The organism is Kitasatospora sp. NPDC028961, assembly GCF_055564815.1.
On the sequence record NZ_JBVHVO010000031.1, the window covers coordinates 1 to 53,060 of the forward strand.

Genomic DNA, 53,060 nt, shown 5'->3' on the forward strand with positions numbered 1-53,060 from the left:
AACTCCTTCTGGCAGAACGTCGCCCAAGGCGCCCTCCTCGTCGCCGCCGTCGTCATCCAGCAACGCCAGAGCGGCGAACGCGCCATCGGCCTCCCTGCCTAGCCACCGGGCCCGGGCCTCCGGACCGATCGGCCCGGAGGCCGTGCCGGGTCAGCGACTTCCGCACCCGCCCGGCCGGCGGCGCCCGTTCGACGAACGGACCGCTCCGGTCGCGCCCGTGGGGAACGGCGAGGGCCGCCGAGGGTCGGCCCGCTCGCCACAGACTGCCGGTGGTACCCGACTGGACCGGGTGCCACCGGCGGTTCCGTACCGGCCGGGTGGCCTCCGGCGCACCACCGGGCCCGCCCCGGAACCGCATTCGACGGAGCCGTCCTCGACGGGACCGTCTCGATCGAGCCGTATCCGATCCGCCCGAGGGAGCTGACCACAGCATGGTGATGCCCGATCAGGGGCTGCTCGCCCAGCAGCGCCGCTCCCTCATCCTGGAGGCGGTCCGGCGCGACGGCGCCGTGCGGGTGTCCGACCTGTCCGTCGCGTTCGGCGTCTCCGACATGACGATCCGGCGCGACCTCGACGCCCTGGCGCGGTCCGGGGCGGTGGAGAAGGTGCACGGCGGCGCGGTCACCGCCGGCACCGCCCAGGAGCTCGGCTTCGAGGTGAAGTCCACCCTCGAATCGGCGGCCAAGGCCACCATCGCCGAGGCGACCGCCGCCCTGGTCGAACCCGGCACGGTGGTGGCCCTCAGCGGCGGTTCCACCACGCACGCCGTGGCGACCCAGCTGCTGAACGTCCCGGACCTGACCATCCTCACCAACTCGCTGCCGATCGAGCGCCTGGTGCGCGGAGCGACGGACACCGCCCAGCGACCGCCCGTCGTGCTCCTGACCGGCGGCAGTGCGACCCCCTCCGAGGCCCTCGTCGGGCCCATCACCGACCAGGCCATCGCCTCGCTCCACGTCGACCTGCTGATCCTCGGCACCCACGGGGTCACCGAGAACGAGGGGCTCACCAGCCCCAATCTCGCGGAGGCCCAGGCCAACCGGATGTTCATCTCGCGCGCCCGCCGCGTCGCGGTGGCGGCGGACCACACCAAGTGGGGTGTCACGGGGCTCAGCACCTTCGCCGACCTGGACCAGATCGGCTGGTTCGTCACCGACGACGGGATGCCGCCGCAGGCCCGTGCCGTCCTCGCGGAGCGGGTCGGCAAGCTGATCATCACCACCCCCGGCGCCGTCCCGGAGACCGACGGCAGGAAGCCGGGCCCGCTCCTGCGGGGGCCGCGGCCGCCGGAGTGACCGCCGCGGACCGGCAGCGACACGGCCGGTCGGTCCTCGGGAACGGGTCGGTCCTCGGGAACCGGTCGCCCCTCGGGAACGGGTCAGTCCTTGGGGACGGGTCAGTCCTTGGGACCGGGTCAGTCCTTGGGGACGGGTCAGTCCTTGGGACCGGGTCAGTCCTTGGGGATGGGCGCGACGACGAGTTCGCCGACCGTGTCCGCCAGCACCGCGCGGGCCTGGCCGGAGATCCCGTCGTCGGTCACGAAGCAGTCCACGTCGGCCAGGGTGGCGAAGGAACTCAGCGCCACCACACCCCACTTGGTGTGGTCCGCGACCACGGCCACCCGGCGCGCGGCGGCCACCAGGGCCCGGTTGGTCTCGGCCTCGGCGAGGTTGGGGGTGGTGAGCCCGGCCTGCTCGGAGACCCCGTGCGTGCCGAGGATCAGCAGGTCCATGTGGAGGCTGCGGATCGCCTGGTCGGCCAGCGGGCCGACCAGCGCCGCCGAGCGGGTCGGGCTGCCGCCGGTGACCAGCAGGGTCGGCGCCGCGTCGCCCAGCTCCCGGCGGGCGGTGCGCAGCAGCTCGGCGACGGGCAGGGAGTTGGTGACGACGGTCAGGCGGGGGACGGCGAGCAGGCGCGAGGCGACGGCGAAGGACGTGGTGCCGGCGGAGAGCGCGACGACGGTGCCGGGCTCGACCAGACCGGCGGCCGCGTCCGCGAGGGCCGCCTTGGCCGCGGACTCCCGGGTGGACTTGGCCTCGAAGCCGGGTTCGTCGGTGGTGGCGGTCGGTCCGGTCACGGCGACGGCGCCGCCGTGGACCTTCTCCACGCCGCCGCTGCGGGCGAGCGCGTCGAGGTCCCGGCGGATGGTCATGTCCGAGACGCCGAGCTCCTCGACCAGGTCGGCGACCCGGACGGCGCCGTCCCTGCGGACGTACTCCAGGATGAGCGCCCGACGCTGCTGCGCGAGCAAGCCCTGATCCGCCACGACGCTCCCCGTTCCGGTCCCTGTCCCGCGCGCGGCGCGCCTGTGCGCCGTCGGCCGGGTCTGCCGGCCACCAACGTAGCGCAGGGGAGAACAGGATCGAACGGCGGAGCGCCCCCTTCCGGTCGTGTCCGGGGGTTCGCCCGCCCGCTGCTGGTGGAACGTGTTGACCTGGCCGCCTCCGGCCCGCGGCCGCGGCGAACCGCGTCGCGGACACGTCCTGGGAGCGGCCGCCGGGCGCGCCCGGCGCGGTCCGCGCGCCCCCCTCGGGCACCGTCGCGACCCGCGAAACCGCCTGGACCCAGCCGCTTCCCCGGCGCCCACCGGGCCCTGCGGCACCGGCCCGTCGGGCCCCGCGTGTCCGTCCTGGCGCGGCCGTCGCCCGCCGTGCCAGGCTCCCGGTAGGTTCCCGGGTCATCACCGTTGCTTTTTGCTCATTTATGTTTGATTATGTGGTGCCACAGTCCGTTGGCGGAGCGAGGCAGTCGCCGCCCGGGACCCCCGCCGAGAGGAAGCCGTGATCAGGACGACCAGCAAGCTCGCCGACGGGCGCGAGCTGATCTATTTCGACAGTGACGTGCCCGCCCACCGCGGCACCGCGGACCTCCGCCCCCTGGAGGCCCCGGCCAACCGCTCGGAGATCCGCCGCGACGCGGTGACCGGCGCCTGGGTGACCGTCGCCGCCCACCGCCAGGCCCGGACGTACCAGCCGCCGGCCGACGAATGTCCGCTCTGCCCGTCCCGCGACGGCCGGTTCAGCGAGATCCCCGACGCCGACTACCAGGTCGCCGTCTTCGAGAACCGTTTCCCCTCGCTCGCCGCGGACAGCCCCGCCCCCGAGGGCGCCGCCGGCGACCCGCTGCGCACCGCCCTGGCCGGGACCGGTCGCTGCGAGGTCGTCTGCTTCACCTCCGACCACCAGTCGTCCTTCGCCGCCCTGGACGAGGCGCACGCCCGGCTGGTCCTGGACGCCTGGACGGACCGCACCGCCGAGCTCTCCGCGCTGCCGGGCGTCGAGCAGGTCTACTGCTTCGAGAACCGCGGCGCCGAGATCGGCGTCACGCTCGCCCACCCGCACGGCCAGATCTACGCCTTCCCCTTCGCCACCCCGCGCACCGCCCGGATGGTGGAGCAGGCCGCGAAGCACCGGGCCACCACCGGCCGCAACCTCTTCGAGGACCTGCTCGACGCCGAACGCGGCGACCCCCGGCGCACCGTCCTCACCGGCCGGCACTGGACTGCCTTCGTGCCGTTCGCCGCCCGCTGGCCCTACGAGGTGCACCTCTACCCCAACCGCCGGGTCGGCGACCTCACCCGGCTCACCGAGGCCGAGCGCGCCGAGTTCCCCGGCGTCTACCTGGAGCTGCTGCGCCGCTTCGACCGGCTGTTCACCGCGCCCGGCGCCGACGAGGCCGCCGCACCGACCCCGTACATCTCCGCCTGGCACCAGGCCCCCGCCACCAACGGCGCGGAGCTCGCCCTGCACCTGGAGCTGTTCACCATCCGGCGGACCGCCGACAAGCTCAAGTACCTGGCCGGCGTGGAGTCCGGCATGGACGCCTTCGTCAACGACGTGTCGCCCGAGACGGCCGCCGAGCGGCTGCGCGAGGTGGCGTCATGAGCGCCGCCCGCAAGTACCTGGTCACGGGTGGCGCCGGCTATGTCGGCAGCGTGGTCGCCGCCCACCTGCTGGAGGCGGGACACCAGGTGACCGTCCTGGACGACCTCTCCACCGGCTTCCGCGAGGGTGTGCCGGCCGGCGCCGAGTTCGTGCGGGGGCGGATCCAGGAGGCGGGCGAGGTCCTCGACGCCTCCTTCGACGGGGTGCTGCACTTCGCGGCCTCCTCGCAGGTCGGCGAGTCGGTCGCGGACCCGGAGAAGTACTGGCGCAACAACGTGGCCGGCTCGCTGGAGCTGATCAGCGCGATGCGCGCGGCGGGCGTGCGCAAGCTGGTGTTCTCCTCCACCGCCGCCACCTACGGCGAGCCGGAGTCGGTGCCGATCGCCGAGACCGCCCGCACCGCGCCCACCAACACCTACGGCGCCACCAAGCTGGCCGTCGACCACCTGATCACCAGCGAGGCCGTCGCGCACGGCCTGGCCGCCGTCTCGCTGCGCTACTTCAACGTGGCCGGCGCGTACGGCGCCTACGGCGAGCGGCACGACCCCGAGTCGCACCTGATCCCGCTGGTCTTCCAGGCCGCACTCGGGCAGCGCCCGCACATCGCGGTCTACGGCGACGACTACCCGACCGAGGACGGCACCTGCGTCCGCGACTACATCCACGTCGCGGACCTCGCCGACGCCCACCTGCTGGCGCTGGACGCCGCCGAAGCGGGCGAGCACCTGATCTGCAACCTCGGCAACGGCAGCGGCTTCTCGGTCCGCGAGGTCATCGAGTCGGTCAAGCGCGTCACCGGCCGCGAGATCCCGGTGGTCACCGCCGAGCGCCGCGCCGGCGACCCCGCCGTCCTGGTGGCCTCCGCCGAGCGCGCCCACCAGAAGCTCGGCTGGACCCCCAAGCGCCCCAACCTCGACGACATCGTCGCCGACGCCTGGAACTTCACCCTGGAGCACCCCGCATGACCACCTTCCGGACGCTGTTCTCCGCCGACCCCGAGGGCACCTGGGCCGCCCCCGGCCGGGTCAACCTGATCGGCGAGCACACCGACTACAACGACGGCTTCGTCCTTCCCGTCGCCCTCCCCCACACCACCCGCGTCCAGGCCCGCCGCCGTGCCGACAGCCTGCTGCGCCTGCACAGCGCCCGGGGCGGCGACGAGATCACCACCCTCGACCTCGACAAGCTGGAGCCCGGGAGCCCCACCGGCTGGACCGCGTACCCCGCGGCCGTCGTCCGGGCCCTGCGCGACGCGGGCCACGCCGTCGCCGGCGCCGACCTGCTGATCGACAGCGACGTCCCCGAGGGCGCCGGCCTCTCCTCGTCCGCCGCCCTGCAGTGCGCCGTCGTCACCGCCTACAACGACCTGTACCACCTCGGCCTGGACAGGATGCAGCTCGCCCTGCTCGCCCAGCGCGCCGAGAACGCCTACGTCGGCGTCCCCTGCGGGATCATGGACCAGACCGCCTCCCTGTGCTGCCGCGCGGGCCACGCGCTCCTCCTGGACACCCGCGACCTCACCAGCCGCCAGGTGCCGCTCGACCTCGAAGGCGCCGGCCTGCGGCTGCTCGTGATCGACACCCGGGTCAAGCACGACCTCGCCGACGGCGCCTACGCGAAGCTGCGGGCCGGCTGCGAGCGGGCCGCCGAGCTGCTCGGCCTCGCCGCCCTACGCGACCTCACGGCCGACGCCCTGCCCGCGGCCCTCGACCGGCTGCCGGCCGAACTGCGGCCGCTGGTCCGCCACGTGGTCACCGAGGACGACCGGGTACGGCAGGCCACCGCCCTGCTCGACGCCGGCGACCTGGCCGGCCTCGGCGCGGTCCTCACCGCCGGGCACGCCTCGCTCCGCGACGACTACGCGGTCTCCTGCCCCGAGACCGACCTCGCCGCGGACACCGCCGTCGCCGCCGACGCCCTCGGCGCCCGGATGACCGGCGGCGGCTTCGGGGGCTCGGTCATCGCGCTCGTCCACCAGGACGACGCCGACCGCGTCACCGCCGCCGTCACCGCGGCCTTCGCGGCCGCCGGCCACGCCCCGCCGCGCACCTTCGCGGCCACCCCCGCCGACGGCGCCCGCCGCATCGCCTGACGGGCGTCGACGGGCGGCCGTCGACGTGGCCGGGCCGCCCGTGTCGTTCCCGGGCGGACCCGGGCACGACCATGTCCGCGGCTGCGGCTGCGGCTACGGCTACGGCTACGGCTAGGACGCGGCGTCGAGCTCGATCGCCACCGCCCGCAGGGCCTGTGCGACCCGGGCCACGGGCTCGGTCAACGGGCCCGGCAGACGCGCGAGTTGCAGCCGGCGCAGCTCCTGCGGACCACCGCGCACCGGCAGCACCCGCACCCCGGCCGGGACGGCCGGCGCCAGCACCGCCGGCACCGTGGTGACCCCGAGGCCGGCGGCGACGAACTGGAGCTTGGCGAGCCAGTCGCGCGCGGTGTGGGCGATCTCGGGCCGCTCGTCCAAGCCCGGCCACACCCCCATCAGCTGGTCCTCCCCGCCGGCCGGCCCGGTGACCCAGCGCAGGCCGCGCAGGTCGGCGACATCGACGAAATCCCGGTGGGCGAGCGGATGTCCGGCCGGAACGGCCAGCCGCAGGCTGCGCTCGGTCAGCGTGCGGACCACCAGCGCGGGCGTCTCCGCGTCCAGCGGGCGGAACGGCGGGCCGGAGGCGAGCAGCGCGAGATCCACCCGGCCCGCCCGCAGCGCGCGCACCGAGGCGGGCGAGGTGCCCTCGCGGCTGATCACGGTGATCGACGGATCGGACTCGCGCAACGCGGCCAGGGCCCTGGGCAGCAGGACGGCGCCGGCGCTCGGGAACCAGCCCACCCGAACGGTCCCGGCCCGGGCGGGCAGGCCGGACAGCTCGCGCGCGGCGGCGTCGATCTCGTCCAGTACGACCGCGGCCCGGCGCAGCACCAGCCGGCCGGCCGGCGTCAGCCGCACCCCCGTCCGCCGCCGCTCCAGCAGCGGGGTGCCCGCCAGCCGCTCGATCGAGGCGATCTGCCGGGACACCGCCGACTGCGTGTACCCGAGTTGGCCCGCCGCGGCGGTGAACGTGCCCTGCTCGGCGACGGCCCGCAGGACGCGCAGGGCGGTCAGCGACACTTCGGTGAAGTCCATGACGTCTACGCATACCACCTGTGCCGAACTTTCGTTGGACTCATGATGGTGGAGTTCCTAGCGTGGAGGGCATGACGAACACCACACGCATCGCCCTCGTCACCGGGGCGAACCAGGGGCTGGGCCGCGCGATCGCCGAAGGCCTCGCCGCCCGGCTGGAACCCGCCGACCTCGTCCTGCTGACCGGCCGTCACGCGGGCCGCGTCGCCGACGCGGCCCGCGAGGTCGCCGCCCTGCCCTCCACCCGGGCCCGGGTGGAGGGCACCGTCCTCGACGTGTCCGACCCCGGCGCCGTCGCCGCCCTCGCTGCCGCGCTGCGCAGGAACCACGGCGGGGTCGACATCGTCGTCTCCAACGCCATCGCCCCGCTCGTGCCGGACCGCTCGCAGGCCGAGCAGGCCGACGCGTTCATCGACGTCGCCAACGGCGGCACCCACGCCGTCCTGCGCTCCTTCGGGCCGGTGCTGCGCCCCGGCGGGCGCCTGATCGTCGTCGCCAGCGGGCTGGGCACCCTCGGGTACCTGCCGGCCCGGCTCCACCCCCTGTTCGACGGCGCGACGCCGGAGCAGGTCGAGTACGCCGTCGAGTCCTGGCGCAGCGCCGTCCACTCCGGCACGGCGGAGGAGGCCGGCTGGCCGCGCTGGATCAACGTGCCGTCCAAGGTGGCGCAGGTCGCCGCGGTACGCGCCGTCGCGGTCGCGCGGCGCGAGCGCGACCTCGCCGAGGGCACGCTGGTCGCCTCGGTCTGCCCGGGGATGGTCGACACCCGCGCCTCCCGGCCCTGGTTCAGTGACTACAGCGAGGCCCGCACCCCGGCCGAGGCCGCGCTCCCCGTCCTCGACCTGATCACCGCCGACGGCGTGGACCCGGCGCTGTACGGCGAGCTGGTGCAGTTCGGCAAGGTGCTGCCCTGGCCGGGCGGGGCCCCGCTCACCGAGCTGGACGCCCGGCTCACGCCCTGAGCCCGCCCCGGCCCGGCCCGCGTCTCGTCGGGCCGGGCCGGGCCGGCCCGTTCAGGGGCGGGGGACGTTCAGGGGCGGGGGCGGGTGGCGGTGTCGAGGTAGAAGGCGTCGATGGTCTGGACGGCCTGCTCGAACTCGTCCAGGTTGACGGGCTTGGCCACGTACGCGTTGGCGTGGCTGCTGTAGGCGCCGGTGACGTCGTCCGGGGCGGTGGAGGTGGTGAGCACGACCACCGGGATGGTCCGCAGGTCGTCGTCGTTCTTCAGGACCTTCAGCAGGTCGCGCCCGTTCATCCGGGGCATGTTGAGGTCGAGGACGATGAGGTCGGGGCGCACGCTGTCCGGGGCGCGCAGGTATTCGAGGGCGGCGACGCCGTCGGTGACCTGGACCAGGTTGCGCTCCCCGCGCTCGGAGAGGGCTTCCTCGATGAGCATCGCGTCGGCGGCGTCGTCCTCCACGAGCAGGACATCGAAGGGGCGGGCGGTGGTCATCATCGGGTGCTCCGCGGGTTCTCGGTCGGGTGGTGGAAAAGCCCCGGCCAGCGCCGGCGGGCACCTTGACGGGTCATGCCGCAGGCGGCGCCGATCTGCGGGTAACCGGCACCCGCGCGCGCGGCGTCGCCGGCCACCTCCCGCTGGAGCCGTTCGGTGGCCTGCCGGAGGTGGTCGAGTACGTGGAGCAGGCTCAGCGCCTGGGCGGTGTCGCTCACCGCGGGAGCGGCGGGGACCGCCGTCAGCCGCCCGGCCAGCCGCCGGGCGAGGTCTCCCATCGCGGCGTCCGCGATCGCGGCCGCCTCCTGCGAGGTGGTACGCAGTACGAAGTTCTTGCCGGGCATGTCAGGCACTCTAAGCCCAGAACCAACCCACGACAACAACCGTTGTCGTCCGCCCTCTAGAGTGGCCTCGCCGCATCCGATCGAAGGCATCGGGCAGAGCGAGGAGTTGACACGATGACCGGCGACGACAGTGACCGGAGGTCCGGCGGGGGCCTTGCCACCTGGACGACCCGGCGGTGGCTCCGGGTGGGAGTCACCGCGTCCCTGGTGATCCTCACCCTGCTCGGAGTAGCGGGGGCGTGGGTACTGTCCCGCACCCAGTCGATCAGCACCGACCTGGTGGACGTGCGCTCCCCCGCGCTCGCCAGCGCGTTCCGCCTGGAGTCGGCCCTGCTCAACCAGGAGACCGGGATCCGCGGCTACGGCCTCACCGGCACCCCGGAGTTCATGGCGCCCTACCAGCAGGGGCTCGCCGAGCAGCGGACGGAGACCGCACAGCTGACGGAGCTGCTCCACGACGACCCCGCCGGCCTCGCCGACCTGAAGGCCGTGCAGGACGCCGTGACGAGCTGGCAGGAGCGGATCGCCCGGCCGATCGCCGACGCGCCACCCGGCACGCCCTCGCCGCTCGCGGCCGGCAGCGCCTCGGAGGGCAAGAACGCCTTCGACGACGTACGGGCCGCCCTGAGCGGCCAGGAGGACCGGCTGCGCGAGGACCGCGACGCCACGCGGAGCGACCTCGCCGCCATGATGCGGCTGCGGAACTGGGTGTTCGGCGCCGTCGCCGTGCTGATCGCCGTCCTCGCCGCCCTGGTGTTCGAGGGGCTGCGCCGGGGCATCACCGAGCCGCTGGACCAACTCGTCGCGGACGCCCGCACCATCGGCGGCGGCGACTTCGACCACCCCATCACCCCGACCGGCCCCGCCGACCTCCGGCGCCTGAGCGGCGAGATCGACTCCATGCGCCGGCGCCTGGTGCGGGAACTGGCCTTCACCGAGGAGGCCCGGCTGCGCCTGGACGAGCAGGCGGCGGACCTCCAGCGGTCCAACACCGAGCTGGAGCAGTTCGCCTACGTCGCCTCCCACGACCTCCAGGAGCCGCTGCGCAAGGTCTCCAGCTTCACCCAGCTCCTCCAGCGCCGCTACGGGGGCCAACTCGACGCCAAGGCCGACCAGTACATCGCCTTCGCGGTCGACGGTGCGAACCGCATGCAGGTCCTCATCAACGACCTCCTCGACTTCTCCCGGGTGGGCCGGCTCCACCACGCCCACCAGGAGGTCGACCTCGACCAGGTGCTGGAACAGACCCTGGCCGCGCTGAGCGTGGGCATCGAGGAGGCCGACGCGAAGATCACCCACGATCCGCTGCCGACCCTGGTCGCCGACCCCACCCAGATGGGGATGCTCTGGCAGAACCTGATCGGCAACGCGGTCAAGTTCCGCCGGCCCGGCGTGGCGCCGGAGATCCACGTCTCGGCCGTCCGGGAGGACGCGCTCTGGCACTTCGCGGTGACCGACAACGGCATCGGCATCGCACCGGAGTTCGCCGAGAAGGTGTTCGTGATCTTCCAGCGGCTGCACACCAAGGACGCCTACTCCGGCAGCGGCATCGGGCTGGCGATGTGCAAGAAGATCGTCGAGTTCCACGGCGGCACCATCGCCATCGACCCCGACCACCGCGACGGCGCCCGCATCACCTTCACCCTGGCACCCGAACCGCCGCAGCGCCCCGGCCCGCCGACCGGCGAGACCGCGGCCCGATCCGACACGGAGCAGGCACGATGAGCACGGCCGTGGCAGCCATCCCCGGCGCCGCCCCCGACGAACCGCTGTACCGCGTCCTCCTCATCGAGGACGACCAGGGCGACGCCCTGCTCGTGGAGGAGCTCCTCCACGACACCGGGCTGCGGTTCGAACTCACCACCCGGCCCACCCTCGCCGAGGCCCGCGCCGCCCTCGCCGCCCACCCGGCCGACTGCATCCTCCTCGACCTGCACCTGCCCGACGCGACGGGCACCGCCGCGGTCACCGCCGTCCGCGCCGTCGCCCCCCACACGGCGGTGATCGTCCTCACCGGCATGGCGGAGGCCCAGGCGGGCACCGAGGCGATGGCCGCCGGCGCCCAGGACTACCTCGTCAAGGGCAAGGTCGAGGCGGACCTGCTGCACCGCACCGTGCGCTACGCCGTGTACCGCAGCCAGACCGAGCGCGCCAGCATCGAGGCCCAGGCCGCCCGCCTGCGGGCCGAGGAGAACGCCCGCCTGGAGCGGGGGCTGCTGCCCCCGCCGATCCTCGGCACCTCCACGGTCACGGTGACCGCCCGCTACCTGCCCGGAGCCAGCACGGCCCTGCTCGGCGGGGACTTCCTCGACGTCGTGGAGGGCGACGACGGACTGCTGCACGCCGTCGTCGGCGACGTCAGCGGACACGGCCCCGACGCCGCCGCACTCGGCGTGCTGCTGCGGATCGCCTGGCGCTCCCTGGTACTCGGCGGACACCGCGGCGAGAGCCTGCTCCACCTGATGGAGCGCATCCTGATCGCCGAACGCGGCAACCAGGTGCTCTTCGCCACCTGCACGCTCCTCACGCTCGACCAGAACGCCACCACGGCCACCCTCTACCTGGCCGGCCACCACGAGCCCCTGCTCACCACGGCGCACGGCACCCGTGAGCTGACCGCCGCCCACGGCATCGCCCTGGGCATCGCCCCCGGACTGGGCAGCTGGACCCCGACCGTCATCCCCCTCCCGGCCGACGGCGCGCTCACCCTCTACACCGACGGCCTCACCGAGGGGCACAACGGGACGACGAAGGGACGGCTCGGCGTCGACGGCCTGCTCCGACTGATCGACACCCTGCCCCCGGCCGATCCGGCCGCCCACGTCGACCTCCTCATCAAGGAGACCCACGCCCTCAACGCCGGCCGCCACACCGACGACCTCGCCGTCCTCCGCCTCGACTGGGGCAGCCGCCCACCGTCGGGCTGACCGGCCGGGGGCCGCCGGGGCGCGCCCCGGCGGCCGGCGCCGGGGTCAGGCGCGGTGGTACTGGACCGGGGCGGGGAGGGGGGCGCCCAGGGTGGTGGCGGCGTGGCGGGGCCAGTAGGGGTCGCGCAGGAGTTCGCGGCCGAGCAGGACGGCGTCGGCCCGGCCGGTGGCCAGGATCTCCTCGGCCTGGGCGGGGTCGGTGATCAGGCCGACGGCCGCCACCGGCATGCCGGTCCCGTTGCGCACCGCCTCGGCGAAGGGCACCTGGTAGCCGGGGCCGGCGGTGATCCTGGCGTCGGGGGCGATGCCTCCGGTGGAGATGTCCATCAGGTCCACGCCACGGGCCTGGAGCTCCTTGGCGAACCGGACGGTGTCCTCCGACGTCCAGCCCTCGCGGTCGTCCTGCGGGTCCTCGGTGAGCCAGTCGGTCGCGGAGATCCGGAAGAAGAGCGGCAGGTCCTGCGGCCACACCGCCCGGACGGCGTCGACGACCTCCAGCGCGAAGCGGGTCCGTCCCTCGAAGGAGCCCCCGTAGGCGTCGGTGCGGTGGTTGCTGTGGGGCGAGAGGAACTGGTGGATCAGGTAGCCGTGGGCACCGTGGATCTCGGCGACCTGGAAGCCGGCGTCGAGCGCCCGGCGGGCGGCGTCGGCGAACTGCCGTACGACATCACCGATCTGCTCCTCCGTCAGATCCTCCGGCGTGGTGTGCGCCGGCGAGAAGGGCACGGCGGTCGGGGCGACCGGCGTCCAGCCGTGGGCCTCGTCCGGGCCGATGGCGCGGCCGCGGTCGACCCAGGTGCGCTCGGTGGAGGCCTTGCGGCCGGCGTGGGCGAGCTGGATCGCGGCAACCGTGCCCTGCGCCTTCAGGAAGGCGGTGATCCGCCGGAACGCCTCGACCTGGGTGTCGTTCCAGATGCCGAGGTCGTACGGGCTGATGCGGCCCTCCGGGCTGACGGCGGTGGCCTCGGTGACGATCAGCCCCGTGCCGCCGGTGGCGCGGGCCGCGAGGTGGGTGAAGTGCCAGTCCGTCGGGACACCGGCCCCGTCGCCGTCCGGCACGGCGCTGTACTGGCACATCGCCGCCATCCAGACACGATTGGGGACGGTCAGCGACCTCAGGGTGTACGGGGTGAAGAGAGTGGTGCTCATGTCGGGTCTCCTGAATGAGGCGGCGGCGCCGTCCAAATACTTGCAGTCACGCCCTACTGCGTACGACAATAGTTGCACACGCCTCATTACGGCAAGGGGTGACCTTCGCCGCCCCGGAGCGCCCCGCGGACAGCCGGACCGGCCCGGTGGCCCGCGCCTCCCCCACCGCGACCGCCGCCCCCGGAGCCCCCGGCTCGCACCTGCCGTGCGCTACCTCGGCCGCACACGGCGGCACGAACGGCCGGGCCCGGGGCCCGCGCTACGGGAGGAGCGCCTGGATGCCCAGAACGGCGGCGCCCCGGGCCCATTCCTCCCACGGAAGTGGACGCAGGGTCAGCGGGCACTTCGCCGCCGCCTTGAAGCAGTGCGCGGCGTACGCCTCCCTGATGTGGGTGCCGAAGAGGTCGTAGGTGTCGAGCCCTTCGCCGGTGACGACGACGCGCTCGGGCCCGAGGAGGCTCACCAGGGTGGCGATGCCGACTCCGATGGCCCGGCCGGCCGCGGCGAAGGCCTCCCGGGCGGCCCGGTCGCCGGCCCGGGCGAGCTGGACGACGTCGTCGAAGTCGAGGTCCGCGCGGCCGGTCGCACCGCGGGCCGAGGCGAGGATGGCGCCGCTGGCCGCGAAGACCTCGACGCAGCCGACCCCGCCGCAGTGGCAGGGCGGGCCGTCCGGGTCGATGCTGATGTGCCCCAACTCGCCGGCGACCCCGTAGGCCCCGGTGACCAGTTGGCCGTTGACGACCAGCCCGGAGCCGACCCCCGAACCGATCGTGACCAGCGCGAAGTTCTCCGTCCCGATCCCCTCGCCGAACCAGTGCTCGGCGGCGGTCAGGGCCTTGACGTCGTTCTCCACCGTGACGCTCAGCCCGGTCGCCCTCGCCAGCTCGTCCGCCAGCGGGACGTCGCGCCAGCCGGGAAGGACGGAGTACCGGACGAGGCCGGCCGACCGGTCCACGTCACCGGAGACCGCGACCCCGAGGCGCCTTGTACGCTCCCGGAACACCGGGTCGGCGTCGAGGAGCTCCTCGACGAGTTCACCCAGCAGCCCGCAGACGGCCTCCGGGCTGCGGTCCTCGCCCAGCTGACGGCCGCCGGTGACCCGCAGACCGGCCCGCAGGTCGCAGACCACGCCGAACAGGGCCTCGCCGCTGATCTTGATCCCGACGAAGAACTCCCGGTCCACCGTGACGGCCAACGGGTTGACCGGGCGGCCGGCCCCGGGGGCGGTACGCTCCGGGGGGAGTTCGTGGAGATAGCCGTCGACGATGAGCGGCCTGGCGGCCTTGGTGACGGCGGTCGAGGACAGGCCCGTACGACGGGCCAGTTCGACCCTGCTGAGCGGACTCTCGGCCAGCAGGAGGGCGAGGATGGCGGTCTCGGCCGGGGCCGTGACCAGCGGCTGCGCGTGATTCGGGAACACCACCGCAACGTACTCGCAAATAATTTACTTTGTCCAGTATTAAAGTACGCGGCCGGGGTCGTTCCGGTGCCGGGCCCGCTCACCGCCGTGCAGGCCCGGCCGCGCCGGCTACGGCGTCGCGGGCCCGGTGGCCAGGCGGGCCAGCACCCGCGTCCCGGCCGGGGACGGGAAGGCCACGCACGAGGTCACGCAGTGCCGCACCAGGCCGAGACCCCAGCCGCCGGAGACGGCGTCCTGATCTGCGACACGACAGGCGGCCCAGCGTCCCCACCACAGCCACGCCCCCGACGCCGTGACCTCGAGGTCCAGGACCGCGCCGTCGAACCCGACGGCGACCGCCACCTCGGGGCCGTGGCCGTGCAGCACCGCCTGCGTGACCAGCTCGGTGACGGCGAGCGCCAGCCGTTCGGTGGCCTCGACGGGGACGCCCCACCGCCCGGCGGCATCCTCGGCGAAACGCCTCAGCACCGGGACCGAGGCCGGTGCGGCGGGTGCGGCGAGCAGCGGGCGCGCGCCCGCCCGAGGCCCCGGCACCGGGACGGGCCACCGGTCGTGCTCGGCGTGCGCGGCCTGCTCCGCGCATTCGGCTTGCCCGGCGTACTCGGCTCGAAGAGTGGCGAAGCCCATGTCAGCTCCCGATCGGTCCCGCGGGTGGCCGTCCACCCGCTGGTCGACTCCCAGCGTGGGCGGACCCGACCACGCGGGGAATCAGGGTTCGCCGGATTAGGTATACGCAATGGTCGGCAGGTCACCACACCGACCGACAGCGCGCCGCCCGTCCAGGAACCGGACCGAACCGGCCGAACCGGCCGAAGGCCGCCGCCCGCCGCCCGCCGCCCGGTCACCGTGAGCTCCGACGGCTCCCGCTCGGAGCGGCTCGCCGGGGCTCGGCCCGGCGCTCATACTGAGGTCGAGGGGATGTCCGATGGGAGGCGATCCGGGCATGGGCACCTCGCCGACCTCCACCGACGCCTTCGAGAGCGCGCTCCGGGCGACCGTCCCCGGACAGCTACCCGCCGAGGTGGCCAGCTTCGTGGGCCGGCGCGGCGAGCTGGGCGAGGTCGGGCGGCTGCTCGCCGCGTCACGCCTGGTGACGCTGGCCGGACCGGGCGGCGTCGGCAAGACCAGGCTGGCCCTGCGGGCGGCGGCGGCCGCGGAGCGGTCCTTCCCGGACGGTGTACGGCTCGTCGAGCTGGCGCAGTTGCGGGACCCGCTTCTGCTCGCGCAGAGCGTCCTGGACGCCCTGGACTTCCAGGACCACTCCGACCGGACCGCGACCGACGTCCTGACCAGCTACCTCGCGGACCGCCGGCTGCTGCTCGTCCTCGACAACTGCGAACACCTGGCCGCGCCCAGCGCCCGGCTGGTGGAGTCGCTGCTCCGGGCGGCACCCGGGCTCAAGGTGCTGGCCACCAGCAGGCAGCCGCTGGGCGTCCCCGGGGAGCACGTCTACACCGTGCCGACGATGCGGGTGCCGACCGGCGACGAACGGCCCGCCGCGCGCTCGCTCGGCCGCTACGAGGCGGTGAAGCTGTTCGAACAGCGTGCCGTCGCCGTACTGCCGGGGTTCGCCGTCTCGGACGCCAACTCCACGTCCGTGGCCCAGCTGATCGCCGCGCTCGACGGGCTCCCGCTCGCGATCGAGCTGGCGGCGTCGTGGCTCCGGGTGCTCACCGTGAACGAGGTGCTGTCCCGTCTCACGGACCGGTTCGCGCTGCTGGACGCCGGGACGGCGGCCGGCGCGCAGCCCGCCCGGCGGTCCCTGCGGGACCTGATGGACTGGAGCTTCGGACTCTGTTCGCCGCCGGAGCAGTTGCTGTGGGCCCGGGTGTCGGTGTTCTCCGGCGGCTTCGACCTGGCGGCAGCCGAGGCGGTCTGCTCCGGCGACGGAATCCCGCAGGAGACCGTGCTGGGCCTGGTGGCCGGCCTGGTGGACAAATCCGTGCTGACCCGGCAGGAGTCCGGCGACGGCGCGCGCTACCGGCTGCTGGAGACGGTCCGCGAATACGGGTACCACCGGCTGGAGGCGACCGGGGAGCGCACGCGGATGCGCCGACGCCACCGGGACCACTTCGGGCAGCTGGCCGAGCAGGCCGAGGCGAACTGGTTCGGACCCGATCAGGTGCCGTGGTTCCACCGGCTCCGGGTCGATCACGCCAATCTGCGGGCGGCCCTGGAGTTCTGCGCGGCCGAGCCGGACGAGGCGGACGCCGGGCTGACGATGGCCAGCCGGCCCCGCGACTACTGGGTCGCCATGGGCTCGCTCGGCGAGGGGCGGCAGTGGCTGGCACGCCTGCTGGCCGCCGCCGGGGGCGACGCGCCGGCGCGCACCCGGGCCGAGGGACTGGACGCCTGGTTCGCGGTCCTCCAGGGCAACCTGGCCGAGGCCGAGCCGCTGCTCACCCACCACGAGGAGCGTGCCCGGCGCCTGGCCGACGCGCCCGAGATCGCCTGGGCGCTCCAGTACCGGGCCGCAGCCATGGGCTTCGCGGATCCCGGGTCCACCGACGTGATCCCGGTCTTCGCGGAGGCGGTGGCGCGCCACCGGGAGCTCGCCGACCTGGAAGGCCTCACCTCGGACCTCTTCATGCAGGCGATCGCCGAGGGGCTGATCGGAGATCTCGGCCGGGCACTGACGCTGAGCCGGGAAGCGGTGTCGATCACGAGCGCCGCGGGCGAGTCGTTCGTCCGGTCCTACTCGATCTTCTCCGTGGCGCTGGTCACCTGGGCGAGCGGCGACCGGGAGACCGCCGCCGACCTGCTGCGCGATGCCGTCAGGCTCAAGAAGTCGTTCCGGGACAGGTGGGGACTGGCCCTCTGCGCCGAGCTGACCTTCTGGAACGCCGCCGAGGACGGCGCGCACGACCGTGCGGCCCACCTCCTGGGCATCCTGCACGCGCTCTGGGAGGGGCTCGGCGCCTCCCTGCGCGAGTCCGTCCCGTTCATGATCGAGGCGCACGAGCTGTATCTGCAGCAGGTGCGCGAGGCCATGGGGCGCCGGGCCTTCGAGGCGGCGGTCGAACGCGGCGCGCGACTCAGCCCCGAGCAGATCGTGGAGGACATCCTGCGGGAGGGAGCACCGCGGGAGCCCACCGGGACGCCGGGGGCGCGGCTGACCCGGCGCGAGGGCCAGGTGGCGGAGCTGGTCGGGCGGGGCATGAGCAACAAGGAGATCTCGGCGGCCCTGGTGATCTCCCTGCGGACCGCCGAGAACCACATCGAGCACATCCTCGCCAAGCTCGGCTTCTCCTCCCGCACCCAGATCGCCGTCTGGGTGTCACGGCATCCGACCGATCCCCCGCAGGCGGCCGGCGCCGGGAAGTGACCGGGAGGTCCGGCCCCGCACGGCCGGCCCGCCGCACCCGGACGGGGCGGACCTGTCACGTGCCGTGACGGGTGCGTCACGGCGACCAGTCGTCCGATCTGAGTAGTTCCCCCCTGTTCGTCTCCGGGCCGGTGGGCGAGCGTTGATCACGCACCACTCCCACCGCTACTTCCAGGAGTCCTCATGGACGCCATCGCCACCGTCTCCGTGACCGTCACCGGCGCTCCGCAGACGGGCGCCGCTCGGTCCGGACCGACGACGACGCCCACCGCCTCGTACCGCTCGGCCGCCGAGGTGCCACCCCCCGAAGCGTCGAACATCTGGGCGCTCCCCCACCGCCCGCGCTCCGCGCGCACCGCGCGGCGCCTGGTGCAGGGCGCCCTGCGCTGCTGGTGCATCGATGAGGACACCGCCGAGCGCGCCCTGCTGGTGACCTCCGAGCTGGTGACCAACGCCGTCGAACACGCCCTGCCGCCCGTCACCCTCTACCTCCGGCGCTGCGACGACCGCACCCTGCACATCGAGGTGGGCGACGGCGGGCCCGCCGGCCACGAGGGGGACTGGACGACCAGCTGCGCACCGGAGGAGCACGGCCGCGGCAACACGATCGTCGCCCTGGTCGCCACCGGCCACGGCAGCTGCACCCGCCCCGGCGGCGCGACCTACTGGGCGGACCTGTGAGCCGCCGGGGCACCGGGATCGCGCCGTGAGCACCCGGCGGCCGGCACCCGGCGGCAGCCGCCCGCACCGAGGCGGCCCCACCGCCGGGTGCCGGGCGCCGTCCGGCCCCGGCCGCGGGTCAGGCGGCCGGCACCGGGCCACGGGTCAGGCGGTCAGCACGCCCGAGCCGAGCAGGCCGAGGAGGATCACGCCGATGGCGATCCGATAGGCGACGAAGGCGTTGAAGGAGTGCTTGGCGACGTACTTCAGCAGCCAGGCGATCGAGCCGTAGGCGACCACGAAGGAGACCGCGGTGCCGACGACCAGCGGCGTCGTGCTGACCCCGGCGCCCAGGGCGTCCTTCAGCTCGTACAGGCCGGCGCCGGTGAGGGCGGGGATGCCGAGGAAGAAGGAGAGCCTGGTCGCGGCCACCCGTTCGAGGTCGAGCATCAGGCCCGCGGACATCGTCGCGCCGGAGCGCGAGAAGCCGGGGAACAGCAGCGCGAGGATCTGCGCCGAGCCGACGATCATCGCGTCCTTGAAGCCGGTGTCGTCCTCGCCGCGCTTGTGGCGGCCCATCTGGTCGGCCGCCCACATCACGCCGCTGCCGACGATCAGGGAGCCGGCCACCACCCAGAGCGAGGCCAGCGGGCCCTTGATCAGGGGCTTGGCGGCCAGGCCGACCACGACGATCGGAACCGTCGCGAAGATGACCCACCAGGCGAACTTGTAGTCGTGGTGGTACCGCTCCTCGCGGTTCACCAGGCCGCGGCCCCAGGCGGAGACGATCCGCACGATGTCCTTGAGGAAGTAGAGCAGCACGGCCGCGATGGCGCCGACCTGGATGACGGCGGTGAAACCGACGACGGAGGCGTCGTCGACCGGGATGCCCATCAGCCCCTCGGTGATCTTCAGATGGCCGGTGGAGGAGATCGGCAGGAACTCGGTCACCCCCTCCACGACTCCCAGGACAACGGCCTGCCCGACGGTGATCGCGCTCACGTGCACCTTCCCAGTGGTGTCGGCACTCTCCCGGGGGCCGACGTGCGGCGCTCCGGGCCATCGCATACGACTACAGGAATGTAGACGTAAGCGGCGGCGCCGTCCAACCGGCTCGGACGCCCGAACGGCTGGCGCCCCGCACCGGATCCGTTGACGCAGTTAGTGATTACCCACTAACTTGCCCGCATGGTCAGGATGAGCGCAGAGGACAGGCGCGAGAGCGTGGTCCGCGCGGCGATCGCCGAGTTCGCGCGGCGCGGGTACCACGGCACCTCCACGGAGGCGATCGCCAAGCGGGTCGGCGTCTCGCAGCCCTACCTGTTCCGGCTCTTCCCGAGCAAGAAGGCGATCTTCGTCGCCGCCTCGCTCCGCTGCATCGAGGACACCGGCCGGGTGTTCGAGGAGGCCGCGGAGGGGCTGACGGGCAAGGAAGCCATGCGCGCCATGGCGAGGGCGTACATGCGGCTGATCGCGGACGACCCCGAGAAGCTCCAGATGCAGATGCAGACCTACATCGCCGTGGCCTCCGTCGAGGCGGACGGGGACAGCGGGTTCGGCGAGACCGTCCGGGCCGCCTGGACGCAGCTCTGGGACGCCGTGAACCTCCCGCTGGAGGCCGACGGCGACGAGACCACGAGGTTCCTGGCCTACGGCATGCTCATCAACACCCTGATGGCCATGGGGTTCCCGGCCGGACACCGGGTCTGGGAGGGCATCCGCCTCGACCAGGTCGTGGTCCCGCCGGAGGCGTAGGCGCGGGCGTAGGCGCGGCCGGATCCGCCGGGGCGGCCCGCGCCGTCGCGGCATCCGGGGACTGCCACGGGCCGCAAAGTTAGTAAGCGATAACTACATCCAGAACACGCATCAACCGCTGGGGGGAAGCAATGTCACAGCAGCAGACGGCACGCCGAGGGGGTGTCACCTGGGCCCTCGTGATCACCGGTACCGCCGGATTCATGTCGGCCCTCGACAACCTGGTGGTCACCACCGCCCTGCCCGCCATCCGCGAGGACCTCGGAGGAGGGCTGGACAGCCTGGAGTGGATCGTGAGCGCGTACACGCTCACCTTCGCGGTCCTGCTGATGTTCGGCGCGGCGCTCGGTGACCGGTTCGGCCGCAGGCGGCTCTTCCTCGCCGGTATGACCGTCTTCACGGTCGCCTCCGCCGCCGCGGCCCTCGCGCCCGGCATCGACTCCCTGATCGCGGCACGCGCCGTCCAGGGCGTCGGCGCGGCCGTCATGATGCCGCTGACCCTGACCCTGCTCAGCGCCGCGGTGCCCCCCGAGAAGCGCGGGATGGCCTACGGCATCCTCGGGGCCATCAACGGACTCGGGGTCGCCCTGGGCCCGCTCATCGGCGGCAGCCTCACCGAACACGTCTCCTGGCACTGGATCTTCTGGCTGAACGTCCCGCTGGGCCTCGCCGTCCTGCCGCTCGCCCGCCTCCGCCTCGCCGAGTCCCACGGCGAGGGCGCCACGCTCGACATCCCCGGCACCCTCCTCGTCAGCGGCGGCCTCTTCGGGATCGTGTACGGCATGGTGCGCGCCCCCTCCGACGGCTGGACCGACTCCTCCGTGCTGACCGGCCTGGTCGCGGGCACCGCGCTGCTGGCCGCCTTCGTGGTGCACGGCATCCGTGCCAGGAACCCCATGCTCCCCATGCGGCTCTTCCGGTCCCGCGCCTTCTCCGCGATCAACGCCGCGAGCCTGCTGATGTTCCTGGGCATGTTCGGCTCGATCTTCCTGATCAGCCAGTACATGCAGGGCGTCCTCGGCTACTCGCCGACCGAGGCCGGGCTGCGGATGCTGCCCTGGACCGGCATGCCGATGCTCGTCTCCCCCTTCGCCGGCATCCTCTCCGACCGGTTCGGCGGCCGTCCGGTGGTGGCGGCCGGCCTGTTCCTCCAGGCCGCGGGCCTCGGCTACCTCGCCGCCGTGGCCACCCCGCACACCTCGTACGCCGCCCAGCTGCCGGCCCTGATCATCAGCGGCGTCGGCATGGCCCTGTTCTTCGCACCCGCCTCCAACCTGGTCATGTCCAGCGTCCGCCCGCAGGAACAGGGCATCGCCTCCGGGGCCAACAGCGCGCTTCGCCAGGTGGGCGGGGCGCTCGGCGTGGCCGTCATGTCGTCGGTCTTCTCCGCCCAGGGCGGCTACGAGAGCGCGCAGCGCTTCGTCGACGGCCTGTACCCGGCGGTCGTGCTCGGCTCCGTGACGGTGGCACTCGCCGGTGTGGCGGCCCTGCTGCTCCCGGCCAGGCGCCCCACCGCGGGGGGCAGGGGCACGGACCCGGGCGCCGCGAACCAGGCGCCGGTCCTGGAGCCCACCGCGCTCTGAGCAGCGTGCCCTGAGCAGCGCGCCGGCGGGAGCGCGCCACACTCCCGACCACCACTGCGGACCGGTCGCCCCGGGGTCAGCCCCCGGCGGCGACCGGTCCGGCCGAGCGGTGCTCCTGCGGGCTGACGCCGTGCACCCGCTTGAAGGCGGTGGAGAGGGCGAACGGGCTGCCGTAGCCGACCCGGTGGGCGACGGCGCCGAGCGTGGCGGCCGGGTCGTGCAGCAGGTCGGCGGCCAGCGCCAGCCGCCGGCCGGTGAGGTAGGACATCGGCGGTTCGCCGACCAGCTCGGCGAACCGGCGGGCCAGCGCGGCCCGGGAGACGCCGACCTCGGCGGCCAGGCCCGCCACCGTCCAGGGGTGGGCGAGGTCGCCGTGCAGCAGCCGCAACGCGTGACCGACCAGCGGGTCGGTGTGGGCGCGGTACCAGGCCGGGGCGTCGGACTCGGGCCGGGCCAGCCAGGTGCGCAGGGTGGCGATCAGCAACAGGTCCAACAGCCGGTCCAGTACCGCGTCCTGACCCGGCAGGTCCTTGCCGATCTCCTCGCCGAGCAGGTCGATCAGCGGGGAGTGCCAGGAGTCCGCGGTCACCACCAGCAGCGGGGGCAGCGCCTCCAGCAGGCCCCGGCTGACCTCGCCGCGCAGCTGGTACGTCCCGCTGAGCAGCACGTCCGGGCCGTCGGTGGCATCGCCCCAGGTGCGGGTACCGAGCGCCATCGTCTCGCACAGCCCGTCGCCGGCCGGGGTGCTGGAGCTCTGGTCGGGGTGGATCACCACCCGGGGCGGGGTGGTGGGGGTGTCGGCGAGCACGTACGCGTCCGGGCCCCGGGCGATCGCCACGTCCCCGGTGTCGAGCCGGACGGGGGCACCGTGGTCCGGCAGCACCCAGGCGGTGCCGCGCACGGGTGTGATCAGGGTGAGCGGTGCCCGGTCCTCGACCCGGATCGCCCAGGGCGGGGTGAGGACCGAGCGGATCAGGAAGGCGCCCCGGGCCCTCGGCCCCGCCAGCAGTCCGGCCAGTGCGTCCATGGCGCCCGAGTGTAGACGCCGGGTGTGGACGCCCGCGTATGCGGTCGAGTGGCTCGGCGATGGTGCGGGCACCCGCCGGGGCGGTTGACTCGGGGGTGTCCGTCAGCGGGCGTTCACGACGGGGAGTGTGTGGGATGGCGGGATTCAGAAGTGCGGTACTGCTGGCGGCGACCCTGGCCATGGGACTGAGCGCGGGTCTGTTCTTCGCCTTCTCCTGCTCCGTCATGCCGGGGCTCGGCAAGGCCGACGACCGGACCTTCGTGGAGACCATGCAGCGGATCAACGTGGCCATCCTGAACGGCTGGTTCATGCTGGTCTTCCTCGGCGCGCTCGCGCTCACCGTGCTCGCCGTGGTGCTGCAGTTCCGCGGCGGCGACCGGCGGCTGCTGCCCTGGCTGATCGCGGCGGCGGTGCTCTACACGGTGGTGCTGGTGGTCACGGGCGCGGTGAACGTCCCGCTCAACGATCAGCTGGCGGCGGCCGGTTCGCTCGACCACATCCCGGACCTGGCGGCCGTGCGGGAGACCTTCGAGAGCAGCTGGGTGGGCTGGAACACCGTGCGGACGGTCGCCGCGACGGCCGGCTTCGGCTGCCTGCTGGCCGCCCTGGTGACCGGCGCGCGGAGCGCGCTCTGACGGTGCGCTCCGCCGGACCACGCGGGGCCGTCGCGGCCGGCGGGAGGCGGTCGGCCGCGCCCGAAACCCCGACGGGGCACGCATGGAGCACCGCCCGGTGGGCACCCGCGCAGGGACCCGGAACGCCCGGGAGCTGCAACGGAGCGAGAGGAGCCCGCCGTGAGCGACCCCCGCACGGCGCCCAAGGTGCCCGACCTGCCGCCCGCCGAGGGCACGGAGGCACCCGACATCCCCGCGGCCGGTGGCGAGGAGGGCCGGACCCCGGCCGGAGGGCCGACCACCGACCGCGACGGCTCGGCCGCGGAGACCACCAGAGCCGAGAACGAGGACGAGCCGCCCGACTGACCGCCGGGCCGGACGGAGCCCGAAGGGCGCGGGCGCTCCCCCCGGAGCGCCCGCGCCCTTCGTATGCGCCCGTGTCTGCGGGCGCACGCCGGAGCACGCTCGACCGGATCCGGCTGTCGTGCACCAGGAACTGGGACGAGGTCATCACCACCGTCCGGCCCGGCGGCTTCCAGCAGAGCGACCTCGACCACGCCGCCGCCGTCACCATCCCGACCATCAAGGACCCGAAGGGCGTCGTCGAGCAGAGCCCGCTGACCCAGGGCCGCTCGTACGAGGGCCGGATCGGCAGCCGACCGGTCACCTTCACGGCGGGCCGGCAGGGCTGGTGGAACCACACCAGCCTCAACGCGCAGTAGCCGGCGCCCTCCACCGCGCCGCCGTCGCGGCGGGCCGGGGCCCGTCGCGGCGGCAGGGATAAACGACTGGTTCCGGGACGCACCGTTCCGCGATCATGGAGCGGACACCCCCGACCGACGAGGAGGCCCACCCCATGACCGCGCCCGCCGACCCCACGGTCCTCCACCCGCTGCCCGAGCACCCGAGGGTGGTGCTGCTCAAACCGCTGGTGAAGTCCCCGCTGATCGAGGTCGGGGAGTACTCGTACTACGACGACCCGGACGACCCGACCGCCTTCGAGACGCGCAACGTGCTGTACCACTACGGACCGGAGAAGCTGGTGATCGGCAAGTTCTGTGCGCTGGGCACGGGCGTGCGCTTCCTCATGAACGGCGCGAACCACCGGATGGACGGCCCGTCCACCTTCCCCTTCCCCACCATGGGCGGCTCCTGGGCCGACCACTTCGACCTGCTCACCGGGCTGCCGAACCGGGGCGACACCGTGGTCGGCAACGACGTCTGGTTCGGCCACGGCGCCACGGTGATGCCCGGCGTGCGGATCGGCCACGGCGCGATCGTCGCCGCCGGCGCCGTGGTCACCGGCGACGTCCCCGACTACGGCGTCGTCGGCGGCAACCCGGCCCGGCTCATCCGCACCCGCTACGGCGCCGAGGACGTCGCCCGCCTGCTGGCGGTGGCCTGGTGGGACTGGCCCCCGGCGCACATCACCGAGCACGTGCGGACGATCATGGCGGGCGGCATCGCCGATCTGGAGGCCGCCGCGCCGCCCGGCGGTTCGTGATCCGGAGCCGGACGCTAGTCCACGGCCCGGCGGGCGACCAGGTTCCCGATCGCCGCGTAGACGATCGCCGGGATGCCGTAGTCGAGCAGGATCTGGACGGTCTGGCTGGAGACGGTGAAGAGCCCGCGCGACCAGGCGGCGAGCCAGTCGGCCGCGGAGTGGAACCAGCCGACGACGGTGTTTCCCTGATTGGCGCTGAGCAGATCCAGGATGATCCAGACGACGAGAATGCCTGCGACGATGTGGGCCGCTGCTCTGATGGCCGAATTCATTCCTCTCATGGCCACCGCTTAGCCCGTGGCGGCTGCGGCAAACCGGTCGAGGACTGGTCAATTCCCTTGACCCTCAGGGCTGTTGTCCTGGCGAAGGTGCGTCCGGGGCCCGGGGTGGACCGTCCGGGCCAGCCGCCGCCCCAGCACCAGGTAGCCGAGCAGCGCGCCGAGGGTGTTGAGGATGACGTCGTCGATGTCGAAGGCCCGCCCGGTGATGAGCGCGCCCTGGACCAGTTCGACCAGCACCATGACCGCCGCCGTCCTGATCAGCACCCGGAACAGGCCGCGGGCCCTCGGCCACAGCACCGGGAGCAGCAGCCCGAACGGCACCCCGAGCAGCACGTTCCCGCCCACCTGCCGCAGCGCGTCCAGCGTGACGGCGTGCAGCAGGTAGTGCCGCAGCGAGTCGCCGGGGCGCAGGTTGCTGTGCACCCGGCCCACGGCCCCGGGCGCGGGCACCAGCGTGATGCGGGCCAGGAGGACGGCGAAGCCGACCATCGCGAGGAAGGCGGCGAGGAGGATGAGCCACCGGCCGACCGCCGAGGCCCAGGACCGCCGCTCGGGCGCCCGCTCCTGCGCACCGTCCGGCGCACCGATCGGCGGTTCCCCGTGGTCGGGCGGCGCCGGACGGTCGCGACGTCGCAGCCGTGCCGCCAGGGCCCACCGGGCACCGCCCCGGGGCCCGTCCCCGGCTTCCGTGTCGATCAGCTCTTTCGTCACGACTCCCCCGCCCGCTCAGGTGGTGCGCGACCGCCCGCCTACCCGCGCCGCGCCACCTCATGCCGCGCGTCCTCCTGCCGCACGCGGGGCCGCCGGATCGGTGGCCGCCCCGGCGACCGCACCACGGGTGCGATGCTTGAGTTCGCCCGGTGGTGTGCACGGTCCGCGGAAAGCGGGGCAGGTTCCTGGGGAACGGTCGGAGCGATCGGTTCGAGCGAAAGGTGGCCGGGGTGGACGGCGGAAGCGTGTTCTGGTGGGTGGCCGGCGGGATCGTCGCGGTCACCGTGGTGGTGGCGGTCGTCCTGGTGGTCAAACTGGTCCGGGCCCGGAGACTGCTGGGCTCAGCCGGCATCCCGATGTCGAAGAAGGTGCTCTTCTGGGCGTCCATCGCCTATCTGATCAGCCCGGTGGACCTGCTGCCCGACCCGATCCTGCTGGATGACATCGGCTTCCTGCTCGTGGCCCTGCGCTCGTTGAACAAGGCCGGGCTCCGGGCGGGTGTCGGCCCCGCGGTCCGCAGCGCGGCCGGTTACGCGGCCGCGCGGCCGAGGCATCGGCCGGAGGGTCCGGCGTAGCACCCGGGCGGAACCGGTCGGGCGGGCACTCAGCCCGCGCGGGGCCTCAGCAGGTCCTGGACGAGGGCGTCCACCAGGGCGGCGGAGACGCCCGACCCCGTCAGGGCGCAGTGGACGACCGGGCCGACGAGGCCGTCGACGACGGGGTCAGGGCCGAGTCCGGGCGAGAACGCGCCCGCGTCGATCCCGCGGACGACCAGGTCGCGCTCCCGATCGCGGCGCGAGCAGGACCCGGCCGACCGGGTCGACGGCGAGGGCCGCCGGGCGGGACGGTGGCGGGTCAGTGGAGGACGTCGAGGATCTGCTTCTGGAGGCCGTTGGAGTAGACCTCGTGCTCGACGAGCTGCAGCTTCTGCGCGTCCTTGTCCGTGGTGCTGAACAGGCGCTTGCCGGCGCCGAGCAGCAGCGGGTAGACGAGCAGGTGGTAGCGGTCGATCAGGCCGGCGTCGGAGAGGCCGTGGTTCAGGGTGGCGCTGCCGTGGACGATGATCGGGCCGCCCTCGGTCTCCTTGAGCGCGGCGACCTCGTCCAGCGAGCGCAGGATGCTGGTCTCGCCCCAGTTCGTGACCAGCTTGTCCTCGGTGAGCGTGGTCGAGACGACGTACTTCGGCATCGTCCGGTAGCGGGCGAACTCCGCCATGTCCGGCCAGACCGGACTGAAGGCCTCGTAGCTGGTGCGGCCCAGCAGGATGGCGGTGGACTCCTCCTGCTCGCGCCCCTTGATCTCGAAGGCCTCGGGGAGGAACTCGACGTCCTTGAAGGTCCATCCGGAGTTGCGGTAGCCGGGCTCGCCGCCCGGCGCCTCGACGACTCCGTCGAGGGAGACGAACGCGGTGCTGATGAGAGTGCGCATGGGGGTCCTCGGTGTCGTTCTCGGGTGTGGTCGGGATATCCGGGCGGCGGTCAGCCGAGTACTCGTACGAGCCACCGCTGCCAGGCGTCCTCGGCTCCGTCGGTGTCCGCTCCGAACAGGTGGTGGAACATCAACGCCGTTCCGGCGCCGTGGTGGAAGGTGTAGAGGCCGTCCGCCGTGCGCAGCCCGAAGCGTTCGTCGTCGGCCCAGACCACCTCGCCGTCCAGCGGCGGCAGGCCGGCCGGCTCGGCCTGCGCCCGGGCGCCGACGGTCACCGGGGTGGGCAGCGACAGCGCGCCGGCGAGGGCCGCCCGGACGTCCTGCGCCGGCCGCCGGCCGGTCGGCGCCGCGGCGAACACCGGGACGGCCGTGCGGGCGGCGAAGTGGGTCAGGTACTGGGCCAGCGTGCCCAGGTGGAAGGGCCAGCCGCGGCGCAGCGCGTCGTACTCGTCCTGCCAGTCGTCGCCGAGGAGGCCGCTGTGGACGACGCGCAGGACGGTGGCGGCGCCGCCACGGCCTTCGATGAGGTACTCGAAGGCCATGAAGCGGCCGTCCTCGCCGGGTGACGTGCGGGTGGCCAGCCGCTTGCCGGGTTCGTAGGCGGTGACCAGGGCCTCCTCCCGGTGGCCGCCGGTCTCCATGGCCGCCGTGCCGCCCTCGCGCGGTTCCACCTCGTTGCGGCCCATGAACCAGGAGTCGATCCCCGGGCCGGTGGCGATCGCCTCCCAGACCTGTTCGGGGCTCGCCGGCAGCGTGGTCTCCAGCTCGATCTCGAACGGGTGCGTCATCGTCGGTTCTCCTCTGCCGCTTCGGAGTTCGTCGCCGGGGGCGCCCCGGTGGCGCCCGGCGGCCCGGCCGGGTCGGGGATCTGGTGCAGCCCGACGACCACCCGGTGGGTCCGGCCGCCCGGCGCGCTCTCGTCGTGATAGCGGCCGACGAGGGCGGCCACGGTCCGGGACAGCTCCTCGGCGAAGGCCGCCCGGTCGGCAGCCGAGGCGAACCGCACCTCCGCGTCGATGCCGAAGGAGGCGACCCGCCGGCCGGCCCGGGAGGCGCCGGTCAGCAGTTGCCCGACCTCCTGGACCAGCCGTGACCCCAGGGCCAGCAGCCAACGGGCCGAGAGCTGGTCGGGCGAGCGGGCCGGGTCCGGGCGCACGGCGGCCAGGGCGAGCGGGGAGATCACGTAGGAGGCGGCGGTGGCACGGTACACCCGTTCGGTGACGTTGCCCTTACGCCGTTCCTCGGCGAGTTCGACGAGCCCGTGACGCTCCAGCTCCTTCAGGTGGTAGTTGACCTTCTGCCGGGGCAGCCCGAGGCGGCCGGCCAGCATGGTGGCCGAGCCGGGCTCGGCCAGGGCGGCGAGGATCCGGGACCGGATCGGGTCCAGGGACGCCTCGGCCGCGGCGGGTTCTTCGATCACAGCGACGTCCAGCACCCCTCCAGAATGCTGCCGACAGGATTCTTTGTCAAGACAAGTGAATTTGTCGGTGAGCGGGCGCGAGCAAGGTCCCGGGGCCCTCGTGACCGCCGGGGGCCGGACACGCGACCGCCGTCCCACTCGCGCCGGAGCGCGGGCGGGACGGCGGTTCGCCGGCAGGCTCAGTACGGCCGGGCTCGTACGGCCGCTCAGGACGACAGGCCGTGCGCCCGGGCCTCGGCGGTGCCCTTCAGGTCGCGCAGCCAGGATTCGAGGCCCTGCGCGAGGATCTCGGTCGCGGCGGGCACGTTCGCATCGACCTGGGGGCCGGTGTGGGTCTCCTCGGTGCGCACCAGAACACCGCCCCTGACCTTGACGAAGTTCCACACGTGGACACCGTCGATGTGCAGGCCCGCACCGATCGCGGGGCCGGTCCAGCGGATGCAGGAGTCGCGCTCGAGCTGCTCGACGGTCGAGGTGATCACCAGGCTGGTGGCGGGGGTCGAGGGGTTCGGGGGCACGGGCGTCGTCCACCGGAAGGCCGAACCCCTGCGGAGCGGGCCGTCGTCGAGGCGGTCCGCCGTCGTGACGGGGGGCTGCCAGGCCGGCCAGCGCTCCACGTCGGTCTGCAGCGTCCAGACGACGCCCAGCGGCGCGTGGATCACGGTCTCGGTCCGGTGGCGGACGAGTGCGTCGGGGTCGACGCCCTTCCCGCCGCAGGTCAGGGACGCACCGGGCCGGGAGCCGGGCCCGGTGGCGGCCCCGGCGGGCAGGGCGGCCGCGCCGAGCAGGCCGACGACGAGCGGGACGGTGCACAGGGCGGCACGGAGGCCGGTGCTGCGAATGCCGGACATGGGGTCTCCCTTGATCGGTCGTAAGGCGGACATGGCCCATCGGGTGCGCGGCGGGCATCGGGCCCGGCACGGCGGGCGGTGTTCGGTGGAGCGCGTCACCGGCCGGGGCGGCGCTGCGTCCGGGCCCGGTGGAGGGTGGCGAGGAGGACGGCGGACGCCGCCACGATCAGCCCGGCGAACCCGGGGTGCATGTCCTTGGACAGGCTCTGCGCCCCGTCGGGCCGGGCCAGCCACACCACCAGCGGGGCGGCGTACGCGGCGGCGAGCAGGAACACCGCCCGCCGCACCGCCCGGTCACGGACGGACCGGAGGGCGCCGACGAGGGCGAGCACCACCGGGAGGACGGCGAGCAGCGCGAACTGGCCCATCACCAGCACGGGGACCGCCCAGGCGGCGACGGTCACCGACCTCGGGACGAGCCGGTCTCCACGCCGGTCTCCACGCCGACCTTCGTGCCGGTCTTCGTGCCGGTCTTCTTGCCGGCCTTCGCGGGCGTGGAGTGACTGGACCGTGGCGGCCATGAGGGTCTCCTTGGATCGGCGGAGTGCACGGCGGCACCACGCATGCCAGGCTGAGATAGATAGATGCTCACGTGTTCGTTAGAAGTTGTAACGCAGAACGACCCTGAGGGTCAATAGTGTTAGTGATAGCTTCTAACAACACCTTGACCATCTAGCTCGCTTGAGCGGGATCACACCCGGCGTGGGAGCAGGCACTCCGGGCAAGCGCTTGGTACTGCTGTCGGACACACCGAAGAGAGGACCGCGGCCATGACCACACCCGACAACACCGAGGAGCCGGACGAGGAGACCCGCGAGCGGTCCGCCGAGGAGCGCTCGATCGTGGCCCCCACCCCTGCGGACGTCCGCGCCAAGGCGGAGGACGGCGACGACGAGGAGCCCGAACCGCCGGCGGCGGACACCCAGGCGCCCTGACAGGGGCTCAGACCGGGGCGCGCGCCCCACTTCGCACCAGGGGGTGGGCGCCCCGGGCAGCCGGCGCGTCCGGTTCCCAGCCCCGGACCACAGGAGTCAGGAGTTGTTCATGGTTGACCACAGCAGGGGTGACGACGTCTACCAGCCCGTCGGCGGCGACGACGAGCAGGAGGACGCGACGCCGCTCGACCTCCAGGACGCACTGGACGAGCGCACGTACGACGACATCCTCGACGAGGGGTACTCACCGCCGGAGAAGCCGCTCGGCGTGACCGGCGCGGGAACCACCCCGGCGGAACAGCGCGAGGGCGAGAGCCTGGACGCCCGGCTGGCCCGGGAGCTGCCCGAGGTCGCCGACGGCGAGGGCGACGGCATCGGCGACCTGCCGGGCGGGGAGGGCGAGCTGCTGGACGCCGAGGCCGGCGACCGTCGGGCGGGACGGCTCGTCGCACCGGACGAGGGGGCTCACGCGCACACCACCAAGGGCATGTTCGCCTCCGACGTCGGCATCGACGGCGGCGCCGCGGGCGCCGAGGAGGCGGCCATGCACATCGTGCCCGACGAGGAGTGAGCACGCTGGGCAGCGGGATCGAACACGGCCCGTCATACCTGTCCCGTCGGGGTTTGAGCAGGTGAGCGGCTGTCCACACACCAGATAGGGCGTCGTCGTGCCTCCGAGCGGGGCCCAGCAGGCGGCGGCGCCCGCAGGCCCGTCACCGCACGCGGAGCAGCGGTCCGGCGCGGACGCCGGCGGGCCGCCGACGGGGGCGAGAGAGGACAGCCGCCATGGCCCGACCCGTGTGGACCGGAGTCCTGACCTTCGGCCTGGTCACCGTGCCCGTCTCCCTGTACACCGCGACGCAGTCCCACGACGTGCGCTTCCACCAGCTGCAGCGCGGCACCTCGGACCGCGTCCGCAACAAGCGGGTCAACGAGCGCACCGGCAAGGAGGTCGAGTTCGGCGAGATCGTGAAGGGCTACCCGGTCGCCGAGGGCGAGTACGTCGTCGTGGAGCCGGACGAGCTGGAGCAGATCTCCCCCGGCCGCTCGCGCACCATCGACATCGCCGGCTTCGTCGACCTCGCCGAGGTGGACCCGATCTTCTTCGACAAGACCTACTACCTCGGCCCCAAGGGCAAGGAGTACCAGAAGGTCTACGCCCTCCTCGTGGAGTCCCTCGACCACGCGGGCAAGGTCGGACTGGCGATGTTCGCGATGCGCGGCAAGGAGTACCTGACCGCCATCCGCTCCGAGAACGGCCTGCTGGAACTGCACACCATGCACTTCGCCGACGAGGTCCGCGACCCGCGCCGGGAGATCGACGACCTCCCCGAGAAGGTCGAGCTGTCCACCCAGGAGATCAAGACCGCCGAGCAGCTCATCGGCATGCTCGCCGTCGACTGGGACCCGGGCGAGTGGCACGACACCTACGAGGACCAGGTCAAACAGCTCATCGAGGACAAGCTCGCCGGCCGCGAGATCGCCGTGTCCAGCGGCCCGGCCCCCGAGGCCACCAACGTCATCGACCTCATGGACGCCCTGCGCCGCAGCCTCGACAGCGCCGGCAAGGGCGAGTCCGCGGAGGCGGCGAAGAAGTCCTCCCGGAGCACCGCGTCCTCCGGTAAGGACCGGGCTCCCGCGAAGACCGGTGCAAAGAAGACCGGTGGAAAGAAGAGCACCGCCGCCGGCGGCTCCACCTCGAAGCGCGCCGGCGCCGCCGAGGCGTCGGAGCTGTCCGAGCTCACCAAGGCCGGGCTCTACAAGCTGGCCACCGAGCTGGACATCCCCCACCGCTCCACCATGAACCGCGAGGAGTTGCAGGAGGCCGTCGGGAAGGCCCGGTCCGGCCGCCGGCTCAAGGCGGTCTCCTGACGCCCTCGGGCGGTACCACGGCCGTCCCGGCCCGGCCGCCCCGCACGCGGACCGCCCCCGTACTCAGACCGCGTCGAACCAGGAGAACGCCGCGATCCGCCAGCCCTCCGGGGTCCGGACGAACTGGATGGTCTTGGTGCCGCCGCCCTCGAAGGGCTCGCCGTCCAGGATCCCGGACTTGCGGTACTCGCCGAACCGTGACGCGATGTCGCCCGCTATCTCGGTGTGTTCGGAGACCTCCCACTCGGAGAACTCGACCAGCCGGCCCTCGGTCAGCAGCCGCTCGCGGGGCTCGACGAACTCCTCCACGGTGTACACCGTGAACGCCGGACCGGTCAGGACGATCACGCCACCCGGGATCATCAGCCGGCGGACCCGGGCGACGTCGGCGGCCCGGCCCTCCCGGTTGTCGAAGGACCCGAAGAACTCGGCGGTCAGCGTGTCGATCTCAGCCTTGGACATGGCGCGACGCTAGCACCGGCGGGCCGCCGCGCACCGCCGGTTTCGGCAGGCCGCCACCGCTCGGGGCGCCCGGGCTCGCGGCGCGCCGCGGCGGATCCGCATCCGGCGGGTGCGGACAGTGCCTCCGGACCACCGGGACCGCGCGATTGAGTGCGCCCGATCCGGGCAGGCGACCTCCATGGCGACTGTCCACGAGGAGACCGAACAGAGCTACGACGGAGCCCCGAGCCGGGCGCTGGCCCCCGACGGGCTGCCGGGCGTGGCCGAGATCGCAGCCGGCACCGCGGAGATCCTGGACGCGGTCTACTACGACACGCCCGACCTGCGGCTCCTGCGCGGCGGCATCACCGTGCGCAGGCGGACCGGCGGGCACGACGCGGGCTGGCACCTCAAGATCCCGCACCCCGACGGGCACCGCACCGAGCTGCGGCTTCCACTCGAAGCGGGGACGGGCCGCCGGCCGCCGGACGAGCTGGTGACCCGCACCCGCGGCGCCGCCCGGGGCAGCCGGCTGGCGCCGGTCGCCCACCTGCGCACCCGCCGGGACCGGACCCTGCTGCTCGACGCCGGACACCGCACCCTGGCCGAACTGGCCCAGGACGAGGTGTCCGCCCAAATACTCGACCCGGGTCGGCTCCTCGACGAGGGCCAGACTCTCGACGAGGGCCAGGACCTCGACGGGAGCAACCCCCCGCAGCCGGCGGCCCGGCCCGACGGGTCCGGGCCGCGCACCGAACTCGTCACCTGGACCGAGACCGAGGTGGAACTGGTCGACGGCGGGCCCGACCTCCTCGACGCGGTCGATCGCCGGCTGCGCGAGGAGGGGCTCCGCCGGACGGCCGCGCCGTCCAAGCTCGGCCGGCTGCTGGCCGACCGCCTGCCGCCGGACCGGCGGCCCGCCGCGCCGCCCGCCGGGTCGGTCGGCGCCGTCCTCACCGCCTACCTGCGGGAGCAGACGGCGACCCTCCACGACCTCGACCCGGCCGTCCGCCTGGACCGGCCCGACTCGGTGCACCGGATGCGGGTGAGCGTCCGCCGGCTGCGCAGCGCGCTCACCGCGCACCGCCGCCTGCTGGACCGCGCCACCACCGACCACCTCGCCGAGGAACTGCGCTGGCTCGGGAAGGTGCTGGGGAAGGCCCGGGACGCCGAAGTCCTCGGCGAACGGCTCGGCACCCAGGCGGGGGACCTGCCGCCGGTGGCCCAGCCCGGGGAGGTCGCCGAGCGGATCTCCGCCTGGTTCGACCACCGCTACGCCCGCGCCCACCGCGCCGCCGTCCACACGATGGACGGGCGCCGGTACTACGCGCTGCTCGACGCCCTCGACGAATTCGCCGCGGCGCCGCCCCTGCGGGCACGCGCCGAGCGGGGCGCCGGGCAGGCCCGCCGCGCGCTGAAGCGCGAGCAGCGGCGTACCGGGCGGCGGCTGCGCAGCGCGCTGGACCTGCCCGCCGGTACCGACCGTGACCAGGCGCTGCACCGCGCCCGCAAGGCCGCCAAGCGCGCCCGCTACACCTCGGAGAGCCTGTCGCCGCTGGCCGGTACGGCCGGCCGGCGCTTCGGCAAGCGCATGAAGCGGATCCAGAAGGCCCTCGGCGCCCATCAGGACGGCGTCGTCGCCGAACAGGCGCTCCTCCCGGTGGTGGCCGCCGCGGGCGACGCCGGCGAGCGCACCTTCGGCTACGGCCTGCTGTACGCCCTCCAACGCGCCGGGACCGGAGAGCAACTCGCCACCGCCCGCCGCACCTGGCACAAGCTCCGGCACTGACCGGCCGCCCGGGTCTGTTCCCCGCGGTCCGGCCTGGTCGCGCTCGGTCGTGGTGTCGGACCGGCGTTCGAGGCCGCACCTCGAAGTACGGGCCGGGGCGTCGGGCTATGGGCCTACCGTGTCTCGCACGAAGGCCCGAAGGTGATCGCGCACGGTGTCGGGCTGCTCCAGCCACGGTTCGTGGCCGGCGTCGTCGATCCGGCCCCCGTGGAGCATGACCACGGGCGGCGTCCGAGTCGTGTCGCCCAGCGCTGTCCAGCGGATCCGCGCCCCGTCCGACATGGACGTCAGGCCCTCTGTCTCCATCAAGGCCACCGAGGAGAACCTACCGCCGACGCCGACGACCTGCCAGACGCCCGGGAGCAGGCTGGAGGACGCCCCGACGGGATTCCCCGAGGCTCTCCGGGCTGCGGGGCCGGGCCCCTCAGGCGCGGGCGGTCAGGGCGGCGAGGCCGTCCACCACGTGGTGGAGCGAGCCGTGGCGGCGGTGGAAGACACGCTGCCGTTCGGCTCCGGTGCCGGTGGCGAGGACGGCGCCGAGGAGTGCGCGGGCCTCGGCGAGGTCACCGTGGGCCTCCAGGCCGGGGGTGCTGCGCCGCAGCAGCAGGTGGAGCAGCTGGATCATCGGGCGGGACGTTCCGGACGGGTCGACGCCCGTCCCCCGCAGGCCGTGCAGGGCGGCCTGCCGGTGGGCCGCGGCCAGTTGGGCGTCGGTGACGTCCGGTGCCGGGGCGTCCCGCTCGGCCTCGTACAGCAGCGAACTCGCGAGGCCGCGCAGCAGCACGGCGAACAACAGGGTGGCGTCGAGGTCGGCGTTCACGTCGGCGACCCGGATCTCCAGGGTCGGCAGGTGCTCCGACGGGCGCGCGTACCAGTAGATCATCCGCCGGTCCAGGACCGTGCCGTCGGTGACCAGCCGGTCGGCCAGCGCGTCGTAGCCCCGCTCGTCGAGCACCGGCGCGGGGCCGACGGTGGGCCACTGCCCGTACTGCAGGGCGCGCCAGCTGGCGCAGTTGCGGTCCCGGCCGTCGGCGAAGGGGGAGTTGACCATGAGCGCCTGGAGCACCGGCAGCCACGGGCGCAGGCGGTGGCTCAGCCGGAGCGCCTCGGCCCGGTCGAAGGTGCCGAGGTGCACGTGGAGGCCGCTCAGCTCGCCCCCGCCGGTCGCGAGCGGGCCGACGTGCCGGGCGATCTCCCGGTACCGGGGGGCGTCGGTGATCGGCAGCGGGTGGCGGGTGAGCAGCGCCGTGGCCGACGCCACCAGCAGGCAGTCGTGCCGGGCCGCGGCGGCCGCCACCGCTTGCCGGCCGGCCGCCAGTTGCGCGCGGAGGCCGGCGGAGGTCGACGCCGGGTCGGTACGGATCTCCAGCTGGCTCGCGAAGAACTCACCCTGCACGCGTTGGCCCAGGACCGGCCGCGCGTCGGCGATGACCTCAGCCGCCCGGGGCGCGGCAGCCCGGCTGCGGGTGTCGGCCAGCAGGAATTCCTCCTCGACACCGAAGGTGAGCGGGGAGTCCCCGGGGGCGGAGCCGGTCACAGCCATCGGTCTCTCCAGTCGCAAAGAGGGCCAGTAGGAACAGGAAAAGGGCCGGCAGGAGGAGGGCCAGTAGGAAGGAGGCCCCTCGGAGTCGGTCAGGAGACGGGGCCACGAGGCAGGACGAGTGCCACGCACGATCACCGGCTCGTGGAGCCGGCCACCTGCCGTGCTCAGAGAACCTGCCCAGGCAGGGGCGGGCCATGCCGCCCGGCCGGGAGGGAACCCGTCCGGAAGCAGGGCTTCCCGCACGCGCCGCGGCCGTCGGCACCGGCGGCCGGCCGCAGCGCTTGAGGCGGCCGCACCGGTTGAGGGAGCCGGTCCGGGGCAGGCGCGCCGCATGGAACCCGCGCCCGAGCCCACCCACCCGTCCGACGGCCCCGAGACCCCTCCCCCGCCCAGGCCGACCGGCCGTTCCGGACCGGACACCGGCCCCGAGCCGGCCGGACCGGACAGCGCCCCCGCCGCCCCGCGGAGCCCGTCCGATCTGCCCCGCCGCTCGTGGCGGGCCGTCGTGCGCCGCACCGCCGGCGAGTTCCTCGCGGACGAGCTCCCCGACCGGGCGGCGGCGCTCACCTACTACGGGGTGCTGGCGATCTTCCCCGCCCTGCTCGTCCTGGTGGCGATGCTGGGGGTGATCGGCCGCTCCGCGACCGACGCGATCCTCGACAACCTCCAGCACCTCGCACCGGGCCCGGCCCGGGACATCCTGCGCAACGCCGTCGACCAGCTCAGGGACAACAGCGGCCCGAGCTCGGTCCTCGCCGTGCTGGGCCTGGTGGCCGCGCTCTGGGCGGCCTCCGGGTACGTCGGCGCCTTCATCCGCGCCGCCAACGCCGTCTACGACATCGCCGAGGGGCGCCCGATCTGGAAGGTCACGCCGCTGCGGTTGGGGCTGACCCTCCTCCTCATGGTGCTGCTCGCCGCGAGCGCGGTCATCGTGGTCTTCACCGGGCCGATCGCGGACCGGGTCGGCCGCGCGCTCGGGCTGGGCAGCACCGCGCTACGGGTGTGGTCCTACGCCAAGTGGCCCGTCCTGGTGGTGCTGGTGATCCTGATGATCGCGGTCCTGTACTGGGCCGCGCCCAACGTCCGGGGCCGCGGCTTCCGCTGGGTCACCCCCGGCAGCGTCCTGTCGGTGCTGATCTGGCTGGCCGCCTCGGCGGGCTTCGCCGTGTACGTCGCCAACTTCTCGTCCTACAACCGGACGTACGGCACGCTCGCCGGCGTGATCGTCTTCCTGGTCTGGCTCTGGCTGTCCAATCTCGCGATCCTGCTCGGCCTGGAGTTCGATGCCGAGCTCTCCCGTCAGCGGGCCATCGCCGGTGGCTTCCCCAAGGACCGGGAGCCCTACGTCACCCCGCGTGACACCAGCACCTGGCCCGAGGAGAAGGAGGAGGAGGCGGCGCCCCCGGAGGACGGCGGGCCACGATAGGCCGAGCGGGCCGGCCAGGTGTGGGCGGCGCTGATCCGGGCAGCCGCCCGGCATGCTGTTGATCAGACCGCCGGGCGTCTATCCGCCCCAGGGCGACACCGAACTGCTCATCTCCAGCCTGCGCCGCGAGCCGCTGGGCCCCACCAGCCGGGTACTCGACGTCGGGACCGGCACGGGGGCGGTGGCACTGGCCGCCGCCGGGTCCGGCGCCCGGGTCACCGCCGTGGACCTGTCGGGCCGCGCCGTCGCGGCCGCCTGGCTGAACACCCGGCTGCACCGGCGTCGCGTCCGGCTGCGCCGCGGGGACCTGCTGCGTCCGGTCGCCGGGCAACGGTTCGACCTCATCACCGCCAATCCGCCGTACGTGCCGGTCGACGACGCCGCGGACGCTCCGGGGCGCGGGCCGGCCCTGGCCTGGGACGCGGGGCGGGACGGGCGACTGGTGCTGGACCGGATCTGCCGGGAGGCGCCCCGCCTGCTCGCTCCCGGCGGGGTGCTCCTGATCGTGCAGTCCTCCCTGGCGGACGTCCCGGCGACGCTGACCGCGCTGCGGCGGTCCGGGCTGCGGGCCTCGGTGGCGGCGCGGCGGCGCCAGGCGTTCGGCCCGGTGATGACGGCGCGCGCCGGCCTGTTCGAACGGCTGGGGCTGATCGCGCCCGGCGAACGCGCGGAGGACCTGGCGGTGGTGCGCGGTGTCCGGCAGCGGTGAGCCGCGCGCGGCCGACTTCACCCGGGTGACGATCGTGGCGGGGGGGCCGATGCTGGTCGAGGGCCCCGTCGAGGTCACACTGCCGGACGGCACCGTGCGGCGCTCGGAGCGGCCGGTGGTGGCGCTCTGCGCCTGCCGGCGGAGCCGCCGCTACCCGTTCTGCGACACCAGCCACCGACGGCGGCACGCTCCCCGGCCGGACTCGGTCCCGGCCGGGGAGCGCGCCGCCGGAGAGGGCTCGCTCGGGGAGCGCTCAGCCGCGGGAGGGGGCCGCGCCGACACCGCCGGGCAGGGGTGAGTCGGGCAGGGGCGAGCGCAGCGAGCTGCGGCCGGCCCGCCAGTGGTCGAGCAGATGGGCGGCGAACCGGTCGTCGACCGCGCCGGCGGCGGCCACTCCGAAGGCGATGTCGGCCGCCAACCCGGGCTCGGCGGAGACCAGTTCCTCGACCACGCCACGCCGCACCAGTTGCTCGTGGACGGCGTCCGCCTCGATGTGCTCCCGGTAGAAGAGCGTGCCGTCCGGCCCCGCGCCGAGCCGCTCCAGCGCGGTGGCGAGCCGAGCCGAGCCGGGCGAGGAGGTGACCTCCAGGGCCGCGAAGTGGCCGACCCCCGCGCCGCGCAGCGCCCGGTGCAGGCCGAAGAGCATCATCAGGTTGACCACGGCCAGCGCGGGCGCGGGGACCAGGTCGATGTAGTGGCCGTACTCGGGGTCGAGGCCCAGGTCGGCCATCATCCGCGCGAACAGCAGCGCGTGCGCGCGGTCCGGGCGCCCGGCGCCGTACTCGTCGTAGGCGATCGCCATCAGGACCGCCTGCGCCGGACCGTGCACCCGGGGCACCAGCCACAGCTGCGGGTCGGCCTCCTTGAGGTGGTAGACCGAGCGGTGCACCAGGTACTCACGGGCCTGCCAGCGCTCGCCCTCGGCGAGCAGGAAGTGCGAGGGCCCGGAGCCGTCCGGCGGCTCGGTCAGCAGGCTCTCCAGCGCCTCCGGCAGCGGCCGTACGGGCTCCACCTCGGCGCGCACGGCCGCCAGGAAGGCCCGCTCCAGGTCGCGGCGGAGGGCGAGCAGACCGGGATCCCACTCCCACTCGGGGTCGACGCCCGGCAGGCCCCGGTCGTGGAGTTCGTAGCAGAGGTGGAGGGCGAGCTGGTGGTCCTCGCCCCACGGGTCGGTGAGCGGGCCCGGTTCGGTCAGGAGCCGCCCCGCAGCGGGCGGTCCGGCGGTGACCAGGTCGAGCACCGCCTCGGACAGCGGGCCGCGGGACCGCGGCAGGGCGTTCACCGTCCGCTCCGGTGGCCCTCGGCGCACAGGCGCAGCACGGCGAAGGACGCCGCGAGGATCAGCGCCCAGCCGCCGGTGAACGCCCAGAAGACCGCCGCCGGTGCGGGCAGCAACCCGACCGCCAGCAGGGCGAGCGAGGCCAGTCCCAGGCCCAGCACCGTGCGCGGGCGTACCCCGCGCACCATCTCCCAGCCCCGGCTGCGCAGCCCGAGCCCGAGCCGTCGCACCAGAGCCACCAGTTCGCGACCGTGGCTGCCCGTACCGCCGGTGCCGCCGTCGACTCCGGCCAACGCCACCTGGTCCCGCCGCTCCATCGCGTCTGTCTCCTCGCATAGCCGTTCATGTCCGCCGGTGCGGGTGCCCGCGATGCGGGCCGGCTAACCTGCGGATCGTGCCTGCCGTGGATCACCACGACGCGGTCAGTGGCCGAAGAGGTGCCGGATCCGGCCGCCCCGTCCGGGCTCGGCGGTCCGCTCCTCGTCCTGCGGCTGCTCGGGCGCGACGGCGCGCGGGTCGCGCGCGTAGGTCTGCGGCTCGGGCGGGTAGGCCTGCTGCTCCGCTGTGAGGGCCTGCGGGTCGAGCGCGTAGGTCTGGGGCTCGGGTCGGCCGGCCGGGTCGGCCGGTCGGCGGGGGTCGTCGCGCTGGACGGGCGTCGCGGGCGCGACCGGCCGCGACGGAACGGGTTCGACCGGAGCGGGGTAGCCCTCCGGGCGGCCCCTGCGGTGGGCGCCGAGCCGCACCGGGCGGGTCCGCCGGGCGAGGACGATCAGGGCCAGGCCGAGGCAGAAGAGCAGGGCGAGCGCCACCCCGGCGAGGAAGATCGCCAGGCTGTTGAGCGTCACCAGGTCGGATCCGAGGACGGAGACCTGGTAGTCGGGCCCGCCGTTGAGGTTGTCCGCGATCAGCAGGCCGGTGAACGCGCCGGCGGCGGCCATCAGCAGAAGTCCGAGCAGCAGCATGTCGGGAGTCCCTTCGGTCCGTTCGGCCCCCGGTGCCCTCCCCTCGCTGGGCCTCGTCTACCCGGCCGGCCGCAGCCCTAACATGCCGACCGCCCCCGGTCCGGCCCGATCGGGCCGGACCGGGGGCGGTCGGGTCAGGCGCTCCGCCGCGACGCCTGCTCGGCGGCGTCGCCGTCCCCGTCCTCGGAGCGGCCACCGCCGTCGGAGCGGTTACCGCCGTCGCCCGGGCCCTGGCGGGCCCGATCGATGTGCTCGGTGTTCTTCTCGTCCACCTCGTCCTTGAGGTGGGAGAGGTCCTCGGACTTCCGGTGGGCCCGCTCGCGGTCGAACTCCTTCATGGGTCTGTCCTCCTGTGTCGCCGGCGGCCCGTGCCCGGGCGGCTTCGCCGGCCGCGGGTCAGTCGGGCCAGGCGGCGGTCAGGCGGCGGGTGCCGACCGCGCCGCCGCGGTCCACCGCCGCCTTCACGAGGGCGAACAGCGCTCCCTGCAGGGCGGCCGCGGTCAGCACCTCCCGCCAGGTGCGCTCCTGGTCGGTGGCCTCCGGAGCGTCCTCCTCGTGTCCGAGGAGCGCCCACAGGCGCCGGAACAGGGCCCCCGCGATCAGCCCGCCGAGAACGCCGAACAGGAGCCCGAGCGGCTTGTAGAGGATCTTGATCATCGCAGTCTCCCCGGATCGCACGACCGCCGTCGGCCGTCGGCCGTTCCATGCTGTGCGTCTGTCCGTCGGCGGGCCGGCCAATCCACCGGTGGCGGCCCGCCGGCCGGGAATCAGATGGCGAGCAGGTCGGTGAGGTCGTCGGCGTGCTCCTCCTCCTCTTCGAGGATGGACTCGATGAGGCGGCGGGTGGTGGGGTCGTGGTCCCCGAGCCAGCGGGCGATCTCCTGGTAGGTGGAGATGACGATGCGTTCGGCCAGCAGGTTGTGCTCCAGCATCGCCGTGAGGTCCTTCTCGTCCGGCGTGGTGTAGTCGGTGTGGGCACGACTGGCGAGGGTGCTGGGGTCGAAGTCGGGCTCGCCGCCGAGCTGCGCGATGCGTCCGGCGGCCCGCAGCGCGTGCTGCATCTCCTCGGCGGCGTGCTCGGTGAACTCGGCCGCCACCTGGGCCCGGTCGATGCCGGTGGCCGAGATGGCGTGCCGCGTGTAGCGCAGCCAGCAGACCACCTCGGTGGCGACCACGTCGTTCAGAACGGCGATCACCTTCTCGGTGTCGAGGCCGTAGGTGCTGGTCACCGCGCCCTCGGCCATCTTCTTCCGGGCCTCGTCCCGGATCCGGCTCACGTCGATGACGAAGTCGTCGCCTGCCACAGTGCACTCCCAAGGGGTCGGGGGGAAGGACGGTCCGGGCCACGTCTTCCCCCGGACGGGCGAGGACATTCCCACCCGTTCCGGACACCACCGGTTCGCAGCAAGGCTGCGGCAAGGCCCGGCACGGGGAGCGGCGGGCCGCTCCCCGTGCCGGGCCCGAGGTCTACCAGCGGTACCAGCGGCCCCGGCCGCCCGAACTGCTCGCGCCGCGCGCGACGAAGCCGAGCAGCCAGATGACCAGCACCGCGATTGCCACCCACCAGAGGGCCTTCAGCGCGAATCCGGCTCCGAAGAGGATCAGGACCAGCAGCAGGACGAGCAGCAGAGGAACCATCCCGAACAGCCTCCAAGGTCGGTGTCACCAGTGGTGACAGGCGTCTTCCCCCGGTTCGGAGTTCCACGCCCCCGCGTTCAGAGCGGCGAGGGCCCGCCGGATCCGGCGCCGCCCCCGGCGAGCACCTCGGCGCTGACCAGGCGGTGCCAGCCGTCCAGCGTGCGGGCCTGGTCGGTGGCGCGTGCGATGAGCCGGTCCAGGTCGTCGCGGCCGAGGCGGGGCTCCTCGTCGGCGATGGCGCGCAGCGCGCGCCAGAGGGCGGTCTTGCCCGCGACCCCGGTGCGCATCATCTCCAGCTCGACCAGGTCGGACAGCGGGGCGCGGTGGACCAGGGTGCCGTTGGGCTTGAGCCGCCCGATGCGTTCGCCGGCGATGCCGAGCCAGGTGCGGTAGTGCCGCACCGGCACGCCCAGCCGGTTCATGATGCGGACGAGTTCGTCGCGGTCCTCCTCGACCTGCCGGGCCAGCTCGCGCAGTTCGGCGGCGCGCCGGCTGTCGGCATGGGAGTCGGCCATCCGGCGCGCGAGTGCGGCGCCGCCGAACGCTCCGGTGAGGTGGTCGTTCAGGTAGACGCCCAGGGGCTGGGCCAGGAGTTGAGGTGACCTCACGTGACCTCCAGGGGCGAGGGTCTGTCGGGTCGGCGCTCGCGTGCCTCGCGACCGCGTCGCGGGCGCCCGGGCCGAACGGCGGTACTCCTCCCATGGTGCCCCTCGCTGCGGGGCTCCGCCCGGCGGGCGGGCCGGGCCGGGCCGGGGGCGCGCTGGCCGCCCGGACCGGGCGGGGGTTCAGAGCCGCTCCTCCATCCGGATGGCCTCGCGGAGCGCCAGGTGGGCCTCGCCCTCGTGGCCCTCGTGCTGTTCGAGCAGGGCGGCGGCGATCGCGTCGAGCTTGCGCTGGATGGCGTGTTCGGCGCGGCGCTCGGCGTTCTTGAGCAGCGCCAGCAGGAGCAGGGTGATCGCGGTCATGGTGTCGCCGACGAGGATCTGCCACTCCGTCGACAGTCCGGCCGCGTGGACCGCGACGAAGGCGGCCACCAGCAGGACGCAGAACACGGAGAACGCCGGGGAGCTGGTGAGGTTGGAGGCGGCCTCGGCGAGCCGCTCGAACCGCCCGCGTGCACCGTCGCTCCGGGTGGCGGGGTGTGAGAGGGTCATGCCCCTCTGCCTATCACCCGCGCTGCGCGGACGCGGGCGACGGCACGCGGGCCCACCCGTCGTCCGGGCACCGTCCCGGGCTCACCGAAGCGGGCGGGCGGGACGGCTCCGGGCCGAGGGGACGCGCCGGGGGACGCCACGAGTGTCGCGGCGCCGTGCCCCGCGCGCCCGTCATCGCGTCCGCCCGGCGTAGAGGCCGAGGCCGAGGGCGAGGCCGGCGACCGCGGCGGCGGCGAGCGGCCCCCGGTGGGTGGTGGCCCAGAACTGCAGGCTCCGGTCGTGGGAGCTGTCGCTGAAGCGGCCGCGGGCGCCGTGGTCCTCCCGCGCGTCGACGGGCCGCCACAGGTTGGCGGGCTCGTCGTCGCGGCGGCGGCGGTCGGTCTGCTGGGAGTCGAAGCCGGTCCGGGCCAGGTAGCGGTCCAGCAGCCCGGGCACGACCGCGTTGGCCAGCAGGGTGGCCGCCGTACTGCCGCCCACCCAGTACTCCCGCCGCTGCGGCCGGTCGGCGGCGTGCAGCACGGCGCGGGCCGCGACCTCGGGCTGGTAGATCGGGGCTACGGGCCGGGCGCGGTTCGGCAGCCGCGACAGCACCCAGTCGAACTGCGGGGTGTTCACCGCCGGCATCTGCACCATCGTGGTCCGCACGGCGGTACCGGAGGCCAGCAGCTCGCAGCGGAGCGCCTCGTGCCACCCCTGCAGGGCGTGCTTGGCGCCGCTGTAGGCGCTCTGCAGCGGGATCCCCCGGTAGGCGATCGCGGAACCGACGTGCACCAGGGTGCCGTGGTCTCGCGGCAGCATCCGTCGCAGGGCGCTGCGGGTGGCGTAGACGTAGCCGAGGTAGCTGACCTCGGTGACGCGGCGGAACTCCTCCGGGGTGATCTCGGTGAAGGGCGCGAACACGGAGGTGAAGGCGTCGTTCACCCACACGTCGATGGGGCCGAGTTCGTTCTCGACGCGCTCGGCGGCGGCCTCGACGGCGTCCGGGTCGGCCGTGTCGGCCTCGATCGTGATCACCGTCGCACCGGCCTCCCGGGCCTGCGCGGCCGCCGCTTCCAGGCCCGCCCGGCCGCGGGCGATCAGCGCGAGCCGGTCGCCCCGCTCGGCGAAGGCCCGGACGCAGGCGCGCCCGATTCCGGCACTCGCGCCGGTCACCACCACGACCCGTTCGGTGCGCCTCGATGCAGTCATGACCGTCGTCTGTCCGGCGCCGCGCGGGTCAAACGCGCCCGGCCCGGTCGCGTTCGGCCCGGGGCCGCCGTAGCGTCGGCGGCGGAGCGAACCGTGACGGACAGGAGGCGCCCGATGGCACCGACAGCGCTGTTCGACGTCGATGGCACCCTCCTCGACACGAACTACCTGCACACCCTCGCCTGGGCCGAGGCGCTGGCGCAGTACGGGCACACCCCGGCGATGGCGCGCATCCACGCGTCGATCGGCATGGGGGGCGACCAGCTGCTCGACCACGTCCTCGGCCGGGACCGTGACCGGTCCGGGGACGGTGACCTGAGCGCGGCCCACCAGGCGCTCTACGCCCGCTTCTGGCCCGTGCTGCGGCCCTTCGACGGGGCGGCCGCGCTGTTGCGCGCGGTCGCCGCGCGGGGCTGGACGGTGGTGCTGGCGAGTTCGGCCTCCGGGCGGGACCTCGCGGTGATGCGCGAAGTCCTCGACGCGGACGACGTGGTGGCCGCCGTCACCGGTGCGGACGACGTCGACGCGAGCAAGCCCGCCCCCGACCTCGTCCGGGCGGCGCTCGACAAGGCCGGCGCGCGGCCCGAGGAGGCGGTCTTCGTCGGGGACACCCCGTGGGACGTGCAGGCCGCGGCGACCGCCGAGGTGCCGTGCGTCGCCGTCCTGTCCGGCGGCTGGAGCGAACGGGACCTGCGGGCCGCCGGGGCGCTGGAGGTCCATGAGGACGTGGCGGCGCTGCTGGCGGGGCTGGCGGACAGCGCGCTCGGCCGGGGGCGCTGACGGACCGGTCCGTCAGCGCCCCCGGCGCGGTGCGGGCCCGTCAGCGCGGGAGGGCCGGCAGGACCTCGCGGCGGTAGTGGTCGAAGAAGGCCTCGTTGTCGGGGCCGATCTGGCCGACGTAGACCTCGTCGAAGCCCGCGTCGACGTAGGACCGCAGCGTCGCGACGTGCTCGTCCACGTCGTTGCCGCAGGTCACCGCCTCGGCCACCATCTCGGGGGTGACCAGTTCGCTGGCCTGCTCGAAGTGGGCCGGGGTGGGGAGGAGTTGGGCGAGCTCGCCCGGCAGCAGTTCGGTCGGCCAGAGCCGGTGCACCAGGTCGACGGCCTTGTCCCGGTCGTCGTTCCAGCAGACCTTCACGCCACCGATCACCGGCTTGCCGGCGCCGCCGCCCGCACGGAACGCGCCGACCAGGTCGCGGTCGGGGGTCATGGTGACGAAACCGTCCCCGATCCGGCCCGCGAGGGCGGCGGCGTTCGGCCCGAAGCCGGAGACGTAGACCGGCGGTGCCTCGGCGGGGACGGTGTAGAGGCGGGCGTTGTCGACGGTGTAGTGCCGGCTGCGGTGGGACACCTGGTCGCCGGTGAACAGCTTGCGCATCACCTCCAGGGCCTCCTCCAGCATCTCGGCCCGTTCGTCGAACGAGGGCCAACGATCCCCGTGCACGTGCTCGTTGAGCGCCTCGCCGGTACCGACACCCAGTGTGAAGCGCCCGCCCAGCAGGACGGCGGAGGTGGCGGCGGCCTGCGCCGTGACGGCGGGGTGCAGGCGGACCGTCGGGCACGTCACGAGGGTGGTGACCGGCAGGTCGACGGTCTGCGAGAGGGCGCCGATCATCGACCAGACGAACGGACTGCTGCCCTGGGCGTCGTTCCACGGGTGGAAGTGGTCGGAGACGGCCAGCCGGGTGAAGCCGGCCTCGGCCGCGAGCCGCGCCTGGTCGAGCAGTTGGGCCGGGGTGAACTCCTCGCAGGAGAGGAAGTAGCCGTACTCGGTCATGGGTCTACCTGTCCTTCCGGGTAACGGTGGCGGCAGGACCGGCGATGCCCGGGCCCCGGCGCCGTGGTTCGGGGCGCCGGGGCCCGGGCATCGGGGCGGGTCAGCCGTGTCGCATGTCGTCCGGGTCCGCCGGCAGGGGCGGTGCGCCCTCACCGGTCATCCGGGCCTGGGGCCGCTCGCGCGGCGGCGCGTCGCCGAGCGCCGTGGGCCCGCCGGTGCCCTGACCGCCGGTGCCCTGGCCGCCGGTGCCCTCGGGGGAGAGCCGGCCGCGCCAGCCTCCGCTCTCGCGGCCCTGTTCCTCGATGAAGCCCTTGAACCGCTTCAGATCGCCCTTGACCTGCCGGTCCAGGACACCGAGCAGGTCACCGGCCTTCTCGGCCATGCCCTTCGGGTGGAAGTCCATGGCCAGGCTCACCCGGGTGTGGGAGTCGTCCAGACGCTGGAAGGTCACGACTCCCATCTGCTGGACGTCACCGCCGACGGTGCGCCAGGAGATCCGCTCGTCGGGGAGTTGGTCGACGATCTCGGTGTCGAACTCGCGGCGCGCACCCGCGACCTTCGTCGTCCAGTGCGAGTGCCGGTCGTCGGTCTGGCGGACCTCCTCCACGCCCTCCATGAAACGCGGGAAGTCCTCGAACTGCGTCCACTGGTTGTAGGCGCTGTGCAGCGGGACGTCCACGTCGATGGACTCCTTCACCTTGCTCACAACGGTCTCCTTCCGAATCGACAGGATCGGGCATTCCGTACACCGGCGCGCCTGCCCCGATCGCGGGCGCCCAATCAGGAGGTCACCCGGGCGGTCCCGGGGCCCGGCTCCGGCGTGCCGGTCACGCGGCCTGCGGGGAGCGGACGGGGCCGAGCAGGTCGGCGCGCTCCGTCTCCGACAGACCGCCCCAGACACCGTACGGCTCACGCACCTCCAGGGCGTGCCGGAGGCACTCTTCGCGGACGGGGCAGCCCCGGCATATCCGCTTCGCCTGCTCCTCCCGGTCGTCGTGTGCCTGGCCGCGTTCACCGAACGGGTGGAAGAACAACGCGGTGTCGACGGAGCGGCACGCGGCGGCGAGCTGCCAGTTCCAACGGTGGTCGAAGGCGCCGGGCAGGCGCGAGATGTTGGTCAAGGGGTTCTCACCTCGGCTGGACGTGACCGGGAAGGGTCGGGAGTACGGGTGGCGAGGGGCCGGGCCGCCGGACGGCCTCGACTGTGCGGGCGTGTGCCCGCTCCCGCCGATCCCACGCGTACCGGGGCGCCCCGGAACGGTCGCCGGTCGGCCGTCACCCGTCAGCGGTCCACCGGCACGGCGCCGTCGGACGACAGGCTCGCCCGTCTCCTCATGATCGCGTGGCCGGCGAGCGCCCCGCCGTAGATGGTGTAGCCCACGCCGATCAGCCAGGACTGCACCACCAGGACCGCGCCGACCGTCCCGTACGAGACCGCGTTGGAGACCAGCAGCGGGGCGAGGACCAGCCGGGAGAAGTACCGCAGCCCGGTCAGCGCGGCCATGGTGGCCAGCGCGCCGGGGAGCAGCCACAGCCAGGGGACGCGTGCGCCGAGCAGCAGGCGCTGCAGCCACCAGAACAGCAGGACGCCGCCGAGCACGGTGGCGGCCAGGCGCAGCGCGGGCTGGGCCGCGCTGCCCTGCCACGGGCTGCCGCTCCAGGCGGCGACGAGGATGTAGGCGGTCAGTCCGGCCAGGCCGAGGGCCTGGCGCCAGACGGCGTGCCAGGGGCCGCGTTCGAGCTGCCAGATGCGCTCGTAGACGGTCTGGACGGAGGCCATCAGGGAGATGCCGAAGACCGTCAGGGCGGCGAGGCCGAAGCCGGTGGTGGTGCTGAGGATCTGGCCGCGGGAGGCGAACAGGCCGCGGGTGGCCTGCGCGCCGCGGCCGGTCAGGCCCAGGCCGTCGGTGATCCACTGGCTGATTCCGCTGTTCCGGGTGGGCGGGGCCGCGGCGATCACGATCAGCAGCGGCACCAGCGTGACGAAGAACAGCGCGGCGAAGGCCATCGAGCGCTGCAGGAGTTCCACCGAGCGGCCCTGCTTCCAGACCTCCAGGGCGACCGAGGCGGCGCTGCGGCGCCCGGGCGCCACCGTCGCGCCCGACGTGCCCGCCGTGCCCGCCGTGCCCGGGGTCGCGTCCCGGTCCCGGTCCCGGTCCTCAGCCATGGTGGCCTCCACGCCGTCGTCCCCGTCCTCGCGCCTACCACGCGCGGGCCGTCGCAGACAGGGACGGCCACCGCAATCAGCGGGTGGGCCCGGCCAGGCGCACGGCGGCCTCCAGCATCAGGCCGTGGACGAAGGCCTGCGGCAGGTTGCCGCGGAGCTGGCGCTGGGCGATGTCGAACTCCTCCGCGAACAGGCCGGGCGGTCCGCAGGCCGCCCGGTTGCGCTCGAACCACCGGGCCGCCTCCACCGGGTCGCCCTGCTGGTGTTCGGCGAGCGCCATGACGAAGCCGCAGAGCAGGAACGCTCCCTCGGCGTCCTCCAGCGGCCGCTCGTCGTGGCGGAACCGGTAGGCGTAGTGGTCCCGGCAGAGTTCCGCCCGTACCGCGTCGAGCGTCGCGCGGGTGCGCGGGTCGTCCGGGGCGACGGCGCCGCGGATCGCGGGGAGCAGCAGGGCGGCGTCGACGCCGGGGTCGGTGGGGGTGCGCTGCCAGCGGCCGGTCGGGTGGGTGCCGGTGGCGGCCGTCCGCGCGGTGATCTCGTCCGCGAGCGCCTCCCAGCGGCCGGCGGTGGAGCGGTCGGCGGCGCCGGCGGTGGCGGCCGCCCGCAGCCCCGCGGCGGCGGTGAGGCGGCTGTGGGTCCAGTGGTCGTCGTGGAGTTCCCAGATCCCGGCGTCGGGCTCGGTGTGGCGGTGGGCGATGGCGTCGGCGGCGATCCGGGCGGCCTGGACGCCGTCGGTGTCCAGCCGGCCGTGGCGGGCGGCGGCGGCGAGGAGGAGCAGGCACTCGCCGAGGGCGTCGAGCTGGAACTGCCGGTTGACGTGGTTGCCCGCCACGTCGAAGCCGCCCGGGTAGCCCGGCAGGTCCAGGGTGCGCCGGTCCGGGATGGCGGCGCCGGTGGTGGTGTACGCGGGGGCGAGGTCGGGGCCGTGCTCGTGGAGGCGGGCCGTGGTGAAGCGGACCGAGTCGTCGAGCAGCGGGTGCGGACCGGCGGCGGCGACGGCCTGGCCGATGTAGCCCTGGTCGCGGATCCACACGTAGCGGTAGTCGTAGTTGCGCCCCTGCTCGGCGCGTTCGGGGAGGCTGGTGGTGGCGGCGGCCACGGTGCCGCCGTGGGCGCCGGTGAGGCCGCGCAGGACGGTGTAGGCGTGCCGGGCGTCGCGGGAGCCGAGCGCGTCGGGGAAGGTCGGGACCTGCTGCGCCCAGGCGGCCTCGGTGGACCGCCAGAGCCGGTCGGCGCTCGCGACCCGGCCGGGCGGCCGGTCCGAGAGCTCCAGTACGAGGTCGTGGTGCGCGCCGGCGGCCAGCTCCAGCCGGGTGTGGAGGGTGGGGCGGCCGCCGTCGTCGCGGGGCCGGGCCGCCGGTGCGCCGGTCCAGCGCAGGTGCAGGTCGCCGGCCCGGCCCGTCCAGCGCCCGGTCTCGTCGCGCCGCAGGTCACGGGCGGGCTGCTCGCCGAACGCGGCGGCGGCCTGCAGGGTCACGTCCACGGTGGCCGGCCCGTCGACGGCGAGGATCCGGCGCAGCACGACGGCCCGGTGCGGGTCGCCGGGGTGGGCGAGGGCTTCGCGGCACTCGACGATGCCGCCGGTGGTCACCCAGCGGCTGCGCCAGATCAGGGTGCCGCTCTCGTAGTAGCCGCCCCAGACGAAGGGGGCGGCGGGGGCGACGGAGTACCAGCCGGGGCCCCCGATCAGTGCGGAGAAGACGGCGTCGCTGTCCCAGCGCGGTGCGCACATCCAGACCAGGTCGCCCCTGGGACCCACCAGGGCGCCGCGTTCGCCGTCGGCCAGCAGGGCGTAGTCGCGCAGCGCGTGGGGCTGGGGGCGGTCGTCGGTCACGGGCTCGGCTCTCCTTCGGCGGGGTGGCGGGGTCGGTGCTCAGCCGGTGCGGTACTGCTCGGCGCGGTCGGCGCGCAGGGTGAGGCCGAGGCCCGGCGCGCCGTCCGCGCCGGGGCGCAGCGCCCCGCCGCGGGGGTCGAGGGCGCCGTCGAACAGCAGGTTCTCGATCCGGACGTGGTCGTGGAACCACTCCAGGTGGCGGAGGTTGGGGACGGCCGCGGCGGCGTGGGCGTGGACGTGCGGCGCGCAGTGGCCGGAGAGCTGGAGGCCGTGCGCCTCGGCGAGGGCCGCCGCCCGCAGCCAGACGGTGAGGCCGCCGCAGCGGGTGGCGTCGGCCTGCAGGCAGTCCACCGCCGGGATCATCCGGGCGAAGTAGGGCAGGTCGTAGCCGTACTCCCCCGCGGCGACGTCGGCGGTGAGGGCGTCGCGGACCAGCGCCAGCCCGGACAGGTCGTCCGAGGAGACCGGTTCCTCGAACCAGCTCACCCCCAGCCCGGCGAGGGTGCGGCCGATCCGTACGGCCTGCTTGCGGGTGTAGGCGCCGTTGGCGTCCACGTACAGTTCGGCGGCGTCGCCGATGACCTCCCGGGCCCGCTCGACGCGGTGCAGGTCGCGCTGTTCGCGGGTGCCGCGGGACTCGCCGATCTTGATCTTGACCCGGGGGACGGCCTGCCGGTCCGCCCAGTCGCGCAGCTGGTCGGCCAGCCGCGCGTCGTCGTAGGTGGTGAAGCCGCCGCTGCCGTAGACCGGCACCTCGGTGCGGGCGGCGCCGAGCAGGCGGACCAGCGGCAGTCCGAGCAGCCGGGCCTTGAGGTCCCACAGGGCGATGTCCACCGCGGAGATCGCGCCGGCGACCAGGCCGGGGCGGCCGGCGTTGCGCACCGCCCGGGTCATCGCCTCGTTGCGGGCGGGGACGTCGAGGACGGACCGCCCGGTGACCACCCCGGCCAGTTCGTCCCTGATCACGTCGGCGGTGGCGGCGGCGCCGTACGTCCAGCCGGTGCCGGTGGTGCCCCCGGCGTGCGCGTGCACGAGGACCATGGTGGTGGATTCCCAGGCGAGGGTGCCGTCGCCCTCGGGCGCGTCGGTGGGCACGGTCAGCACCTGGACGTCGATCCGCTCCAGCGGCGGTCCGTCGGGGTCGGTCATCGGGCGCTCCTCCCGGCGGGTGCGCGCAGCCCGGACCGGGCTCCGGCGGCCAGCCGCCCGGCGGCGCGGTCGACGAGGGCCATGATGGTCAGCGCCGGGTTGGCGGAGCCCTGGGTGGGCAGCACGCTGCCGTCGGTGATCAGCAGGTTGGGGATCGCGAAGCTCCGCAGGTCGGCGTCGACGACGCCGTGTTCGGCGTCCCCGGCCATCCGGCAGCCGCCGACCAGGTGGGCGTAGCGCTCGATGGTGATGACCTCGGTGGCGCCGGCCGCCCGCAGGATCTCCTCCATGGTCGACCGGGCGGCCTTGATCACCTCCCGGTCGTTGTCGCACTGGGTGTAGGAGAAGTCGGCCACCGGCAGGCCGTGGCGGTCCTTCTCGGTGGCGAGGGTGACGCGGTTGTCGGGCTGCGGGAGGAGTTCGCACAGGGCGCCGAGGGTGGCCCAGTGGATGTAGTCCTGGAGGTAGCGGCGCAGGTCGTGCCCCCAGTGGCCCTGGGCCGCCACGTGCTCGGCCCAGGTGATCGGCAGCGGGGAGACGGTCTGGACGGCGAAGCCCCGCTTGTAGGGGCGGCCGGGGTCGGTCTCGTAGAAGGCCTCGGAGGAGACCTCCGGCGGGGGCGCCTTGTACGCGCGGATCTCCTCCGCGAAGCGCCCGGCGGTCTGCGGGGCGCCCTGCACCATGACGTAGCGGCCGACCAGGTCGTGGTCGTTGCAGAGCCCCTCGGGGAAGCGCCGGTTCGCGGAGTTGAGCAGCAGCCGCGGGGTCTCGATCGCGTACCCGGCGACGGCCACCGTCCGGGCGCGCTGCAGGTGTTCGCGCCCCCGGCGCAGATAGCGGACCCCGGTGGCGCGGCTGCCGTCGGCGTCGGTCTCGATCGCGGTGACCATGGCGTCGGTGCGGATCTCGGCGCCGTGCGCGAGGGCGTCGGGGACGTGGGTGACGAAGGCGGAACCCTTGGCGTTGACCTTGCAGCCCTGGAGGCAGAAGCCCCGGTAGACGCAGTGCGGGCGGTTGCCGAACCGGCCGTTGGTGATGGCGACCGGGCCCACCCGGGCCTCGATCCCGGCGGCGGCCGCGCCGCGCAGGAAGATCTCGCCGTTGCCGCCCACCGGGTGCGGGGCGTGCGGGTAGGCGTGCGGGTCGCCCCACGGCCAGTACTGCCCGGCGACGGGGAGTTCCTGCTCGATCCGCTCGTAGGACGGGCGCAGGTCCTCGTAGCGGATCGGCCAGTCGGCGCCGACGCCGTCGTCGGTGAGCGTGGAGAAGTCGCTGGGGTGCAGGCGGGGTACGAATCCGGCGAAGTGCACGGTCGAACCGCCGACGCCGCGACCGGAGTTGTTGGAACCCATGGGGACCGGGTCCTGCCCGGAGATCACCCGCGGCTCCGTCCAGTAGAGGTGGTGGGAGCCGGCCTCGTCGCTGACCCACTCGGTGTCCGGATCCCAGAACGGCCCGGCCTCCAGGCAGACCACGGACCACCCCGCGTGCGCCATCCGCTGGGCGAGGGTGGCGCCGCCGGCGCCGCAGCCGACGATGACCAGGTCCACCTCGTCCGTGTCGTCGAAGCGGCGCATGTTCTCGATCAGCGCGTGGTCGAACCGGCTTCCGTCGTCCGGCAGCAGCCAGGCGGAGGCGTTGCGGTCCCGGATCTCCTGCTGCGATCCGGCCGTGAGGGCCAGCGTGGACCGTACCGCTTCCAGACGTCGGCTCACGTCCTGTCCTTTCGGTCGG

59 protein-coding genes and 1 pseudogene (1 of these 60 running past the window's edge) are annotated in these 53,060 nt (G+C 74.2%); 24 read left to right on the plus strand and 36 right to left on the minus strand.

The annotated features are described in order from the left end of the window. Positions 1-437: 437 nt before the first annotated feature. Positions 438-1,295: a DeoR/GlpR family DNA-binding transcription regulator gene (locus tag ACZ4UX_RS32125; protein ID WP_465709278.1), complete on the plus strand. Its 858-nt coding sequence runs from the start codon at positions 438-440 to the stop codon at positions 1,293-1,295. A gap of 155 nt (positions 1,296-1,450) precedes the next feature. On the opposite strand, the gene ACZ4UX_RS32130 is transcribed toward ACZ4UX_RS32125, so the two are convergent. Continuing rightward, a complete protein-coding gene (locus ACZ4UX_RS32130; RefSeq protein ID WP_465709204.1) occupies positions 1,451-2,266 on the minus strand; it encodes a DeoR/GlpR family DNA-binding transcription regulator in 816 nt (271 codons plus the stop codon). A 514-nt stretch (positions 2,267-2,780) separates the two neighbouring features. Between ACZ4UX_RS32130 and galT the strand changes: the two genes are divergently transcribed. The 3 genes from galT to galK are packed head-to-tail and all read left to right on the plus strand — an operon-like array spanning position 2,781 to position 5,976. Continuing rightward, the gene (gene galT / locus ACZ4UX_RS32135; protein WP_465709205.1) at positions 2,781-3,884 is read left to right on the plus strand and encodes a galactose-1-phosphate uridylyltransferase; all 1,104 of its coding nucleotides are present in this window, start codon (positions 2,781-2,783) and stop codon (positions 3,882-3,884) included. Continuing rightward, entirely contained in the window at positions 3,881-4,849 is a 969-nt protein-coding gene (gene galE, locus ACZ4UX_RS32140) for a UDP-glucose 4-epimerase GalE (RefSeq protein ID WP_465709206.1), read from the plus strand. Before galT ends, galE begins: the two co-directional genes overlap by 4 nt. Beyond that, positions 4,846-5,976 (plus strand): galactokinase, encoded by a 1,131-nt coding sequence (galK, locus tag ACZ4UX_RS32145; RefSeq protein WP_465709207.1) that lies wholly within the window; start codon positions 4,846-4,848, stop codon positions 5,974-5,976. The genes galE and galK overlap by 4 nt, the downstream gene beginning before the upstream one ends. A gap of 111 nt (positions 5,977-6,087) precedes the next feature. On the opposite strand, the gene ACZ4UX_RS32150 is transcribed toward galK, so the two are convergent. Next, a complete protein-coding gene (locus tag ACZ4UX_RS32150) occupies positions 6,088-7,011 on the minus strand; it encodes a LysR family transcriptional regulator (RefSeq protein ID WP_465709208.1) in 924 nt (307 codons plus the stop codon). 71 nt (positions 7,012-7,082) lie between these two features. Between ACZ4UX_RS32150 and ACZ4UX_RS32155 the strand changes: the two genes are divergently transcribed. Then, complete coding sequence (locus tag ACZ4UX_RS32155) at positions 7,083-7,973, plus strand: SDR family NAD(P)-dependent oxidoreductase (RefSeq protein WP_465709209.1); 891 nt, start codon at positions 7,083-7,085, stop codon at positions 7,971-7,973. 68 nt (positions 7,974-8,041) lie between these two features. On the opposite strand, the gene ACZ4UX_RS32160 is transcribed toward ACZ4UX_RS32155, so the two are convergent. Next, positions 8,042-8,467, minus strand: coding sequence for a response regulator (locus tag ACZ4UX_RS32160; protein ID WP_329485594.1), 426 nt, complete (start codon positions 8,465-8,467; stop codon positions 8,042-8,044). Continuing rightward, positions 8,464-8,808 carry a hypothetical protein gene (locus ACZ4UX_RS32165; RefSeq protein ID WP_465709210.1) on the minus strand — a complete coding sequence of 115 codons (345 nt, stop codon included), beginning with the start codon at positions 8,806-8,808 and terminating at the stop codon, positions 8,464-8,466. The genes ACZ4UX_RS32160 and ACZ4UX_RS32165 overlap by 4 nt, the downstream gene beginning before the upstream one ends. Before the next feature lie 114 nt (positions 8,809-8,922). Here ACZ4UX_RS32165 and ACZ4UX_RS32170 point away from each other — a divergent pair, with 114 nt between their 5' ends. Together ACZ4UX_RS32170 and ACZ4UX_RS32175 are read left to right on the plus strand one after the other, a co-directional pair. Further along, positions 8,923-10,533, plus strand: coding sequence for a sensor histidine kinase (locus tag ACZ4UX_RS32170; protein WP_465709211.1), 1,611 nt, complete (start codon positions 8,923-8,925; stop codon positions 10,531-10,533). Then, positions 10,530-11,735, plus strand: coding sequence for a PP2C family protein-serine/threonine phosphatase (locus ACZ4UX_RS32175; RefSeq protein ID WP_465709212.1), 1,206 nt, complete (start codon positions 10,530-10,532; stop codon positions 11,733-11,735). The genes ACZ4UX_RS32170 and ACZ4UX_RS32175 overlap by 4 nt, the downstream gene beginning before the upstream one ends. A gap of 45 nt (positions 11,736-11,780) precedes the next feature. Here the strand turns inward: ACZ4UX_RS32175 and ACZ4UX_RS32180 are convergent, their stop codons facing one another. From ACZ4UX_RS32180 to ACZ4UX_RS32190, 3 genes are all read right to left on the minus strand, one after another. After that, positions 11,781-12,884, minus strand: coding sequence for an NADH:flavin oxidoreductase/NADH oxidase (locus ACZ4UX_RS32180; RefSeq protein WP_465709213.1), 1,104 nt, complete (start codon positions 12,882-12,884; stop codon positions 11,781-11,783). A 259-nt stretch (positions 12,885-13,143) separates the two neighbouring features. Beyond that, positions 13,144-14,304 (minus strand): ROK family transcriptional regulator, encoded by a 1,161-nt coding sequence (locus ACZ4UX_RS32185; protein WP_465709214.1) that lies wholly within the window; start codon positions 14,302-14,304, stop codon positions 13,144-13,146. Between the two features lie 108 nt (positions 14,305-14,412). Continuing rightward, positions 14,413-14,931 carry an ATP-binding protein gene (locus ACZ4UX_RS32190; RefSeq protein WP_465709215.1) on the minus strand — a complete coding sequence of 173 codons (519 nt, stop codon included), beginning with the start codon at positions 14,929-14,931 and terminating at the stop codon, positions 14,413-14,415. Between the two features lie 298 nt (positions 14,932-15,229). On the opposite strand from ACZ4UX_RS32190, the gene ACZ4UX_RS32195 reads away from it, so the two are divergent. Together ACZ4UX_RS32195 and ACZ4UX_RS32200 are read left to right on the plus strand one after the other, a co-directional pair. Then, a complete protein-coding gene (locus ACZ4UX_RS32195) occupies positions 15,230-17,629 on the plus strand; it encodes an ATP-binding protein (protein WP_465709216.1) in 2,400 nt (799 codons plus the stop codon). A 183-nt stretch (positions 17,630-17,812) separates the two neighbouring features. Next, complete coding sequence (locus ACZ4UX_RS32200) at positions 17,813-18,310, plus strand: ATP-binding protein (protein WP_465709217.1); 498 nt, start codon at positions 17,813-17,815, stop codon at positions 18,308-18,310. Between the two features lie 144 nt (positions 18,311-18,454). On the opposite strand, the gene ACZ4UX_RS32205 is transcribed toward ACZ4UX_RS32200, so the two are convergent. Then, a complete protein-coding gene (locus tag ACZ4UX_RS32205; protein WP_329485601.1) occupies positions 18,455-19,291 on the minus strand; it encodes an undecaprenyl-diphosphate phosphatase in 837 nt (278 codons plus the stop codon). Positions 19,292-19,477: 186 nt separating this feature from the next. Here ACZ4UX_RS32205 and ACZ4UX_RS32210 point away from each other — a divergent pair, with 186 nt between their 5' ends. Next, positions 19,478-20,044 carry a TetR/AcrR family transcriptional regulator gene (locus ACZ4UX_RS32210; protein WP_465709218.1) on the plus strand — a complete coding sequence of 189 codons (567 nt, stop codon included), beginning with the start codon at positions 19,478-19,480 and terminating at the stop codon, positions 20,042-20,044. A 131-nt stretch (positions 20,045-20,175) separates the two neighbouring features. After that, a complete protein-coding gene (locus ACZ4UX_RS32215; RefSeq protein WP_465709219.1) occupies positions 20,176-21,627 on the plus strand; it encodes a DHA2 family efflux MFS transporter permease subunit in 1,452 nt (483 codons plus the stop codon). Positions 21,628-21,703: 76 nt separating this feature from the next. On the opposite strand, the gene ACZ4UX_RS32220 is transcribed toward ACZ4UX_RS32215, so the two are convergent. Beyond that, positions 21,704-22,654, minus strand: a complete 951-nt coding sequence (locus ACZ4UX_RS32220) for an AraC family transcriptional regulator (protein WP_465709220.1) — start codon at positions 22,652-22,654, stop codon at positions 21,704-21,706. Between the two features lie 134 nt (positions 22,655-22,788). Here ACZ4UX_RS32220 and ACZ4UX_RS32225 point away from each other — a divergent pair, with 134 nt between their 5' ends. The 4 genes from ACZ4UX_RS32225 (at position 22,789) to ACZ4UX_RS32240 (ending at position 24,772) form a co-directional block, all read left to right on the plus strand. Then, the gene (locus ACZ4UX_RS32225) at positions 22,789-23,289 is read left to right on the plus strand and encodes an anthrone oxygenase family protein (protein ID WP_465709221.1); all 501 of its coding nucleotides are present in this window, start codon (positions 22,789-22,791) and stop codon (positions 23,287-23,289) included. A 159-nt stretch (positions 23,290-23,448) separates the two neighbouring features. Next, positions 23,449-23,634, plus strand: coding sequence for a hypothetical protein (locus ACZ4UX_RS32230; protein WP_352295510.1), 186 nt, complete (start codon positions 23,449-23,451; stop codon positions 23,632-23,634). A gap of 71 nt (positions 23,635-23,705) precedes the next feature. Then, the gene (locus ACZ4UX_RS32235) at positions 23,706-23,990 is read left to right on the plus strand and encodes a hypothetical protein (protein WP_465709222.1); all 285 of its coding nucleotides are present in this window, start codon (positions 23,706-23,708) and stop codon (positions 23,988-23,990) included. Between the two features lie 134 nt (positions 23,991-24,124). Further along, a complete protein-coding gene (locus ACZ4UX_RS32240) occupies positions 24,125-24,772 on the plus strand; it encodes a CatB-related O-acetyltransferase (protein ID WP_465709223.1) in 648 nt (215 codons plus the stop codon). Between the two features lie 14 nt (positions 24,773-24,786). Here the strand turns inward: ACZ4UX_RS32240 and ACZ4UX_RS32245 are convergent, their stop codons facing one another. Next, the gene (locus ACZ4UX_RS32245) at positions 24,787-25,053 is read right to left on the minus strand and encodes a hypothetical protein (protein ID WP_329485609.1); all 267 of its coding nucleotides are present in this window, start codon (positions 25,051-25,053) and stop codon (positions 24,787-24,789) included. A 48-nt stretch (positions 25,054-25,101) separates the two neighbouring features. Further along, complete coding sequence (locus ACZ4UX_RS32250) at positions 25,102-25,764, minus strand: VanZ family protein (RefSeq protein WP_465709224.1); 663 nt, start codon at positions 25,762-25,764, stop codon at positions 25,102-25,104. Between the two features lie 230 nt (positions 25,765-25,994). Between ACZ4UX_RS32250 and ACZ4UX_RS32255 the strand changes: the two genes are divergently transcribed. Further along, complete coding sequence (locus ACZ4UX_RS32255; protein WP_465709225.1) at positions 25,995-26,339, plus strand: YkvA family protein; 345 nt, start codon at positions 25,995-25,997, stop codon at positions 26,337-26,339. A gap of 280 nt (positions 26,340-26,619) precedes the next feature. Here the strand turns inward: ACZ4UX_RS32255 and ACZ4UX_RS32260 are convergent, their stop codons facing one another. The 5 genes from ACZ4UX_RS32260 to ACZ4UX_RS32280 form a co-directional block, all read right to left on the minus strand. After that, positions 26,620-27,192 carry a dihydrofolate reductase family protein gene (locus ACZ4UX_RS32260; RefSeq protein ID WP_396490269.1) on the minus strand — a complete coding sequence of 191 codons (573 nt, stop codon included), beginning with the start codon at positions 27,190-27,192 and terminating at the stop codon, positions 26,620-26,622. Positions 27,193-27,242: 50 nt separating this feature from the next. After that, complete coding sequence (locus tag ACZ4UX_RS32265; protein ID WP_465709226.1) at positions 27,243-27,980, minus strand: SRPBCC family protein; 738 nt, start codon at positions 27,978-27,980, stop codon at positions 27,243-27,245. Beyond that, positions 27,977-28,627 (minus strand): ArsR/SmtB family transcription factor, encoded by a 651-nt coding sequence (locus ACZ4UX_RS32270; RefSeq protein WP_465709227.1) that lies wholly within the window; start codon positions 28,625-28,627, stop codon positions 27,977-27,979. Before ACZ4UX_RS32270 ends, ACZ4UX_RS32265 begins: the two co-directional genes overlap by 4 nt. A 191-nt stretch (positions 28,628-28,818) precedes the next feature. Next, a complete protein-coding gene (locus ACZ4UX_RS32275; protein WP_465709228.1) occupies positions 28,819-29,463 on the minus strand; it encodes an SRPBCC family protein in 645 nt (214 codons plus the stop codon). Between the two features lie 95 nt (positions 29,464-29,558). After that, positions 29,559-29,867 carry a hypothetical protein gene (locus tag ACZ4UX_RS32280; RefSeq protein ID WP_465709229.1) on the minus strand — a complete coding sequence of 103 codons (309 nt, stop codon included), beginning with the start codon at positions 29,865-29,867 and terminating at the stop codon, positions 29,559-29,561. A gap of 366 nt (positions 29,868-30,233) precedes the next feature. On the opposite strand from ACZ4UX_RS32280, the gene ACZ4UX_RS32285 reads away from it, so the two are divergent. The 3 genes from ACZ4UX_RS32285 (at position 30,234) to ku (ending at position 32,270) form a co-directional block, all read left to right on the plus strand. Beyond that, the gene (locus tag ACZ4UX_RS32285; protein WP_465709230.1) at positions 30,234-30,398 is read left to right on the plus strand and encodes a hypothetical protein; all 165 of its coding nucleotides are present in this window, start codon (positions 30,234-30,236) and stop codon (positions 30,396-30,398) included. Positions 30,399-30,507: 109 nt separating this feature from the next. Further along, a complete protein-coding gene (locus tag ACZ4UX_RS32290; RefSeq protein ID WP_352295487.1) occupies positions 30,508-30,969 on the plus strand; it encodes a DUF5709 domain-containing protein in 462 nt (153 codons plus the stop codon). A gap of 215 nt (positions 30,970-31,184) precedes the next feature. After that, a complete protein-coding gene (ku, locus tag ACZ4UX_RS32295) occupies positions 31,185-32,270 on the plus strand; it encodes a non-homologous end joining protein Ku (RefSeq protein WP_465709231.1) in 1,086 nt (361 codons plus the stop codon). Between the two features lie 63 nt (positions 32,271-32,333). Here the strand turns inward: ku and ACZ4UX_RS32300 are convergent, their stop codons facing one another. Further along, the gene (locus ACZ4UX_RS32300; RefSeq protein ID WP_352295483.1) at positions 32,334-32,732 is read right to left on the minus strand and encodes a nuclear transport factor 2 family protein; all 399 of its coding nucleotides are present in this window, start codon (positions 32,730-32,732) and stop codon (positions 32,334-32,336) included. Positions 32,733-32,910: 178 nt separating this feature from the next. Here ACZ4UX_RS32300 and ACZ4UX_RS32305 point away from each other — a divergent pair, with 178 nt between their 5' ends. Further along, entirely contained in the window at positions 32,911-34,500 is a 1,590-nt protein-coding gene (locus ACZ4UX_RS32305; RefSeq protein ID WP_465709232.1) for a CYTH and CHAD domain-containing protein, read from the plus strand. Positions 34,501-34,924: 424 nt separating this feature from the next. Here ACZ4UX_RS32305 and ACZ4UX_RS32310 read toward each other — a convergent pair whose 3' ends face one another. Continuing rightward, complete coding sequence (locus ACZ4UX_RS32310) at positions 34,925-36,043, minus strand: carboxylate-amine ligase (protein ID WP_465709233.1); 1,119 nt, start codon at positions 36,041-36,043, stop codon at positions 34,925-34,927. 331 nt (positions 36,044-36,374) lie between these two features. Here ACZ4UX_RS32310 and ACZ4UX_RS32315 point away from each other — a divergent pair, with 331 nt between their 5' ends. From ACZ4UX_RS32315 to ACZ4UX_RS32325, 3 genes are read left to right on the plus strand one after another with little or no spacing between them, the layout of a single operon-like run. After that, positions 36,375-37,469, plus strand: a complete 1,095-nt coding sequence (locus ACZ4UX_RS32315; RefSeq protein WP_465709234.1) for a YihY/virulence factor BrkB family protein — start codon at positions 36,375-36,377, stop codon at positions 37,467-37,469. 52 nt (positions 37,470-37,521) lie between these two features. Continuing rightward, the gene (locus tag ACZ4UX_RS32320) at positions 37,522-38,178 is read left to right on the plus strand and encodes a HemK2/MTQ2 family protein methyltransferase (protein ID WP_329485626.1); all 657 of its coding nucleotides are present in this window, start codon (positions 37,522-37,524) and stop codon (positions 38,176-38,178) included. Next, positions 38,162-38,476 (plus strand): CDGSH iron-sulfur domain-containing protein, encoded by a 315-nt coding sequence (locus ACZ4UX_RS32325; RefSeq protein ID WP_465709235.1) that lies wholly within the window; start codon positions 38,162-38,164, stop codon positions 38,474-38,476. The genes ACZ4UX_RS32320 and ACZ4UX_RS32325 overlap by 17 nt, the downstream gene beginning before the upstream one ends. Here the strand turns inward: ACZ4UX_RS32325 and ACZ4UX_RS32330 are convergent. The 10 genes from ACZ4UX_RS32330 to ACZ4UX_RS32375 form a co-directional block, all read right to left on the minus strand. Next, positions 38,432-39,460, minus strand: a complete 1,029-nt coding sequence (locus tag ACZ4UX_RS32330; protein ID WP_465709236.1) for an iron-containing redox enzyme family protein — start codon at positions 39,458-39,460, stop codon at positions 38,432-38,434. The two genes, ACZ4UX_RS32325 and ACZ4UX_RS32330, sit on opposite strands and share 45 nt — an antisense overlap. Continuing rightward, positions 39,457-39,774 (minus strand): hypothetical protein, encoded by a 318-nt coding sequence (locus ACZ4UX_RS32335; RefSeq protein WP_465709237.1) that lies wholly within the window; start codon positions 39,772-39,774, stop codon positions 39,457-39,459. The genes ACZ4UX_RS32330 and ACZ4UX_RS32335 overlap by 4 nt, the downstream gene beginning before the upstream one ends. Before the next feature lie 105 nt (positions 39,775-39,879). Further along, complete coding sequence (locus ACZ4UX_RS32340) at positions 39,880-40,419, minus strand: hypothetical protein (RefSeq protein ID WP_465709238.1); 540 nt, start codon at positions 40,417-40,419, stop codon at positions 39,880-39,882. A gap of 134 nt (positions 40,420-40,553) precedes the next feature. After that, on the minus strand, positions 40,554-40,757 hold the full coding sequence (locus ACZ4UX_RS32345; protein WP_465709239.1) for a hypothetical protein: 204 nt from the start codon (positions 40,755-40,757) through the stop codon (positions 40,554-40,556). A gap of 58 nt (positions 40,758-40,815) precedes the next feature. Then, on the minus strand, positions 40,816-41,076 hold the full coding sequence (locus tag ACZ4UX_RS32350; protein ID WP_465709240.1) for a DUF4235 domain-containing protein: 261 nt from the start codon (positions 41,074-41,076) through the stop codon (positions 40,816-40,818). A gap of 110 nt (positions 41,077-41,186) precedes the next feature. After that, positions 41,187-41,663 carry a ferritin-like domain-containing protein gene (locus tag ACZ4UX_RS32355; RefSeq protein WP_352295512.1) on the minus strand — a complete coding sequence of 159 codons (477 nt, stop codon included), beginning with the start codon at positions 41,661-41,663 and terminating at the stop codon, positions 41,187-41,189. 223 nt (positions 41,664-41,886) lie between these two features. Beyond that, positions 41,887-42,057: a hydrophobic protein gene (locus ACZ4UX_RS32360; RefSeq protein ID WP_465709241.1), complete on the minus strand. Its 171-nt coding sequence runs from the start codon at positions 42,055-42,057 to the stop codon at positions 41,887-41,889. Positions 42,058-42,134: 77 nt separating this feature from the next. Continuing rightward, positions 42,135-42,665 carry a hypothetical protein gene (locus ACZ4UX_RS32365; protein ID WP_329485635.1) on the minus strand — a complete coding sequence of 177 codons (531 nt, stop codon included), beginning with the start codon at positions 42,663-42,665 and terminating at the stop codon, positions 42,135-42,137. A gap of 177 nt (positions 42,666-42,842) precedes the next feature. Then, a complete protein-coding gene (locus ACZ4UX_RS32370; RefSeq protein ID WP_465709242.1) occupies positions 42,843-43,211 on the minus strand; it encodes a low affinity iron permease family protein in 369 nt (122 codons plus the stop codon). 171 nt (positions 43,212-43,382) lie between these two features. Then, the gene (locus ACZ4UX_RS32375) at positions 43,383-44,399 is read right to left on the minus strand and encodes an SDR family oxidoreductase (protein ID WP_359811853.1); all 1,017 of its coding nucleotides are present in this window, start codon (positions 44,397-44,399) and stop codon (positions 43,383-43,385) included. 114 nt (positions 44,400-44,513) lie between these two features. Here ACZ4UX_RS32375 and ACZ4UX_RS32380 point away from each other — a divergent pair, with 114 nt between their 5' ends. Further along, positions 44,514-45,179, plus strand: a complete 666-nt coding sequence (locus ACZ4UX_RS32380) for an HAD family hydrolase (protein ID WP_329485637.1) — start codon at positions 44,514-44,516, stop codon at positions 45,177-45,179. A gap of 40 nt (positions 45,180-45,219) precedes the next feature. Here ACZ4UX_RS32380 and ACZ4UX_RS32385 read toward each other — a convergent pair whose 3' ends face one another. The 8 genes and pseudogenes from ACZ4UX_RS32385 to ACZ4UX_RS32420 all read right to left on the minus strand — a co-directional run. Continuing rightward, positions 45,220-46,176 carry a TIGR03557 family F420-dependent LLM class oxidoreductase gene (locus ACZ4UX_RS32385; RefSeq protein WP_465709243.1) on the minus strand — a complete coding sequence of 319 codons (957 nt, stop codon included), beginning with the start codon at positions 46,174-46,176 and terminating at the stop codon, positions 45,220-45,222. Between the two features lie 241 nt (positions 46,177-46,417). Then, positions 46,418-46,882: pseudogene (locus tag ACZ4UX_RS32390) on the minus strand (SRPBCC family protein); the annotation flags it as partial. Between the two features lie 121 nt (positions 46,883-47,003). Further along, entirely contained in the window at positions 47,004-47,297 is a 294-nt protein-coding gene (locus tag ACZ4UX_RS32395; RefSeq protein ID WP_329485639.1) for a WhiB family transcriptional regulator, read from the minus strand. 161 nt (positions 47,298-47,458) lie between these two features. Further along, positions 47,459-48,343: a ribonuclease BN gene (locus ACZ4UX_RS32400; RefSeq protein ID WP_465709244.1), complete on the minus strand. Its 885-nt coding sequence runs from the start codon at positions 48,341-48,343 to the stop codon at positions 47,459-47,461. A 76-nt stretch (positions 48,344-48,419) separates the two neighbouring features. Next, the gene (locus ACZ4UX_RS32405) at positions 48,420-50,177 is read right to left on the minus strand and encodes a glycoside hydrolase family 15 protein (RefSeq protein WP_465709245.1); all 1,758 of its coding nucleotides are present in this window, start codon (positions 50,175-50,177) and stop codon (positions 48,420-48,422) included. A gap of 39 nt (positions 50,178-50,216) precedes the next feature. After that, positions 50,217-51,326, minus strand: coding sequence for an enolase C-terminal domain-like protein (locus ACZ4UX_RS32410; protein WP_465709246.1), 1,110 nt, complete (start codon positions 51,324-51,326; stop codon positions 50,217-50,219). Further along, positions 51,323-53,041, minus strand: a complete 1,719-nt coding sequence (locus tag ACZ4UX_RS32415; RefSeq protein ID WP_465709247.1) for a GMC family oxidoreductase — start codon at positions 53,039-53,041, stop codon at positions 51,323-51,325. The genes ACZ4UX_RS32410 and ACZ4UX_RS32415 overlap by 4 nt, the downstream gene beginning before the upstream one ends. Beyond that, positions 53,038-53,060, minus strand: partial view of a gluconate 2-dehydrogenase subunit 3 family protein gene (locus tag ACZ4UX_RS32420; RefSeq protein WP_465709248.1) — the 3' portion only. It continues 733 nt past the right edge of the window; 23 of the gene's 756 nt are visible here — the last part of the coding sequence; its start codon lies off the right edge, out of view; its stop codon occupies positions 53,038-53,040. The genes ACZ4UX_RS32415 and ACZ4UX_RS32420 overlap by 4 nt, the downstream gene beginning before the upstream one ends.

Coding starts and splice junctions, on each gene's coding strand:
- ACZ4UX_RS32300 (WP_352295483.1), bottom strand. CDS start 32,732: ATGTCCAAGGCTGAGATCGACACGCTGACCGCCGAGTTCTTCGGGTCC.
- ACZ4UX_RS32385 (WP_465709243.1), bottom strand. CDS start 46,176: ATGACCGAGTACGGCTACTTCCTCTCCTGCGAGGAGTTCACCCCGGCC.
- ACZ4UX_RS32240 (WP_465709223.1), top strand. CDS start 24,125: ATGACCGCGCCCGCCGACCCCACGGTCCTCCACCCGCTGCCCGAGCAC.
- ACZ4UX_RS32200 (WP_465709217.1), top strand. CDS start 17,813: ATGGACGCCATCGCCACCGTCTCCGTGACCGTCACCGGCGCTCCGCAG.
- ACZ4UX_RS32320 (WP_329485626.1), top strand. CDS start 37,522: ATGCTGTTGATCAGACCGCCGGGCGTCTATCCGCCCCAGGGCGACACC.
- ACZ4UX_RS32375 (WP_359811853.1), bottom strand. CDS start 44,399: ATGACTGCATCGAGGCGCACCGAACGGGTCGTGGTGGTGACCGGCGCG.
- galK (WP_465709207.1), top strand. CDS start 4,846: ATGACCACCTTCCGGACGCTGTTCTCCGCCGACCCCGAGGGCACCTGG.
- ACZ4UX_RS32410 (WP_465709246.1), bottom strand. CDS start 51,326: ATGACCGACCCCGACGGACCGCCGCTGGAGCGGATCGACGTCCAGGTG.
- ACZ4UX_RS32170 (WP_465709211.1), top strand. CDS start 8,923: ATGACCGGCGACGACAGTGACCGGAGGTCCGGCGGGGGCCTTGCCACC.
- ACZ4UX_RS32285 (WP_465709230.1), top strand. CDS start 30,234: ATGACCACACCCGACAACACCGAGGAGCCGGACGAGGAGACCCGCGAG.
- ACZ4UX_RS32215 (WP_465709219.1), top strand. CDS start 20,176: ATGTCACAGCAGCAGACGGCACGCCGAGGGGGTGTCACCTGGGCCCTC.
- ACZ4UX_RS32220 (WP_465709220.1), bottom strand. CDS start 22,654: ATGGACGCACTGGCCGGACTGCTGGCGGGGCCGAGGGCCCGGGGCGCC.
- ACZ4UX_RS32260 (WP_396490269.1), bottom strand. CDS start 27,192: ATGCGCACTCTCATCAGCACCGCGTTCGTCTCCCTCGACGGAGTCGTC.
- ACZ4UX_RS32190 (WP_465709215.1), bottom strand. CDS start 14,931: ATGGGCTTCGCCACTCTTCGAGCCGAGTACGCCGGGCAAGCCGAATGC.
- ACZ4UX_RS32350 (WP_465709240.1), bottom strand. CDS start 41,076: ATGATCAAGATCCTCTACAAGCCGCTCGGGCTCCTGTTCGGCGTTCTC.
- ACZ4UX_RS32380 (WP_329485637.1), top strand. CDS start 44,514: ATGGCACCGACAGCGCTGTTCGACGTCGATGGCACCCTCCTCGACACG.
- ACZ4UX_RS32265 (WP_465709226.1), bottom strand. CDS start 27,980: ATGACGCACCCGTTCGAGATCGAGCTGGAGACCACGCTGCCGGCGAGC.
- ACZ4UX_RS32355 (WP_352295512.1), bottom strand. CDS start 41,663: ATGGCCGAGGGCGCGGTGACCAGCACCTACGGCCTCGACACCGAGAAG.
- ACZ4UX_RS32345 (WP_465709239.1), bottom strand. CDS start 40,757: ATGAAGGAGTTCGACCGCGAGCGGGCCCACCGGAAGTCCGAGGACCTC.
- ACZ4UX_RS32195 (WP_465709216.1), top strand. CDS start 15,230: ATGGGAGGCGATCCGGGCATGGGCACCTCGCCGACCTCCACCGACGCC.
- ACZ4UX_RS32340 (WP_465709238.1), bottom strand. CDS start 40,419: ATGCTGCTGCTCGGACTTCTGCTGATGGCCGCCGCCGGCGCGTTCACC.
- ACZ4UX_RS32315 (WP_465709234.1), top strand. CDS start 36,375: ATGGAACCCGCGCCCGAGCCCACCCACCCGTCCGACGGCCCCGAGACC.
- galE (WP_465709206.1), top strand. CDS start 3,881: ATGAGCGCCGCCCGCAAGTACCTGGTCACGGGTGGCGCCGGCTATGTC.
- ACZ4UX_RS32275 (WP_465709228.1), bottom strand. CDS start 29,463: ATGTCCGGCATTCGCAGCACCGGCCTCCGTGCCGCCCTGTGCACCGTC.
- ku (WP_465709231.1), top strand. CDS start 31,185: ATGGCCCGACCCGTGTGGACCGGAGTCCTGACCTTCGGCCTGGTCACC.
- ACZ4UX_RS32305 (WP_465709232.1), top strand. CDS start 32,911: ATGGCGACTGTCCACGAGGAGACCGAACAGAGCTACGACGGAGCCCCG.
- ACZ4UX_RS32210 (WP_465709218.1), top strand. CDS start 19,478: ATGGTCAGGATGAGCGCAGAGGACAGGCGCGAGAGCGTGGTCCGCGCG.
- ACZ4UX_RS32335 (WP_465709237.1), bottom strand. CDS start 39,774: ATGGAGCGGCGGGACCAGGTGGCGTTGGCCGGAGTCGACGGCGGCACC.
- ACZ4UX_RS32165 (WP_465709210.1), bottom strand. CDS start 8,808: ATGCCCGGCAAGAACTTCGTACTGCGTACCACCTCGCAGGAGGCGGCC.
- ACZ4UX_RS32160 (WP_329485594.1), bottom strand. CDS start 8,467: ATGATGACCACCGCCCGCCCCTTCGATGTCCTGCTCGTGGAGGACGAC.
- ACZ4UX_RS32225 (WP_465709221.1), top strand. CDS start 22,789: ATGGCGGGATTCAGAAGTGCGGTACTGCTGGCGGCGACCCTGGCCATG.
- ACZ4UX_RS32150 (WP_465709208.1), bottom strand. CDS start 7,011: ATGGACTTCACCGAAGTGTCGCTGACCGCCCTGCGCGTCCTGCGGGCC.
- ACZ4UX_RS32175 (WP_465709212.1), top strand. CDS start 10,530: ATGAGCACGGCCGTGGCAGCCATCCCCGGCGCCGCCCCCGACGAACCG.
- ACZ4UX_RS32155 (WP_465709209.1), top strand. CDS start 7,083: ATGACGAACACCACACGCATCGCCCTCGTCACCGGGGCGAACCAGGGG.
- ACZ4UX_RS32360 (WP_465709241.1), bottom strand. CDS start 42,057: ATGGTTCCTCTGCTGCTCGTCCTGCTGCTGGTCCTGATCCTCTTCGGA.
- ACZ4UX_RS32125 (WP_465709278.1), top strand. CDS start 438: ATGCCCGATCAGGGGCTGCTCGCCCAGCAGCGCCGCTCCCTCATCCTG.
- ACZ4UX_RS32310 (WP_465709233.1), bottom strand. CDS start 36,043: ATGGCTGTGACCGGCTCCGCCCCCGGGGACTCCCCGCTCACCTTCGGT.
- ACZ4UX_RS32370 (WP_465709242.1), bottom strand. CDS start 43,211: ATGACCCTCTCACACCCCGCCACCCGGAGCGACGGTGCACGCGGGCGG.
- ACZ4UX_RS32400 (WP_465709244.1), bottom strand. CDS start 48,343: ATGGCTGAGGACCGGGACCGGGACCGGGACGCGACCCCGGGCACGGCG.
- ACZ4UX_RS32245 (WP_329485609.1), bottom strand. CDS start 25,053: ATGAGAGGAATGAATTCGGCCATCAGAGCAGCGGCCCACATCGTCGCA.
- ACZ4UX_RS32180 (WP_465709213.1), bottom strand. CDS start 12,884: ATGAGCACCACTCTCTTCACCCCGTACACCCTGAGGTCGCTGACCGTC.
- ACZ4UX_RS32290 (WP_352295487.1), top strand. CDS start 30,508: ATGGTTGACCACAGCAGGGGTGACGACGTCTACCAGCCCGTCGGCGGC.